The organism is Hymenobacter sp. YIM 151500-1 (assembly GCF_025979885.1).
In the GTDB taxonomy this organism is placed as follows: Bacteria; Bacteroidota; Bacteroidia; order Cytophagales; family Hymenobacteraceae; genus Hymenobacter.
In genome coordinates, this window is record NZ_CP110139.1 from 1,051,981 (window position 1) to 1,107,826 (window position 55,846).

50 protein-coding genes, 1 tRNA gene and 1 pseudogene (2 of these 52 running past the window's edge) are annotated in these 55,846 nt (G+C 61.5%); 22 read left to right on the plus strand and 30 right to left on the minus strand.

The features are described 5' to 3' along the window. From cas3 to OIS53_RS04265, 7 genes are all read right to left on the minus strand, one after another. Positions 1-60, minus strand: the beginning of a protein-coding gene (cas3, locus tag OIS53_RS04235) for a CRISPR-associated helicase Cas3' (protein ID WP_264681150.1). The gene continues 2,313 nt to the left of window position 1, outside the view; only the first 60 of its 2,373 coding nucleotides appear in the window; it begins with the start codon at positions 58-60; its stop codon lies off the left edge, out of view. Continuing rightward, a complete protein-coding gene (gene cas5b, locus OIS53_RS04240) occupies positions 44-823 on the minus strand; it encodes a type I-B CRISPR-associated protein Cas5b (protein WP_264681151.1) in 780 nt (259 codons plus the stop codon). The genes cas3 and cas5b overlap by 17 nt, the downstream gene beginning before the upstream one ends. Then, complete coding sequence (gene cas7i, locus OIS53_RS04245; protein WP_264681152.1) at positions 811-1,905, minus strand: type I-B CRISPR-associated protein Cas7/Cst2/DevR; 1,095 nt, start codon at positions 1,903-1,905, stop codon at positions 811-813. Before cas7i ends, cas5b begins: the two co-directional genes overlap by 13 nt. Positions 1,906-1,917: 12 nt before the next feature. Continuing rightward, positions 1,918-3,363: a type I-B CRISPR-associated protein Cas8b1/Cst1 gene (gene cas8a1 / locus OIS53_RS04250; RefSeq protein ID WP_264681153.1), complete on the minus strand. Its 1,446-nt coding sequence runs from the start codon at positions 3,361-3,363 to the stop codon at positions 1,918-1,920. Between the two features lie 41 nt (positions 3,364-3,404). Further along, positions 3,405-4,070 (minus strand): CRISPR-associated endoribonuclease Cas6, encoded by a 666-nt coding sequence (locus OIS53_RS04255; protein WP_264681154.1) that lies wholly within the window; start codon positions 4,068-4,070, stop codon positions 3,405-3,407. Between the two features lie 255 nt (positions 4,071-4,325). Continuing rightward, a complete protein-coding gene (locus OIS53_RS04260) occupies positions 4,326-5,141 on the minus strand; it encodes a phosphatase PAP2 family protein (protein WP_264681155.1) in 816 nt (271 codons plus the stop codon). Positions 5,142-5,841: 700 nt separating this feature from the next. Continuing rightward, positions 5,842-6,927, minus strand: coding sequence for a PAS domain-containing sensor histidine kinase (locus OIS53_RS04265; protein WP_264681156.1), 1,086 nt, complete (start codon positions 6,925-6,927; stop codon positions 5,842-5,844). 518 nt (positions 6,928-7,445) lie between these two features. On the opposite strand from OIS53_RS04265, the gene OIS53_RS04270 reads away from it, so the two are divergent. The 9 genes and pseudogenes from OIS53_RS04270 (at position 7,446) to OIS53_RS04305 (ending at position 17,699) form a co-directional block, all read left to right on the plus strand. Then, positions 7,446-8,768 carry a family 1 glycosylhydrolase gene (locus OIS53_RS04270; protein WP_264681157.1) on the plus strand — a complete coding sequence of 441 codons (1,323 nt, stop codon included), beginning with the start codon at positions 7,446-7,448 and terminating at the stop codon, positions 8,766-8,768. A 62-nt stretch (positions 8,769-8,830) separates the two neighbouring features. Continuing rightward, positions 8,831-9,568: an SDR family NAD(P)-dependent oxidoreductase gene (locus OIS53_RS04275; RefSeq protein WP_264681158.1), complete on the plus strand. Its 738-nt coding sequence runs from the start codon at positions 8,831-8,833 to the stop codon at positions 9,566-9,568. Between the two features lie 128 nt (positions 9,569-9,696). Then, on the plus strand, positions 9,697-10,332 hold the full coding sequence (locus OIS53_RS04280) for a bifunctional 4-hydroxy-2-oxoglutarate aldolase/2-dehydro-3-deoxy-phosphogluconate aldolase (RefSeq protein ID WP_264681159.1): 636 nt from the start codon (positions 9,697-9,699) through the stop codon (positions 10,330-10,332). An 18-nt stretch (positions 10,333-10,350) separates the two neighbouring features. After that, positions 10,351-11,499 (plus strand): galactonate dehydratase, encoded by a 1,149-nt coding sequence (gene dgoD / locus OIS53_RS04285; protein WP_264681160.1) that lies wholly within the window; start codon positions 10,351-10,353, stop codon positions 11,497-11,499. Positions 11,500-11,591: 92 nt separating this feature from the next. Then, positions 11,592-12,593, plus strand: a complete 1,002-nt coding sequence (locus OIS53_RS04290) for a 2-dehydro-3-deoxygalactonokinase (RefSeq protein ID WP_264681161.1) — start codon at positions 11,592-11,594, stop codon at positions 12,591-12,593. A gap of 257 nt (positions 12,594-12,850) precedes the next feature. Further along, positions 12,851-13,762, plus strand: a complete 912-nt coding sequence (locus tag OIS53_RS04295) for an SMP-30/gluconolactonase/LRE family protein (RefSeq protein WP_264681162.1) — start codon at positions 12,851-12,853, stop codon at positions 13,760-13,762. A gap of 202 nt (positions 13,763-13,964) precedes the next feature. Further along, entirely contained in the window at positions 13,965-14,924 is a 960-nt protein-coding gene (locus OIS53_RS04300; protein WP_264681163.1) for a YitT family protein, read from the plus strand. A 1,335-nt stretch (positions 14,925-16,259) separates the two neighbouring features. Beyond that, positions 16,260-16,526, plus strand: a pseudogene (locus tag OIS53_RS20445) (tetratricopeptide repeat protein); the annotation flags it as partial. Positions 16,527-16,613: 87 nt separating this feature from the next. After that, positions 16,614-17,699 (plus strand): sensor histidine kinase, encoded by a 1,086-nt coding sequence (locus tag OIS53_RS04305; protein WP_413775189.1) that lies wholly within the window; start codon positions 16,614-16,616, stop codon positions 17,697-17,699. A 177-nt stretch (positions 17,700-17,876) separates the two neighbouring features. On the opposite strand, the gene OIS53_RS04310 is transcribed toward OIS53_RS04305, so the two are convergent. The 3 genes from OIS53_RS04310 to OIS53_RS04320 form a co-directional block, all read right to left on the minus strand. Continuing rightward, a tRNA-Thr gene (locus OIS53_RS04310) sits at positions 17,877-17,949 on the minus strand. 152 nt (positions 17,950-18,101) lie between these two features. Continuing rightward, entirely contained in the window at positions 18,102-20,468 is a 2,367-nt protein-coding gene (locus OIS53_RS04315; RefSeq protein WP_264681164.1) for a DUF349 domain-containing protein, read from the minus strand. Between the two features lie 56 nt (positions 20,469-20,524). Then, positions 20,525-21,091, minus strand: coding sequence for a YqgE/AlgH family protein (locus OIS53_RS04320; RefSeq protein ID WP_264681165.1), 567 nt, complete (start codon positions 21,089-21,091; stop codon positions 20,525-20,527). A 249-nt stretch (positions 21,092-21,340) separates the two neighbouring features. On the opposite strand from OIS53_RS04320, the gene pdxH reads away from it, so the two are divergent. From pdxH to OIS53_RS04335, 3 genes are all read left to right on the plus strand, one after another. Continuing rightward, positions 21,341-21,991 carry a pyridoxamine 5'-phosphate oxidase gene (pdxH, locus tag OIS53_RS04325; RefSeq protein WP_264681166.1) on the plus strand — a complete coding sequence of 217 codons (651 nt, stop codon included), beginning with the start codon at positions 21,341-21,343 and terminating at the stop codon, positions 21,989-21,991. Positions 21,992-22,276: 285 nt separating this feature from the next. Next, the gene (locus tag OIS53_RS04330; protein ID WP_264681167.1) at positions 22,277-23,599 is read left to right on the plus strand and encodes a DUF1015 domain-containing protein; all 1,323 of its coding nucleotides are present in this window, start codon (positions 22,277-22,279) and stop codon (positions 23,597-23,599) included. Then, positions 23,580-24,197, plus strand: a complete 618-nt coding sequence (locus tag OIS53_RS04335) for a Maf family nucleotide pyrophosphatase (protein WP_264681168.1) — start codon at positions 23,580-23,582, stop codon at positions 24,195-24,197. Before OIS53_RS04330 ends, OIS53_RS04335 begins: the two co-directional genes overlap by 20 nt. A gap of 61 nt (positions 24,198-24,258) precedes the next feature. On the opposite strand, the gene OIS53_RS04340 is transcribed toward OIS53_RS04335, so the two are convergent. From OIS53_RS04340 to parS, 4 genes are all read right to left on the minus strand, one after another. After that, entirely contained in the window at positions 24,259-24,654 is a 396-nt protein-coding gene (locus tag OIS53_RS04340; protein ID WP_264681169.1) for a DUF4259 domain-containing protein, read from the minus strand. A gap of 44 nt (positions 24,655-24,698) precedes the next feature. Continuing rightward, positions 24,699-25,346: a flavin reductase family protein gene (locus tag OIS53_RS04345; RefSeq protein ID WP_264681170.1), complete on the minus strand. Its 648-nt coding sequence runs from the start codon at positions 25,344-25,346 to the stop codon at positions 24,699-24,701. A 164-nt stretch (positions 25,347-25,510) separates the two neighbouring features. Beyond that, complete coding sequence (locus tag OIS53_RS04350) at positions 25,511-25,960, minus strand: RES family NAD+ phosphorylase (RefSeq protein ID WP_264681171.1); 450 nt, start codon at positions 25,958-25,960, stop codon at positions 25,511-25,513. A 181-nt stretch (positions 25,961-26,141) separates the two neighbouring features. Continuing rightward, positions 26,142-26,594: a type II RES/Xre toxin-antitoxin system antitoxin gene (gene parS / locus OIS53_RS04355; protein WP_264681172.1), complete on the minus strand. Its 453-nt coding sequence runs from the start codon at positions 26,592-26,594 to the stop codon at positions 26,142-26,144. A gap of 129 nt (positions 26,595-26,723) precedes the next feature. On the opposite strand from parS, the gene OIS53_RS04360 reads away from it, so the two are divergent. The 7 genes from OIS53_RS04360 to OIS53_RS04390 all read left to right on the plus strand — a co-directional run bounded on the left by OIS53_RS04360 (position 26,724) and on the right by OIS53_RS04390 (position 35,417). Then, the gene (locus OIS53_RS04360; RefSeq protein WP_264681173.1) at positions 26,724-27,299 is read left to right on the plus strand and encodes an RNA 2'-phosphotransferase; all 576 of its coding nucleotides are present in this window, start codon (positions 26,724-26,726) and stop codon (positions 27,297-27,299) included. A gap of 127 nt (positions 27,300-27,426) precedes the next feature. Beyond that, entirely contained in the window at positions 27,427-28,122 is a 696-nt protein-coding gene (locus tag OIS53_RS04365) for an HD domain-containing protein (RefSeq protein ID WP_264681174.1), read from the plus strand. 53 nt (positions 28,123-28,175) lie between these two features. Further along, positions 28,176-28,412 (plus strand): hypothetical protein, encoded by a 237-nt coding sequence (locus tag OIS53_RS04370; protein ID WP_264681175.1) that lies wholly within the window; start codon positions 28,176-28,178, stop codon positions 28,410-28,412. A gap of 127 nt (positions 28,413-28,539) precedes the next feature. Beyond that, entirely contained in the window at positions 28,540-31,119 is a 2,580-nt protein-coding gene (gene gyrA / locus OIS53_RS04375) for a DNA gyrase subunit A (RefSeq protein ID WP_264681176.1), read from the plus strand. Between the two features lie 85 nt (positions 31,120-31,204). Then, the gene (locus OIS53_RS04380) at positions 31,205-32,350 is read left to right on the plus strand and encodes a tetratricopeptide repeat protein (protein WP_264681177.1); all 1,146 of its coding nucleotides are present in this window, start codon (positions 31,205-31,207) and stop codon (positions 32,348-32,350) included. A gap of 846 nt (positions 32,351-33,196) precedes the next feature. Then, the gene (locus OIS53_RS04385) at positions 33,197-34,252 is read left to right on the plus strand and encodes a hypothetical protein (protein ID WP_264681178.1); all 1,056 of its coding nucleotides are present in this window, start codon (positions 33,197-33,199) and stop codon (positions 34,250-34,252) included. Between the two features lie 175 nt (positions 34,253-34,427). After that, on the plus strand, positions 34,428-35,417 hold the full coding sequence (locus OIS53_RS04390; protein WP_264681179.1) for a GDP-mannose 4,6-dehydratase: 990 nt from the start codon (positions 34,428-34,430) through the stop codon (positions 35,415-35,417). Between the two features lie 57 nt (positions 35,418-35,474). On the opposite strand, the gene OIS53_RS04395 is transcribed toward OIS53_RS04390, so the two are convergent. The 12 genes from OIS53_RS04395 to hisG form a co-directional block, all read right to left on the minus strand. Continuing rightward, a complete protein-coding gene (locus tag OIS53_RS04395) occupies positions 35,475-36,134 on the minus strand; it encodes a lipid-A-disaccharide synthase N-terminal domain-containing protein (RefSeq protein ID WP_264681180.1) in 660 nt (219 codons plus the stop codon). 9 nt (positions 36,135-36,143) lie between these two features. Then, a complete protein-coding gene (locus OIS53_RS04400) occupies positions 36,144-36,902 on the minus strand; it encodes a glycosyltransferase (RefSeq protein WP_264681181.1) in 759 nt (252 codons plus the stop codon). 189 nt (positions 36,903-37,091) lie between these two features. Beyond that, positions 37,092-37,949 (minus strand): oxidoreductase, encoded by an 858-nt coding sequence (locus tag OIS53_RS04405; RefSeq protein WP_264681182.1) that lies wholly within the window; start codon positions 37,947-37,949, stop codon positions 37,092-37,094. A gap of 198 nt (positions 37,950-38,147) precedes the next feature. Further along, a complete protein-coding gene (locus tag OIS53_RS04410) occupies positions 38,148-38,426 on the minus strand; it encodes a hypothetical protein (protein ID WP_264681183.1) in 279 nt (92 codons plus the stop codon). Between the two features lie 246 nt (positions 38,427-38,672). Further along, on the minus strand, positions 38,673-39,311 hold the full coding sequence (gene hisIE / locus OIS53_RS04415) for a bifunctional phosphoribosyl-AMP cyclohydrolase/phosphoribosyl-ATP diphosphatase HisIE (RefSeq protein WP_264681184.1): 639 nt from the start codon (positions 39,309-39,311) through the stop codon (positions 38,673-38,675). A 107-nt stretch (positions 39,312-39,418) separates the two neighbouring features. Then, entirely contained in the window at positions 39,419-40,177 is a 759-nt protein-coding gene (gene hisF, locus OIS53_RS04420) for an imidazole glycerol phosphate synthase subunit HisF (protein ID WP_264681185.1), read from the minus strand. A gap of 133 nt (positions 40,178-40,310) precedes the next feature. Further along, positions 40,311-41,027 carry a 1-(5-phosphoribosyl)-5-[(5-phosphoribosylamino)methylideneamino]imidazole-4-carboxamide isomerase gene (gene hisA / locus OIS53_RS04425; RefSeq protein WP_264681186.1) on the minus strand — a complete coding sequence of 239 codons (717 nt, stop codon included), beginning with the start codon at positions 41,025-41,027 and terminating at the stop codon, positions 40,311-40,313. Between the two features lie 155 nt (positions 41,028-41,182). Continuing rightward, the gene (gene hisH, locus OIS53_RS04430) at positions 41,183-41,773 is read right to left on the minus strand and encodes an imidazole glycerol phosphate synthase subunit HisH (protein ID WP_264681187.1); all 591 of its coding nucleotides are present in this window, start codon (positions 41,771-41,773) and stop codon (positions 41,183-41,185) included. A 198-nt stretch (positions 41,774-41,971) separates the two neighbouring features. Then, entirely contained in the window at positions 41,972-43,084 is a 1,113-nt protein-coding gene (gene hisB, locus OIS53_RS04435) for a bifunctional histidinol-phosphatase/imidazoleglycerol-phosphate dehydratase HisB (protein ID WP_264681188.1), read from the minus strand. A 116-nt stretch (positions 43,085-43,200) separates the two neighbouring features. Continuing rightward, the gene (gene hisC, locus OIS53_RS04440; RefSeq protein WP_264681189.1) at positions 43,201-44,253 is read right to left on the minus strand and encodes a histidinol-phosphate transaminase; all 1,053 of its coding nucleotides are present in this window, start codon (positions 44,251-44,253) and stop codon (positions 43,201-43,203) included. A gap of 152 nt (positions 44,254-44,405) precedes the next feature. Then, positions 44,406-45,737 carry a histidinol dehydrogenase gene (hisD, locus tag OIS53_RS04445; RefSeq protein WP_264681190.1) on the minus strand — a complete coding sequence of 444 codons (1,332 nt, stop codon included), beginning with the start codon at positions 45,735-45,737 and terminating at the stop codon, positions 44,406-44,408. Between the two features lie 115 nt (positions 45,738-45,852). Continuing rightward, the gene (gene hisG / locus OIS53_RS04450) at positions 45,853-46,704 is read right to left on the minus strand and encodes an ATP phosphoribosyltransferase (protein ID WP_264681191.1); all 852 of its coding nucleotides are present in this window, start codon (positions 46,702-46,704) and stop codon (positions 45,853-45,855) included. Between the two features lie 530 nt (positions 46,705-47,234). Here hisG and OIS53_RS04455 point away from each other — a divergent pair. From OIS53_RS04455 to OIS53_RS04465, 3 genes are all read left to right on the plus strand, one after another. Continuing rightward, positions 47,235-48,197 carry a DUF2911 domain-containing protein gene (locus OIS53_RS04455; RefSeq protein WP_264681192.1) on the plus strand — a complete coding sequence of 321 codons (963 nt, stop codon included), beginning with the start codon at positions 47,235-47,237 and terminating at the stop codon, positions 48,195-48,197. 27 nt (positions 48,198-48,224) lie between these two features. Continuing rightward, the gene (locus OIS53_RS04460; RefSeq protein WP_264681193.1) at positions 48,225-48,791 is read left to right on the plus strand and encodes a Crp/Fnr family transcriptional regulator; all 567 of its coding nucleotides are present in this window, start codon (positions 48,225-48,227) and stop codon (positions 48,789-48,791) included. A gap of 70 nt (positions 48,792-48,861) precedes the next feature. After that, positions 48,862-49,647, plus strand: coding sequence for a sterol desaturase family protein (locus OIS53_RS04465; protein ID WP_264681194.1), 786 nt, complete (start codon positions 48,862-48,864; stop codon positions 49,645-49,647). Between the two features lie 711 nt (positions 49,648-50,358). On the opposite strand, the gene OIS53_RS04470 is transcribed toward OIS53_RS04465, so the two are convergent. From OIS53_RS04470 to OIS53_RS04485, 4 genes are all read right to left on the minus strand, one after another. Continuing rightward, complete coding sequence (locus OIS53_RS04470) at positions 50,359-52,911, minus strand: TonB-dependent receptor (protein WP_264681195.1); 2,553 nt, start codon at positions 52,909-52,911, stop codon at positions 50,359-50,361. A 3-nt stretch (positions 52,912-52,914) separates the two neighbouring features. Continuing rightward, positions 52,915-53,604 carry a ribulose-phosphate 3-epimerase gene (gene rpe / locus OIS53_RS04475; RefSeq protein ID WP_264682301.1) on the minus strand — a complete coding sequence of 230 codons (690 nt, stop codon included), beginning with the start codon at positions 53,602-53,604 and terminating at the stop codon, positions 52,915-52,917. A 192-nt stretch (positions 53,605-53,796) separates the two neighbouring features. Then, a complete protein-coding gene (locus tag OIS53_RS04480; RefSeq protein ID WP_264681196.1) occupies positions 53,797-54,120 on the minus strand; it encodes a hypothetical protein in 324 nt (107 codons plus the stop codon). Between the two features lie 147 nt (positions 54,121-54,267). After that, on the minus strand, positions 54,268-55,846 hold the 3' portion of the coding sequence (locus tag OIS53_RS04485) for a S8 family serine peptidase (RefSeq protein ID WP_264681197.1). It continues 116 nt past the right edge of the window; 1,579 of the gene's 1,695 nt are visible here — the last part of the coding sequence; its start codon lies beyond the right edge, outside the window — the gene reads right to left on this strand; the stop codon is at positions 54,268-54,270.

Here is a 55,846-nt window from a genome sequence, read left to right on the forward strand (position 1 = left end):
CGACAGGGCCTCCTCCCCGTCGCGGGCCGATTTGGCCAGCAGCTTACCCGGCTGCGGCATAGGCGGCAAGCTGTAACTGGTGCAAAAAGATGTCGGGCGCTTCGGGGCGGCTGCCCACCTGCTGGCGGCGCTGTGCTGCAGCCTCGTCGCGGGCGTCGGCGTCGTACCAGGCGGGTACTGCGGCTTCCACCGCGGCTTCGCGGGGGCTGAGTACGGAGTACGCCTGGGTGCCCAAGTTCTGGCGCGGCAGCGTGTTGGTGAAATACTGCGGCAGGGCCTGCACCTGGCCGGGCAGGTAGTAGGGATGCAGGGGCACCACCTGCCCGCGCAGCCGAGCCGGGCCCGCCACCGGGTGCAGCGTCACTTGCCGGATGTCGTCCACGGTGGCCAGGTCGCCGGAGCGGCCCAGCAGCAGCTGGTATGCCGGTTGCCGGAACGCCGCGGCCAGCGCCTCGTCAAACAAATACAGCGTAAGGTGGCCTTCAAACAAGAACTCCCGCCGCACGGGGTTGGACTTGACGTTGTTGGAGGCCACCACTACGTCTTCCTTTTGGGCGTTTTTGCGCTTGGCCCCGGCTACCATCCAGATGGTTTCCACGTCCACGGCCAGCCCGGCAAAGTCGAACACGTAACCCAGCTCCAACTGCTGGTGGGGCAGGTAGCGGCCGGCGGCGGCGTTGAGCAGGCCCAGCACCGTGCTCAACGGGGGCACGTGCAGCGTGGGCTGAAAGCCGCTGATGAGGTTGGGGTAGCGGAAGCTGCACGTCCAGCTACTCAGCCGGACGCGGTACGCCGGGCGCGGGGCGGGGGCTAGGGCATCCATTGCTCTAGCTCCTGGCAGTACCCTTCGATGGCCTCTACCACCGAGCCCAGCCGCACTTGCGGAAAGTCTTGGGCCCACGCGGCGAGATCAGCAAACTCTTCTTCCATAAAGCCGCGCCGCCGCCCAACGAACACGGTGCCCTGTAGCTGGTCGGCGTAGTCGCGCAGGGCTTCGCTAAGAGCCTCTTTGTCGAACACGGTTTCGGTGCCGAACAGCCCGCCGCTGCGCACGATGTGGCCGAAAGGGTGGTTGCCGCTTTGCAACGTGGCCAGCACAATGAACTTGGGCGTTACGTCGGTGTAATTGTTAGTTTGCATGGCCCCGCCCGTAATGGTTTTTAGAGCCCGCAGCGCGTCCTGCACCCGTTGCAAGCGCGTGGGGCGAGGCAGGCGCACGAGCTGCTGCGCCTCGCCTTTGGGGTTGCGCATGGTTTCGTCGGGCACCAGCTCGCCGCCGTTTTGCAGGGCTTTCTGCTGCAAGCTGGCCGTGAGGTTCTTGAAGCCAGTGCGGTTGTAGGTGGCAAATGTGCCCACCTGCTGCAAATCAATAGAAAACATACCCTTCAGTACAGTACCGTACTCCTCCTTCACGTAAGGCACGGGGTTGCCATCCATACGCGACATCACCGACCAGGAGTGCGCCGTTTGCACTGAGCCCACCGAAATCAGGGCCGAGTTTTTGAGCGGCGACACCCGCGTAACGGTGGCATCCACCTTAACTGGATTGCCTTTCTTATCCAACTTGGTTTGCCCAGTGGCGGGGTCCACGTCATCATCTTTAGTGGCGCGCATGTAGCCAAACACGTCGTCGTCGGCGTATTGCAGCGGGTTGGCTTCGGTAAAGGCTACGTCTCTGGTGCGTTCCACCGGCGACATATTCCAGTCGCAGTCCTTTTGCAGCGTTTGCCGCCACCAGTAGCGCCACGCCTGGCCCGACACGTACACGTGGGTGTTGCGGCCCTTCATAATCTTCTTGGTGGCCACGGCGTTGTCGTAGTTGCTCTGTGTATCCTTACCGGAGTTGTTGAGCGCGGCCACGTCAGTATCGAGCAGCACGAAGCCCTGCGTTTTGAGGTTTTTCATGGAGAAAGCAGCTTATTCTTGGTCGGTATCCTGTTCGTGTTCGTCGGAGCCGGCGCCCACTTCTTCTAGCCCTTCTTCCAGCTCCACGTGGCGGTTGCTCAGGTGCAGTTGCTCGTAGAGCGAAATCAGCAGTAGGTCCCGGATTTCTCGCCAGCTCGTGCCGTCCGGGAACAGATAGCGCACGTAGTCTTCTAGGCGGAGCAGCGGCTCGGTGGTTTGCTGGTTGGTTTCGTAGTTGCGGCGTTGCAGGCCCACTAGCAGCAGGCGCACTTCGCTGCCGGTGCGGGCTGTGCTCAGGCGCGTAAGAGTGCGCTTGATGGCAGAATCGTCGGTTTCAGTGGCCACGTAGCGAGCCACGTGCGCAATTAAGTCGAGGGTTTTGCGGTCCATAGCCAGCAGGTATTGACAGTAAAAGGCGGTTAATTCAAAAGGAAACGGCTGGTGGCGCGCCCAGGCCCGCATTAGTGGTAGTAGGCTCTGGCCCTGAATCAGCCGCAGGTACACGCTGTTGGGCCACGCCTGGTACACGGCCGGCTCCACCACCGCAGGTGCTTCGTTGGGCTTGCCGGGCACCAGCAATGCGGTGCTGTCTGGCCGGGCGCGGGCACTCCGGAACTTGCTGTGGCGGTAGTGCGCCCGCACAAACCACGTCCAGGGCTCTTTGAACACGCTCATCACCTGTCGGTAGAAGTCGAAAACCCAGGCCGACAGATGGTGCAAGGTCACGTCGGGCTTGGCGCCGAAGTTGGTGAAGTTGTACAGCGTGAGGGCCGGAGCCGGGCCAGCTGGAAGTTGAAGACTAGCCTTTTCTACTTCTAGCAAAATGTCGTCAACGAACCTGAAGAGCGTGTTGGCGGCATTGCTGCGGGTTGATTTTGCTAGCCCCGGCTTCAGCTCCGCGTTGGTGGGCCGCAGGTTCTCTTTGAGGTTTTTGGCCGCCAGCAGCGCCGTCACGTCCGGCTGGCTGCTGTGTACCAGAGCTGGATTGCCGCCTACCTCAATGCAGCCCAGCGGCGCGAAATACAGGTGTAGCAGGGTGCTCCGCCCCACGCGCAAGCCTTGCTCCAGGCCGTGGTTGAAGTTCAGGAAAGTACCGGAGCCGGCCAATATCTGATTCTCGCGCCCGGCTGGCAGCAGCACTTCGTTGCGGCCCGAAACCCGGCACCACCCTGTTCCGGCGGCTGCCGCATCTTCCAGCAGCGGCTCGTAGTATTCCAGCGTCCGCTCGGTTTCTTTGCCTTTGTTGGATGGGTTAGTGATGCCCGAGTTCAGGAAGAAGGCGTGCAGCTTGCCCTGCCAGCTTTGCACGTACACATCGGTAGCGAAGTGCAGCACCTGTTTGAGCGTCCACTCCGGGTTTTGCGCCAGTAGCTTGCGCAACACCGCCGCACCCACGTCGGCAAATGGGTCGCCGGATTGGGTGAGAATTGCGGGAACAGTTGTATTCTGTACTTCCATAAGGATGCAGTACTAACAAGTCAACAAAGCCGTGTAAAACCCTACTCCAGCGCTCCGCACCCCAGCCCGGTACTATTGCCTACGCCTACGCACCAGGCAAACCGAATCTGCTCGGCCGTGCCGGTGATGATAACCGGGCACTGGCTGGCACGGCACTGCACCTGCTTATAGCGGAAGAGCTTAGTCTTGGCACCGGCATGATTCCGGTCGAAGCGGACGGACGCACCGGCGTCGTCGAGGCCGGCCTGGCGGAGTTTGTGGCACAGGGTGGCGGTGAGCAGCTCGTCGGCGCGCGGGTCGAGGTAGGTGAGGTGGTCGGCGGGCTGGCCGGGCTCCGTTTCCCACTTAACAAAAACGGGGCTGAGCACGCGAAACCACTGCTCACCGTCCTGAAATGCTGGAGCATTAACCAGTCGGGCGTCGCGTACGGTTAGGCCCAGACCCAGATTGGGCTCCCGGATAACGCCCCCAACCAAGGCGTGAATCAGCTGGGGGTCGTGGGCGGAGATGCTCCAATGGGCGCCGTCGCGGAACCAGAGGCCGCCGCGGCTGCCCCGGCTGCCGCGCAGCCAAGAGAGGGAGTAGAGGGAGAGGCCGTCATGCAGCTCATCGTTGTGACCCAGCCAACGGTGGAAAGCGCCTTTCAGCGTAGCGAGATGGTCAAATGGAACAGCTTGACTGGCTGTTAGGTACAGCTGCAAACGCATAGGATAATTTGTTGTAATATTCCAGCAAGCAGTTTTTGCTCATCCGGATAAGATGCGGTAATATCTGTATTTTGTTGTTTGCTAAACAATACTTCAAAGCAATATTTTTTTATAAACCTCCATGAGTTTCTAATTTATTCTATAATCTCTAGAAATAGAACATTTTACTGTTGACTATTTGGTCTCTATTCACGGCAGTGAAGCTCTGGTTGAGCGGGCAGGAGTGGATGCTCCACAATCCAGCCGAGGTTCCTATTACTGCGGCCGCCACACCACAGTGAGGCCGGCCGTGCCGCCGGGCCACACCATGGGCGAGGCCTGCAGGCCCAGCAGCCGCGGCTTGCGGCCCCAGCGGTAGCGGTGGGAGAGGTAGCCCAGGTGCGCCGACAAGATGCCGATGCCGGCGCCGGCAAACACGTCGGACTGCCAGTGGCGGTTGTTGAGCATGCGCAGGGCGGCCACGCTGGTGGCGATGGTGTAGGCGCCCACGCCGTACCACTGGCTTTTGTGCCGAAACTCGGTGTGCACGATGCTGGCCGCCAGAAACGCCTGCGCCGTGTGGCCCGACGGAAACGCGTTGCGGGTGGTGCCGTCGGGGCGGAGCACCCCCGTGGTTTTCTTAAGCACGGTGGTCAGCACCCCGAAAATCAGCTCCGACTTGCCAATCACCAGCAGGGTGTTGATTCGGTCGTCGCGCGACTCCACGCCGGCCAGGGCCGCGGCGCCCAGCTCCAGGTAAGGGGCGATGATGAGAAAGTCGTCGACGCGGGTGCGGAAGTTGGGAAACTGCTTTTGGATGTCGCGGCGGGCGTCGTAGCTGCTATAAAAGCCCCGGTCGTAGATGGTGGACACGCCGTAGCCGATGAGGGCAGCCGGCACGATGGTGGCCTTGACCAGCTTGCCCCGGTACCAGGGCCGCGGTGGGGCGGGCTGGTCGGCGGGCTGTTCGTACTTGTGCAGAGTATCGGCGGCGGGGGCGGCGGGCACCTGCTGGGCCGCCACGGGCAGGCAGCAAACGGCGCTGAGGGCCAGCGGCCCTACCACCAGGCGGGCAGAAGAGAATTCCAGCATAAAGACAATATGTGGGTATGGCCAGCTTCACGCCTGTGAAAGCCAGGCGTAGTTGCGGGCGGCTACGCAAATAAGCACACCCCACGGAAAATGACGGCCGTTCAGGCCTGACTCCCGGCCAACAGCTCGCCGGTTTCCCCGCTACCTCTACCCCGGTAGCCCGCCCCGACAGGGCAAGTCAAGAAGCAAACGCCCACCACCAAACCAGCCAGAAGCGCATACGCGGAAGCCGAAAAGCAAGCTTTTCGACTTCCGCGCATGGTTGTGAAAAAGGGGACGGGGAGCGGAAGCTCACCGGGAAAGGAACCCCAGCGAGCAGGAGGGATATGCAAATGTCTTAGATGCCCGGTGCCTGGCCAAGTCCAATTCCCCGCAAATTGTGACAGGCTATAGCGTAGCATTTGCACCGAATTCCGGCAGCTAAAGCCTGCAAAACAAAGGTGCGTGCCCCGCATAGGCCCTGCAACTGGTGGGTTTGTGACATAGCGCAGAAGGCAGAGAGGCTTCGGCGGCGCCCCGCAGGGCGGGCCGGCGACTTCCTGAGCTGCTTTCCGCCCCCAGCCAGCCCGGCCCGTTCCTTCCCGCCAGGTACCCCTGGGCAACTGCACGGGTTTCGGCGCCGGCCCCGCTTCTGCGTGAAGGCGAAGCAGCCCGCCTCCCAGGAAACGACTTGTACCAGGCGCTTTTGCGCGGCCCGTTGCTAGGCGGGTAGGGCTGGCACCTCAATGAAAAAGGTGGTGCCGGCACCTTCGGCACTTTCAAGCCAGATGCGGCCCTGGTGCAGCTCCACGATGGTCTGAATAATCGACATACCCAGCCCGGTGGTCTTCTCCCCGCGCAGCCCGGTCCGCCGCGCTTTCGTGAACTTATCGAACAACAGCGGTTGGAGTTCTGCCGGAACCCCGATGCCCGTATCGGTAATCGTCACCAGCACGAGGGCGTCCTGGCGGGCCACGCGCACGGTAAGCGTGCCTCCGTCGGGCGTAAACTTGATGGCGTTGGAAAGGAGGTTGTTGATGACCTGCTGAAACTTGTTGATGTCCAGGCTGACAAAGATGGACTCTTCCGCAGCCTCGAAGTGAAACTGCAGATGCGTATGCCACTCCGAGCGTTGGTACTCCTCCATAATCGTGCGCAGCCACGCCACCAGGTTGGCCCGCTCCCGCTTCAGCTCCACGTTGGAAGACTCCAGAAACTCGTTGTCTACAAAGTCGCGGATCAGGTGTACCCCGTCCGTGCAGGTGCGCTCCATCAGGCGCAGCAGCTCCTGTACGCCCGCGCCGTCCTGGGTTTCCAGCCGCAGGTGCTCGGTTAGCTGCTGCAACAAGACCAGCGGGGCCGCCAAATCGTGCGACAGTATTTCAAGCGTCGCGTCTTTCTTGGTGTTGAATTTCTGGGCGTTGATGGCCGTTTCCTGCACTTTGGTAATGTCCAGCACCGTGCCGCTGAGGTAGCGCTGCCCGTCGGCAAGAACTTCCAGGCTGCCCGCAAAGCGCAGCCACTGCACCCCGCCACCAGCAGGGGTAGCTACCCGCACGTCCACATTCTCAACCAGCTCGCCGGCCAGCGCCTGGGTTAGCTGCTGGTGCAGCAGGGGCCGGTCATCGGGGTGGACGCGGGACAACCAGCGCGGCAGCTCGTCGTCGGCGCGGGCGGCGGGGCCCTCAAACACCCGCTCGTACGCCTGGCTGACGTACACCACCCGCGCCGCGGCGAGGTCATAGGAAAAATAAACGGCTTGGCCGCCGTCAATCAGGGAGCGAAACAGGGGGGAGAAGTCTGGCATAGGGCAAGGGGTAGCACCCGAATGTACTGTTGATCCGGCGTTTCGTTGCCTGCCAACCCCAGCCGGAAAAGCGCCGGCCCGCAGCTTCACCCAGTTGCAGCTGCGTAAGCAGTTTCAAGAAGTGTCGCTTCTGCTGCCAGTAGAGAACAGGCCGGCTATGCAACCGCCCGCTGCGGGCCGAATACAGCCAGCTAAGCCGGTGTGGGCGCCCCGAAAGCGTGGGTAGCTTCTTGGCTGGTAACTCTTTTGCAGAAAAAACGGTACAGCGTAGAATTCTTTTTGTTTCGCCAGGACGAAAGGGGAAGTACCAGCACCCCCACCGCTTGCAGGCCTCCAGCCCCGGCGGACTGTCCGCGCGGGCCAGGAGGGCCCCCAGGGACTGTTGCCGGGGCAGCGTAGAGGGCGGCGGGCCGGTGTTGGCCGGACCCGCTGTTGCTGCTGGGTTTGTCCGGGCGCCCGGCCGGGTTTGTGCCGGCTTGTTTGCAGTTGCTTGCTCTTATCGTTTGCCTTCTCCCCGTATGATTCCTCGATTTCTGTTTGCCACCGGCATCGAAAACAGCTACCCCACCATCGAGAACGGCCGCCTGCGGGTGGATGAGATGGAGAAGTGCGGACACTACCAGCACTGGCGCAAAGACTTCGACCTGGTGCAGGAGCTGGGGATTCAGTTTCTGCGCTACGGCCCGCCCATTCACACCACCTGGCTGGGGCCCGGCCGCTACAACTGGGACTTCGCCGACGAAACCTTTAACGACCTGTGCCGGCGCAACATCGCGCCCATCGTGGATTTATGCCACTTCGGCCTGCCCGACTGGCTGGGCAACTTCCAGAACGGCGACTTCCCGGCCTTGTTTGCCGACTACGCCCGCGCCTTTGCCCGGCGCTTTCCGTGGGTGCAGCTCTACACGCCGGTCAACGAAATGTTTATCTGCGCCACGTTTTCGGCCTTGTACGGGTGGTGGAACGAGCAGCTGACCACCGACCGGGCCTTCGTGACGGCCCTCAAGCACATTGTGAAGGCCAACGTGCTGGCCATGCACGCCATTTCGGAGGTCCGGCCCGATGCCTTGTTTATTCAGAGCGAGTCGTCGGAGTACTTCCACGCCGAAAACCCGGCCGCCATCCGGCCCGCCGAGCTGATGAATGCCCGGCGCTTCCTGTCCCTGGACTTGAACTACGGCCGGCGCGTGGATTCGGAGATGTACGAGTACCTGCTCGACAACGGCATGACGCGGGAGGAGTACCACTTCTTTCTGCGCCACAAGCTCAAGCACCAGTGCATCATGGGCAACGATTACTACAAAACCAACGAGCACCGCGTGAAAGCCGACGGTAGCACCCGCGCCTCCGGGGAGGTGTTTGGCTACCACGTCATCACCCGCCAGTACCACGACCGGTACCACCTGCCCGTGATGCACACCGAAACCAACCTCAACCAGGGGCCCTGCGGCGACGAGGCCGTGAACTGGCTCTGGAAGGAGTGGGCCAACGTGCTGCGCGTGCGCAACGACGGCGTGCCCATCATCGGCTTCACCTGGTACTCGCTCACCGACCAGGTGGACTGGGACACGGCCCTGCGCGAAAACAACGGCCGCGTGAACCCGCTGGGCCTCTACGACCTGGACCGCAACATCCGGCCCGTGGGCGAGTCGTACAAGCAGCTCATCAAAGACTGGTGCCAGGTGCTGCCCGCCCAGAGCATCTGCCTGCAAGTGCCCATCGTCATGCCCCACGAAAGCAACCAGGCCTGGGTTCGGCAGCAGCAGGAAGCCGCTCAGCAAGTGCTCCGGACCAAAACAGCGGCGCCCACCGCCACCGCTCCCGTAGAAGCCGGAGGGTAACCTGGCCGGCACACCCAGACAGTAGCTTCACCACCTCCTGACTCACCATTTCACCTTTTTCCATGAGATTTCAAGATAAAGTAGCTATTGTGACCGGTGGGGCCAGCGGCATTGGCCTGGCTACGGCCAAGCGCCTCGGCTCGGAAGGTGCCCGCCTGGTGCTGGTGGGCCGCGCCCAGGACAAGCTCGACCAGGCCGCCGAGCAGTGCCGGGCCGCCGGCGCCCCCGCCGTGTGGGGCAGCGTGTGCGACGTGGCCGACGAGGCGCAGGTAGCCGCCGCCGTGCGGGGCACGCTGGAGCGCTTCGGCCGCCTCGACGTGGTGGTGAACAACGCCGGGGTGATGCAGTTCAAGCCCCTGGAGGAGCAAACCGGCGCCGACTGGCAGCATGTGCTGGGCGTGGACCTGCTGGGCACATTCTTCTTTATCAAAGAAGCCTTTTTGCACATGAAGCCCGGCGGCACCATCGTCAACGTGTCCAGCATCCACGCCGTAGAAACCAGCCCGCTGGTGGCGTCTTACGCCGCGGCCAAGGCTGCCGTCAACTCCCTGACCCGCTCGGCGTCGCTGGAAGGCAAGCCCAAGGGCATTCGGGTGAATGCCGTGCTGCCCGGCGCCATCGACACGCCCATGCTCTGGGACAATCCCAACGTGAAGTCCGGCGTCGAAAAGATTGACCCCGCCGACGTGGGCCGCCCCGAAGACGTGGCCGCCACCATTGCCTACCTGGCCTCCGACGACGCCGCCTTCGTGCAGGGCGCCGCCGTGCGCGTGGACGGGGGCCGCCTCAGCCAGCTGTAAATAAAAGGCAGCTGTAAGCCAGCGGCAGCCGGAGCAGGCACCCCGGCCGCTGCCGCCAACGTCGCTCCGGCGTGCTGCGTAGGCTACTGAGCTGATTTCTGTTATTCACCCTGTATTACCTTCCCCTCATGGCTGCCGTTTTACCTCAATTGCTCGAGCACAAGCTGGTGGCCATCATCCGCGGTGCCCAGCCCGCGGATCTGGTCCGCATCGTCCGGGCCCTGCACGCAGGCGGCGTGCGGGCCGTGGAAGTCACCATCAACTCCGACCGTCCCCTGGCCGGCATCGAGCAGCTGACCGATGAGCTGGGTGACCAGATGCTGATTGGGGCCGGCACGGTGCTCGACCCCGAAACGGCGCGGGCGGTGCTACTGGCCGGGGCCCGGTTCATCATCTCGCCGACGCTTAATAAAAAGACGATTAAGATGACCAAGCGCTACGGGGCCGTCAGCATTCCCGGCGCGTTTACGCCCACCGAAATCCTGACCGCCTACGAGCACGGCGCCGACCTGATTAAGGTGTTTCCGGCCTCGCTGGGGCCGGCGTATTTCAAGGATGTGAAAGGCCCGCTGCCCCACATTCCGCTCATGCCTACCGGCGGCGTGAAGCTGGACAACATCCGGGACTTCCAGCGGGCCGGCGCCGCCGCCTTTGGCCTGGGCAGCGCCCTGGTGGATACCAGCCAGCCCGTCACCGATGAGTACCTGCGCCAGCTCACCGAGCGCGCCCAGCAGTTTGTGCAGGCCATTTCTTTAACGCATTAATTTCTTGCTCTTGGCTTTATGAAAATCACCGGCTACAAGCTTTACCAGGTGCCGCCGCGCTGGCTGTTTCTCAAACTCGAAACCGATGAGGGCCTGGTGGGCTGGGGAGAGCCCGTGATTGAGGGCCGCGCGGCCACCGTGGCCGCTGCCGTGCGGGAGCTGATGGAATACCTCATCGGCAAAGACCCGCTGCCCATCGAAGACCACTGGACCGTGCTCTACCGCGGCGGCTTCTACCGCGGCGGCCCCATTCTGATGAGCGCCCTGGCCGGCATCGACCAAGCCTTGTGGGACATCAAAGGCAAGTTTTTCAACGCCCCCATCTACCAGCTGCTCGGCGGCAAGGCCCGCGACACCATGCGCGTGTACTCCTGGATTGGCGGCGACCGGCCCGCCGAAGTGGGGCTGGCGGCCAAGAACATGGTGGACAAGGGCTTTACGGCGGTGAAGATGAACGCCACCGCCGAAATGAGCTACGTGGATTCCTACGTCAAGATTGACGAGGCCGTGGCCCGCATTGCCGCCGTGCGCGAGGCCGGCGGCCCGGCCCTGGGCATCGGCGTCGACTTTCACGGCCGGGTGCACAAGCCCATGGCCAAGATGCTGGCCAAAGAGCTGGAGCCGTTCCGGCCCATGTTTATTGAGGAGCCCGTCCTGGCCGAAAACAACGAGGCCCTGCGCGACATTGCCCGCAGCACCAGCATTCCCATTGCTACCGGGGAGCGGATGTTTTCGCGCTGGGACTTCAAAAAGCTGCTCATCGACGGCTACGCCGACATCATCCAGCCCGACCTCTCGCACGCGGGCGGCATCACCGAGTGCAAGAAAATTATTTCCATGGCCGAGGCCTTCGACGTGGCGGCGGCCCCGCACTGCCCGCTGGGGCCCATTGCCCTGGCCGCCTGCCTGCAAGTAGATGCCACCTGCCACAACGCCTTCATCCAGGAGCAAAGCTTGGGCATTCACTACAACCAGAGCAACGACCTGCTCGACTACCTCACCGACGCCACCGTGTTTGAATACCACCAGGGCTTCGCCAACATCCCGGACGGCCCCGGCCTGGGCATCGAAATAAACGAAGCCTACGTGCAGCAACGTGCCGAAGAAGGCCACAACTGGAAAAACCCCATCTGGCGCAACCCCGACGGCAGCCTGGCGGAATGGTGAAAAAGCTGCAAGCCGTAAGCCACAAGCTGCAAGCTCATTGAACAGGCTTGCAGCTTGCAGCAGTTCTAACTTCTCATATCTAAGTGCTAAAAATGCGTTTTTTGAGCTGTGACTGGGGCACCACGTCGTTTCGGCTGAAGCTGGTGGAGGGGCCGGAGCTGCGGGTGGTAGCTGCGGCTACGTCCAAGGAGGGCAACGCGGCCACGTTTGAGCGGTGGCAGCAGGCTAGGCAGCCGCCGGAGCAGCGGCTGGGCTTTTACCTGGAGGTGGTTCGGCCGCACGTGCGGCGGCTGGAGGAGCAGGCAGGAGAGTCGCTGGCCGGGGTGCCGCTGGTGGTGTCGGGCATGGCCTCGTCTACCATCGGCATGCTGGAGCTGCCCTACCGGCCGCTGCCCTTCGCCGCCAACGGCTCCGACCTGCTGACCCGGCTGCTGCCCGCTACGGCCGGGTTTGCGCAGCCCGTGCTGCTGATTTCCGGGGTTAAAACCGACGACGACGTGATGCGCGGCGAGGAAGTCCAGCTGGTGGGCTGCGGCTTTGCGGCCACGGAGCAGGAGCAGCTGTTTCTGCACCCCGGCACCCACGCCAAGCACGTGCTGGTGCGGCAGGGGAGGGCCGTGGAGCTGAAAACCTATATGACCGGGGAGTTCTTTGCCCTGCTCACCACCGAAAGCATCCTGGCTTCGGCCGTCGAATCAGGCGCGGGAGGCCTCGACCAGCCGGCCCACGCCCAGGCTTTTGCCCAGGGCGTGCAGGCCAGCCAACGCGGCAATCTGCTGCACGAGGCGTTTCTGGTGCGCACCAACCGGCTGTTCGAGAAGCTCTCGAAACCGGAAAACTTCTTTTACCTCAGCGGGCTGCTGATTGGCACCGAGCTGCGCGACTTTCCCACCGATTTCACCGGGCCCGTGGTGCTGGCCGGGGAAGACGTGCTGGTGCACTCCTACGAAGCCGCGCTCCGCCAGCTCGGCATTACCGGCCGGGTTGCGTCCGTGACGATACAAGGGGCCGAGGCAGTGACGCTACGCGGCCAGGCGGCCGTTCTGGAGCGGGCGCAGGCCGCCGGCCAGTTGCTCGCGCCGCCAAGCCAGTAAGCGCTGCGCAAGCAGCCGGCCCGTGAAAAGCCACCGCCCGGTTATTCGTTGAGCCAGGAAGGCCGTGGCCGTTGGGAATTTTCGGTTACGATAAACCGGGGTCTGCGGGCTTTTCTTTTCACAGTCCGCAGACCCCGGACAAGTAGATTCTCTCACCAAAGATGCTTGGCTATGCTGCTCTGCGAGTGTACGTTTGCGCCGCTGCGCTCAGCTTGGCGGTTAGGTCCTTTTTACCACGCACTACCCGTTTCTATCGTATGACGCAGCAACTACAAGCCCCGGCGGTCCGCGTGGCACTGCCGGCGCAGGCGCAGCTGGGCGAAGGCGCGCTCTGGAACCCGCTGGACCAGCGGCTGTACTGGGTCGATATTGAAGGCCAGCTTTTGCACATCTTCGACCCGGCCACGGGCCAGGGCCGTTCGTTGCCCACCGGCGCCCGTATCGGGACGGTGGTGCCCACCGGCCAAGCGGAGGAGGTGCTCGTGGCCCTGCAAACCGGCCTGCATCGCCTCAACACCACGACCGGCCAGCTGACGCTGCTGGTGAACCCGCTACCGGACTCCAGCCTGCGCTTCAACGACGGTAAGTGCGACCCGGCCGGCCGCTTGTGGGTAGGCACCCTGGATATGCAGGGCCACCCCCGCCGCGCCGCCCTCTACCGCTACAGCCCCGACGGCCACCTCCAGACCATGCTGACCCAGGTGAGCATCTCCAACGGCCTGGCCTGGGCGCTGGACCAGCGCACCATGTACTACGTGGACACGCCTACCCGCACCGTGCAGGCCTTCGACTACGACCCCGCTACCGGCGCCATTACGGGCGGGCGGGTGGTTATCCGCATCCCGGAAGGCCACGGCTACCCCGACGGCATAACCCTGGATGCCGAGGGGCAGCTGTGGATAGCCTTGTGGGGCGGCGGCCGGGTGGTGCGCTACAACCCCACCACCGGCCAGCTGCTCGCCACTATTGCGGTGCCGGCGCCGCACACCTCGTCCTGCGCCTTTGGCGGCCCCGGCCTGCAAACGCTGTTTATTACCTCCGCCCGGCAGGATCTTAGTCCGGAGCAGTTGCAGGAATACCCCTTGAGCGGCAATGTTTTCGCCGTGGAGCCTGGCGTAGCTGGCCTGCCAGCTGCTCTATTCGGGCAGGCCAGCGCCGCGCGCCGCTAGCTGCCGAGCCCCAGAATGGCAAACCCCACGGCCTAGCAGGCGTTGGGCAACCGGTCCGGCCGCTGCTACGGAGGGCCCTGATGAGCCGGTTAAAACACAAGTTGAGTCTGCAAAGGCAACCCGGACCGGCGGGGTGCGGTATTGCTAGGTACGTATTCATGGGCCGGTTTCTACGGCTGGGGCCCGCGTAGCCATCTTGTGTATGCTCCTGCCTCAACTCATCATCTTCAATCATCTTCGCCAGCGCCGTATGACGAGTACTGACCAGCCCCAGGCCGCGCCCGTCGGCCCCGACGAAGCCTCCAGTCTACTCAACCGCCTGAAAAACCTAGGCCTGATTTTGCTGGGAATTCTGAGTGCGGGCATGGGGCTGAAAGGGTTTCTGCTGTCGAGCCATTTTATTGACGGCGGGGCCACGGGCATTTCCATGCTGCTGGCCAACGTGCTGCGCCTGCCGCTTTCCTGGGGGCTGCTGATTATCAACCTGCCGTTTCTGCTGCTGGGCTACCGCCAGATGGGGGCCCGCTTTGCCCTGAAGAGCGCCCTGGCTATTGGCGGGCTGGCCCTGTGCCTGGCCGTGGTGCCCTACCCCGATGTCACGCCCGACCTGCTCATCACGGCCGTGTTTGGGGGCGTGTTTATTGGGGCCGGTATCGGGCTGGCTATGCGCGGCGGGGCCGTGCTCGACGGCACCGAAATCCTGGCCCTGCTCATCAGCAAGCGCAGCGCCCTGCTCAAAGTTAGCGACGTCATTCTGCTGCTTAACATCGTTATCTTCGGCGCGGCTGCCTTTGTGCTAGGCGTGACGGAGGCGCTGTATTCCATTCTCACCTACGTGGCCGCCTCCAAAACCCTGGACTTCATCCTCAATGGCATTGAGCAGTACACCGGCGTAACCATCATTTCGGAGCGCAACGAGGAGATTCGCCGCGTCATCACCCAGCAGCTAGGCCGGGGCGTGACCATCTACAAGGGCGAGCGGGGCTACGGCAAGCGCGGCGAGCAGGAGCGAGACATGGACATCATCTTCACCGTACTCACGCGCCTGGAGCTGCCCGCGCTGCGCCAAGAAGTTAAGCGCGTCGACCCCAAAGCTTTTATTGTTCAGCATTCCATCGACGACACCGTAGGCGGTATGCTCAAAAAGCGCCCCTTCCATTAAGCGCGAGTACCGGCGCGTCTTTACCGGATTTGCCGAAGCCGGCCGGGAAGAGAATCACTGGAGGCGACTCAGGAGCATCATCGGGCGGTGCAGGCAGTACGAAGCAAATGTGTCGGCTAGCACGTCTGCCTGCTCGCGGCCCACCACGTGATGCGCAGCCACTAATGGCAAGACTACTGGTTGCCGCGTTACCCCGTGGCGTTTGCGCAGCCGCTGAGCAGGCAAAGAAACTTCTGTCATGGTACAGAGGCTTAGGTAAAGCTATCAGTATTGATAGTTTTACTATTACATACACGAGCCGAAGTTTCCAGGTTGCACGGCGGCGTCCCTATTTTTACAGTGCCCACTCAGAAGCTACTGGCTAAACCCTGTTTCTGCAATCAGAAAGCTAGCCGTAGCATGCTGGCTACAACTGACTAGGTGGCACCTGATTGATATGCCGGGCCCTTCCCGCGTGATATAACAAGTGACCAACTTCAGGCTTCAGAGTGGCTTATAGGCAGTTCACAGATGCCTTTAGGTAGGCAGCGGCGAGGATGGAAACAAGGAGGCTAATAAGCAGCAGAGCACCGCAAACAGGCGGGCGCTTCATGCTACTAAAAAAGGGCTGTGAATAGAAATGCGCAAAGTCCTTAGCTGCCAATGGTATTTTTCTACAAATATCAGTGCAGCAACTACGCGCTACTACACTTTTTATCTACTATTTATTTCATAAGCTGTGCCCTCGGTGATACTGTTGATGTACAGGAGTGTTTTGTGATTTATATGACGCCGTGATTGGCTGACTATTTTCGTGGTTTAGTACAAGTATCCCATGAAATGTGGAGCGGTTACACTTATAAAAATCAAAGAAGTCCTCTTACCTTATCGGCCTCTATGCCCCTGCTTACTTTCCTGCGCCGCCCAACTTGTCGCTTGATGCGCTACACCCTGCTCCTGGTACTCAGCGTGTTCCTGAACTACACTACGTGGGGGCAGCAAGCCAGGATTGACAGCCTCAAACAGGCACTGACCACCGCCACCGACACGCAGCGGGTGAAGGTGCTACAAGCATTGTCAAAAAGGACATATTTCAGCAGCTATGAACAATCATTGTCCTATGCCCAACAAAGTCTAGCAGAAGCTAGACAGCTTGATTGGCTACCAGGACAAGCTTTAGCTTTAGAGGTTATTGGAAGACTGCAATGGCGCCAGGGGCATTTTGAACAAGCCCAGCAGTGTTTCCTTAAGTCATTAACATTGTGGCGCCAGCTACATCGAAGGGAAAACGTTGTACTCCTTAATCACACTATTGGCACCTTACTGAGTGCTACACATCAATATGAGAAATCAATGATGTGGCAGAAGAAGGCTTTAATCGGTGCACTAGCTATTAACGATACTGCTGTACTAGCGCGTGCTTATTCATCAATAGGATTGCTTTATGTTCGACAACATCGTCCAACCATTGGGTTATCCTATTATTCTCGGGCCTTAGAGTTAAGTCAAAGCTTTGCAAAAGATGTTAACTTAACTACTGCAGTCCTAAACAATTTGGCTGATGCTTACATAGAACTTAATCAGCCCCGACAGGCTCTACCTTACTTATTTAAAGCAATCAAAATTGCGCGTCAAACCGATAACAAAGCGGGATTGGCTCTTTATGAACATACTATAGCACAAGCTTATGATAAATTAGGAAAACCAGAAATGGCTATATATCACGCGCTTAAGGCTCGGCAATTACATAAAAGAAATCAAAATAAACCTACGTTAGTCATAACAAACGACCTGCTAGACACTCTGTATGCCCAGCAGGGCAACTACCGCCTGGCTCGCCGCCACACGGCCGAAAACCGCCGGCTGGAAGCCCAGCTGCGCCAGCAGGAGCAAGAAGCCAAGGTCGCCGAGTTGCAAGGCCGCTACGACACGAAAGAAAAAGAGCGCAGCATCCAGCTACTGCAGCAGCAAAACCGCATTACGCAGCTGGCGGCCCTGCAGCAGCGCACGCTGCGCAACGCGGCCCTGCTCACGGCCGGGCTGCTGCTGCTGGCCGTGGGCGTGCTGGTGAACCGCTACCGCCTGCGCCAGCGCACGGTGCAGCAACTGGCGGCGCAAAAGCAGGTGCTCGAAACCCGCGACCAGGAAAAAGAGCTGCTGCTGCGCGAGAAGACGCTGCTCTTGCAGGAGGTGCACCACCGCGTCAAAAACAACCTGCAAATCGTGCTCAGCCTCTTAAACACCCAGGTCAACACCCTGCACGAGCCGGCCGCCATCGAGGCCATCCGCGACAGCCAGAGCCGGGTGCAGACCATGGCCCTGATTCACCAGAACCTCTACCAGTCCGAGAGCTTGGCCCGCATCGACATGCTCAGCTACTTCGGCGAGCTGACCGAAGCCATCAGCGAGGCCTTCCGGCAGGAGGCCGCCCGCGTGCAGCTGCACGTGAGCGTCGAGCCCCTGCAACTGAACACGCACACGGCCGTGCCCCTGGGCCTGATTGTCAATGAGCTGGTGACCAATGCGCTGAAGTATGCCTTTCCGCCCGGCTATCCCGACCAGCGTGTGTGGGTGACGCTGGGGCAGGTGGAGGCCGGCCGTTACCAGTTGGTGGTGGCCGACTCGGGCGTGGGCCTGCCCGCCAGTGTGGTGCCCACCAAGGTGGCCTCGCTGGGCTTGCGCCTGGTGGCCGGGCTGGCCCAGCAGATGAAGGCCCGCCTGGAGGTGGCGGCCGCACCGAGCGCCTGCTTTACGCTCACTTTCCGCGAGCTGCCCCAAACGCCGGTGGCTGCCTAGCCCTAGTGCCGGCTGGGTGCCTAGACCATAAAGGGTAGTCTAGAAGGTAGCGTCGCGGCTGCTCCGAAGTGAAAGATTCGCGCCCAGGAAACCGAGTGCTCCACACGCAAAAAACCCGGAAACCCACTTTCGCAGCGCGAGAAGCAAGTTTCCGGGCGTACCGGGGTAGGTAGAATGAGCCCCCTGCCGGGATCGAACCAGCGACCTACTGATTACAAGTCAGTTGCTCTACCAGCTGAGCTAAGGAGGCGTAAGTGCGGCAAAACTAGTATGCGAGGTTGGTTTTGCCAAGCATCAGTACGGTTTTCTTGCCGCCAGATACCTAACCGGTTCGTTAGCAGCGTAAAAAACTGCAGCAGGCCGAGGCCCGCTGCAGTTTTAAGTAAGCCAAGCATCCGGCCTTTAGCTGCGGATGGTTTTGAGCTGCTTTTTCAAAGCGTCGATGCGCAACTGGGCCTCGTCGATGCGGCCCTGGTACTCCTGGCGGAGCTGGCTGGCGTTTTTGGAGCGGGCGAAAAACTCCAGGTTGGTACGCAGAGTGGAAATGTCGTTTTCCAGCTCATTGATTTCCCGGCGCAGGGCTTGTTCTTTCTTATAGAGCTGCTGTCCCGCGTCGGGGGAGGCTTTTAGCCGCTCCACCTGCAAGCCAAACAACAGTTCCGAACGGTCGGAGTAGGAGAGGCCGGGCACGGTATCCAGGTACTTGCCCATCAGTGCCTGGAACCGTTCCTCGGCTCGCTCGTTGGAGCGGGCGCCACTAAAGGCCCTCCACTCACTCACGTACTGGCGGAAGCCGTCTAGGGAGCCGGGCTGCTCAGCCGAAGCGGCGGCCACCTCGGCGGCAATCCGGTCGAGGGTGGCGGCCTGTTCCTGGCCGAGCTGCTGCACCTGCTGCTCGCGCTGCCGGGTTTCCTCCTTGCGGCGGTCAAAGAACGAGTCGCAGGCGGTACGGAACCGGTTCCACACCTTGTCCGACTGCTTTTCCGGGACGCGGCCAATCAGCTTCCAGTCCTTCTGCAAGCGGATAACGGTTTCGCGGGCTTCCTCCCAATTCGGATTTTGCAGGGCGGCTTCGGCCTGCTCACACAGCTCCAGCTTACGCTTGAGGTTGGTGTTCTTCTCCTCATCCAGCGCCTTAAAAAACTGGTTTTTGCGCTGGAAGAAGCCTTTGTAAGCTCCCCAAAATTGCTTGTTCAAGGCTTCGGCTTTGTCGCGGGGGACCAGGCCGGCGGCGTCCCATTCCTCCTTGAGTTTCTGCAGCTCGTCGGTTTTGGAACGCCACTCGTTTACGCGCTCCGTCTGGAACTCTCCGAAGGGCCGCAGGCGCTCCAGCAAAGCTGTTTTTCGCTCCAGATTAGCGTTTTCCTGAGTAGAGCGGGTGGTCAGAAACTCCTTTTTGCGGTCGTGCACTTGCTCGGAGGCCTGTAGGAAACGCTGCCAGAGCGGCTCACGCTGCTCGTTGGGCACGGGCCCGATGTGCTTCCACTCCTCGTGCAGCTGCCGCAGCTCCTGCAAGGCTTTGTTGATGCTGGGCTGCTGGGGCAGGGCCTCGGCGCGGGCAATCAGCGCTTCTTTGGCTTCCTGATTGCGGCGCCGGTCCAGCTCCTTCATCTCAAAGAACAGGCCGCGGTTGTTGTAGTAGATGTCCAGCAGAGCGTGGTAGGAATTCCACAGCTCCTGGGCGTCTTTCTGCGGCACGGGGCCGGTGGCCTTCCAGTCGTTTTGCAGGGCCTTGATGCGGGAAGAGCTGTCCTTGGTTTCGGCCGACTCCACCAGCTGCCGCAGCTGCGACAACAGGTACTGCTTGTGGGCCAGGTTTTTGGCCCGTTGCTCGTCCTCGTTTTTGGCGTCGCGGGCCCGGCTTTCCCGGAACTCCTGCAAGGCCTTGATTAGCTCAACGTGGCCGGCCGGGGCGGCGTCCGCCGGCTCGTTGCCCTCGATGGCCGGTTGGGTGCGGGCAGCCTGCACGTTGGCTTCGTACTGGCGGTTGAGGTCCAGGATTTGCTTGCGGTTCTGGCGGGCGTCGGGGCGGCGCAGCAGCTCCAGCAGGTGCGTCGCCTGGGCCGGCAGGTCAAGGGAGGTAAAATCCAGCGCCGCAGCATCGGCCACGTACTCCTCTTCCTCTTCCGCAGCGTGCTCAGCGGTATGTTCAGCGGCGGCCGCCGCGGCTTCCTTAGCTCCCTCATTATCGGAAGTGGGCAAGGAGGCCAGCGCCATGGGGGCGTTTTCGATGTCGGCGGCCGTGTGCAGCGGGAAAGCCTCCAGTGTAGTAGTCAGCGGCGCTTCGGGGGCTTCGGCGGGGGCCTGTGCCACTTCCGCCGCTGGGACCGGGGCGCCGGTCAGTTCCTCCGGAGTAGAGGTAGCCACGCCGGCCGGCGCCGGCTCGTAAGCAGCAAAGTCGGGGATAGGCAGGGCTTCCGGCGCGGGAGTGGCCGCGGGAACATCTGCTGCGGGAGTGGTGGTGCCGTAATGCGCCAGGGCACGCTCGGCCGGGGCCGAGGGCTGGGCGGCTTCCGGAGCGTCCGGCGCTGAACTGACCGACTCGGTGGCGGCGCTGGCTTCGGGGGAGCCGGGAGCCGGGGGCACCAGGGGCGCGGCCGGCGGGTTGTTGGCCGGAGCCGCGGCCGTTTCAGCCGGCGGGGCGGCCGGTTCGTGGGCGGGGTCCTGCTGGGCGCGGATTTCGGCCAGGCGGCGTTCCAGAATGCTCATCGGCGACTCCGAGGCATTGTCGGAGTGAGTGGGGGCGGAGGTATCGTTGTCGGGTAGCATACAGTTCTTCGGAAAGGGGGCCGGCCAACCGGGCCGGGCCAGCGGGCAGGCGGGAATTAGTTGAGCCGGGGGTCGGAGGGGTAGTTGGACAGCACGCGGAAGCGGCCGCCTTTTTCGCGCAGGATGGACTGCCAGAAGGCATCGTTATCCAAAGTAAATACTTTCCCGGCAGCATTGGGGTGCACAATCCAAACATTTTCCCGCAGTTCTTCGGCCAGCTGACCGGGCGTCCAGCCGGAATAGCCGGCGTACAGGCGCACCTCGTCGGGGCTCACCGAGCCGCTGAGCAGCAAGCCCAGCAGCACCTCAAAGTCGCCGCCCCAGTACACGTGCTGGCCCAGGTCCACGGCGTGGGGCACATCGGGGCGGAGGTGCAGGTAGTGGAGCGTGTCGGGCTGCACGGGGCCACCTACGCCCAGCGGCGTGTGGGCAGCCGGCAGGGCGTGCCCGCCGGGCAGCTCCAGCACGTCGCCGAGCTCCAGGGAAGAGGGGCGGTTCAGCACCAGCCCAAAAGAACCTTCCTCGTCGGAGTGGCTGCACAGCAGCACCACGGTCCGCTCAAAGTTAGGGTCGCCCAGAAAGGGCTGGGAAATCAGGAGGCTACCAGGACGAAGGCGAGGCATGAAGGTATAGCTAAGTAGGTAAGACAACACAATGCGGCGGGCACGGGGCCCGTCTTCGGCCCTACGCAAGCAGGCAAGCCTAGGGTTGTGCCCGGCCCCCGCAGTGGCCAAAACAACACTGCCCGGCCAATTTCAGTGCAACTGCGCCGGCGGGTGTGGTGCAGAAGTGGGCCGCATGGGCGCGGACTCTATCTTTACGGCCTCATTGGCTGGCCGGCGGCGGCTGCCACCTCGCTTTTTCTTGTGTTTATGCTCGATTCTCACCTGGCCGACTTGCGCAAAACCTACGCCCAGCGCACCCTCACCGAGGCCGACGTGCACCCCAACGCCGTAGAGCAGTTCCGGCAGTGGCTGGACGAGGCCCTGCAAGCCCAGCTCGACGAACCCACGGCCCTGACCCTGGCCACCGTGAACGAGGCCGGCCAGCCGGCCGCCCGCGTGGTGCTGCTCAAGGGCCTGCCCGACAACGAAGGCTTCCTGTTTTTCACCAACTACGACTCACGTAAAGGCCAGGAGCTAGCCCGCAGCCCCCTGGCGGCCATGACCTTCTTCTGGCCCGGCCTGGAGCGGCAGGTGCGCATCGAAGGCCGGGTGGAAAAGGCCCCGGCCCAGGTCTCGACCGAGTATTTCCAGAGCCGGCCCCGGGGCAGCCAGGTGGGCGCCTGGGCCTCGCCCCAGAGCCAGCCCATCGGGAGCCGGCAAGAATTGGAAGAGCGGGAGCGGGCCGTGGAGGCCCGGTTTGCCGGCCAGGAGCCCCTGCCGCGCCCCGACAACTGGGGCGGCTACGTGCTGCGGCCCCAGCGGGTGGAATTCTGGCAGGGCCGCCCCTCCCGCCTCCACGACCGTATCGTGTACGAACTCCACACAACAGGATGGCAGCTAAGCCGCCTGGCGCCGTGAGGTGTAAAATGAGTGAATGAGTAGATGAGTGAATGAGTAGATGAGTGGTAGAGGTCGTCCTGCGGAGCGTAGTCGAAGCATCTCTCCCGCTCCGTTGTGGTGCTATTGTTCTGCTGAGCTTGTCGAAGCATCTCTACCGAGGGTAACTGTTGATGACTGCAACGAAGCGGGAGAGATGCTTCGGCAAGCTCAGCAGGACGGTCTTTTCTCGCTTAGACATTCGTTTCTCTCCTATCAATTAAGCCCCTAAGTCCTCAAGCCCCTAACCCCTAAGTCCCTATCCATTTGGCTGAAATTCAACCCGTGCGCGGCTGGCGCTATTCAGAAATCCTGGGCCGGCAGATAGACGCCTACGTGTCGCCGCTGTTTGATGTGGTGTCGGCCAAGCAGCGCGAGGCGCTGTATCGTAATCCGCTCAACAGCATCCACCTCTCGGTGCCGCGCGGCCCAGACCCGGCGGGCGAGGCCCTGCGCCGGCTGCGGGAGTGGCAGGAGCAGGGCGTGCTGCGCCAGGATGAGCTGCCGGGCATCTACGTCTACTACCAGTACTTCCGGCTGCCGGGCAGCCCGCGCGAATACTGCCGCAAAGGCTTCATGTGCCACATCCGGGCCACCGACTGGCCGGAAAACGTGGTGCTGCGCCACGAAAACACCCTGCCCGTAGCCGTCAACGACCGGGCCGAGCTGCTAAGCCGCACCGAGTTTCAGACCAGCGCCACCCACGGCCTGTACCGCGACGACAGCTTCGAGCTGGAACGCTACCTCGACGAGGCCATCCAGGCCCCGCTGTATCAGACCGAAGAAGACTATCAGGGTGCCCGCGACGTACTGGCCGTGATTCAGGACGTGGCCGTGATTCGGCGGTTTCAGCAGGTGCTGGCTTCGCGCCAGGTAATTCTGGCCGACGGCCACCACCGCTACGAGGCCTCGGTGGCCTACCGCCACGCCCGGCAGGCGGCGGCCGGAGCGGCGGCCACCGGCCAGGAAGGCTGGAACTACCACCTGATGTATCTGACCAACTCGGCCGCCGACGACCTGCGCATCCTGCCCACGCACCGCCTGCTGCTGGAGCTGCCCGGTGAGCTGACCGCCGACGAGCTGCTGGCCCGGCTCACGCCCTACTTCACGGTGCTGACCCTGGACGACCCCTACGACTTGCCCGAGCGGATTGCCGGTAAACTCTGGGCCTTCGGGCTATACCTGGGTGAAGGGCAGGTGTACAAGCTTCGGCTGCGGCCGGAGGTGCACGCCCAGCTGGCCTGGGACACCACGCCCGAAGTCAAGGCCCTGGACCTGACCGTGCTGCATTACTTTGTGCTGGAAAAAGCCCTGGGCATCGTAGGGCCCGAGGCTCAGCGCCAGTGGCCGGGCGTGGCCTACGTGCGCAACTTCCCCGAGTGCCTCACCCGCGTAGACCGGGGCGAGGCCCGCGCCGCCCTTATCACCAACGAGGTGACCATGGACGAGGTGGAGCGCGTCTGCCATTCCGGGGCCGTGATGCCACCCAAGTCCACGTTCTTCTATCCCAAAACCATCGGTGGCTTCCTGTTCAGCAGCATCCGCCCCAACGAAACCCTGCACCCGTTCTATGACGCTTTCCGCGCCTGATTCTGGGGCCGCGCCGGCCCGCCCGCGCCTGGTGCTGGCTTCTGGCTCCCCGCGCCGCCGCCAGCTGCTCACCGACTTGGGCCTGACCTACGAAGTGCGCCTGCGCGAGGTGGAGGAGAGCTTTCCGCCGGAGCTGCGCCGCGCCGCCGTAGCCGAGTACCTGGCCGCCCGCAAAGCCCAGGCCTACGCCCCCGACCTGGCCCCCGATGAGCTGGTTATTACCGCCGACACCATCGTCTGCCTCGACGACGATGTGCTGAACAAGCCCCAGGACGAAGCCGAAGCCGTGCACATGCTCCAGCGCCTGCAAGGCCGCGCCCACGACGTGTACACCGGCGTGTGCCTGCTCCCCGCCGACGGCCGCCCGGTGGTCTTCTCCGACCAGACCCGCGTGCACTTTCGCCCATTGAGCCTTCCGGAAATCGAGCATTACGTGCAGCACTACCGCCCCCTGGACAAAGCCGGAGCCTACGGCGCCCAGGACTGGATTGGTATGGTGGCCGTGACGCGCCTGGAAGGTTCCTACTTCAACGTAATGGGCCTGCCGGTGCATCGGCTCTGGGAGGAGCTGGCCAAGCTGGGCGCCGTGGGGGTGTAGCCGGCGTTGCTCCGGGCCGTCTTCTGGCTTACGTTGCCAGCCTATAGCAACTGGGCTTGCTCTATTCCAACCGCTTCAATACATCTTCCTGCACGGTTTGCCACTGCGGGAGCCGCCCCGAGGCCTGCCACTGCTCCCGCAGCTCGGAGTCGTGCAGCACGGCCTGCACGGCCCGGCGGGCCAGGTCGGTTAGTTCTTCTTCGTCGCTGATGTCAAGGTCATCAACTACCGCTTCCAGTTCGGGCGGCAGGGCCGGGCTGGGCTCCCCCAGCCACGCCGCTACCACTTCGGCAGCGGCCAGAGCTGCGGCGGCCTCATCGGTTTCCAAGGAGCCGTCGGCTTCGGCAGCCGTGACCAAGGCCTCCAGCAGCAGCACTTCGCTGGGGTCGTCGCGGAACTCGTCGAGAAAATCCGTGGCGGCAGGGTGGTCGAAGTTGGTGAGGCTGAACGTAGGCATGGGCGGGTAGAAGATGTACGCCGCAAGATACGCGGCCGGGCCGCTCAGGAGGCGGCCGGCAGGGGTCGGGCGCCGCTGTCGTCGGGGCGGGCGTAGTCGTAGCGGGCCAGCAGCCGGGCCGCGTGGTAGCCGTCGAGGCCCGAGACGCACACGGTTTCGGCCGCGTCCAGGTTCAGGGAGCCGTCGGGGCGCAGCACTTCGTCGGGGAGGTGTACCTGCTGCACGCTGCCAATCAGCAGAATGGTGCCGTTGGCTTCAATGGGCAGCTCCTGAAGTAGCTCCAAGCCTATCTTGATACGGCTCTCCCGCACGTACGGGGCCCCGAAGCCGGCCAGGGTTTCCGGCGTCAGCCCGCAGGCCGCAAACTCCGATACTTCCCGCGGAAAGTTGGCCGACGTGAAATGGGCCGGCCCCATAATACCTGCGTGCACGTGGTTGAGCGTGTACAGCCTGGTGGCGCGGATGTTCTCGTAGGTGTGGCGGGCCACGCTGGTGGGGCGCATCACAAACCCAATCAGGGCTGGGTTGGACCCCAGGTGCACCACGGAGCTGACAATAGCCAGGTTGAGGGTTCCATCCGGACCGGCCGTGCCCACCAGGTTGGCGGGCTTGTAGCCGGTGATAGAGTTGATGAGGTTGAGGCGAAAAATCGTATCGAGCTGGGGCAGCTCGGCGGCAGTGAAATGAGGCATGGAAGAAGGAAAAGGAAAGCCGCTCTCAGCAAGCTATCCGAGCTGCTGTATGATTGATAGCTGCCGCAAAACTACCAGCTGGTTTGGCAAAACAGCGCCGTAGCCGCGTTCCATCCGTGGAGGGCGGCCGAAAACTGCCCTTCTGCAGATTCTAGGCAGCCGGCCTACTTTAGGCGGGCGTCGAACGGGTGGGGTTCCAGGGCCACGATGCGCAGGCGGGCGTGGTCGGGGTGGAGTGGATTGAGCAGGTAGTTCCACTCGTTGGGGGCGTGAGCCGAGGGCACGCGCAGCAGCCAGGTGCGGCCTGCTTCTATCCAGGCTCGGGTGAGCTGGGCCAGCTCCAGCGGATAAGGCAGCTGCTGCCAGCTGGCCGGCAGTTCCTCGGGAAGTACCTGCTGATAAGGCGTGCCGTCGGGCACTTCCAGCGTCAGGGCGTGGTAGTTGACGGGCAGCGAGGCCGAGTTGGCCAGTACCTCCAGCTTGGCCAGCGACAGGTGCTCGGAGGTGTACAGAATCTGGGTTCCGACCTCGTGCCAGCGGCCGGCGTAGTACAGCCCCCCGGCCCCCGACAAGTCACGAATGTAAGGCAGCTTGCCCAGGCGGTACAGCAGCACGAGACCAGGTAGAAAGTTGAGAAGTTGAGAAGGGAGAAAGTGGAAAGTTGAGCAGGGGAGGTCTGGAACGCAAAAAGCATGGCGAATAGAGAAGCGAATAGAAAGCAAGCAGAGGCCGCTGCAACCGTCATCAGCCGCCATTCCACAACTTTTTAACTTCTCAACCTCCCAACTTCTAAACTCAAGAGTAGTGCCCGTACAGAATGCGGCCGAGAATGTCGCGCACCTGCTCCCGCCCAATCACCGACGACAGCAGCTCCTTGGGCCGAATCCCGCCCAGGGCCACGTTGGGCGTGTTAAGCCAGTGGTGAAAGTCGGCCTCATTCTCGAACACCTCCAGGCCCTTGGCCAGCACCGCCGACAACTGAATGGCCTTTTCGCCTTCGTCCAGCGTCAGGTGGCGGTGGGTTTGCTCACGCCGAGTCAGGGTGCTTTCCGACACGCCCAGCACCGTGCTCATTTCCTTGTTGGTGAAGCCCAGCCGCTGCTGCAACGCCCGCACCGCCTGCACCGAGAGGCCTTTGATGGCCACAGCCAGTAGGTCCAGCTCGTTCTGTACCAGCTGCGGAATTACGGCCGGACCGCCCATCAACTCCACCATGCTGGCTACCGAGGTTTTACGAATGGCTGTCATTTGCGTACTTTTAATCCGTCATTTGACGGCAATATACGTACAAACCAGCTTCTCGTTCGGAAAGATTCCCGCAACAAGCCAAATGGCCGTTCGTGAAAACACTATTCATCTCACCTCTCACTTCCATCCATGTCCAACTCGCACATCGTCCGGCTCAGCAAGTTTCTTAGCAAGCACCTGCGGCACGCGCCCCAGGCGCTGGGGCTGACGCTGGAGCTTGGCGGCTGGGTTGGCGTTGAGGAGCTACTGGCTGCTGCCAACCGCGCCGGGGTAACCTTGGACCGGGCCATGCTCGACGAGGTAGTGGCCTCCAATGACAAGCAGCGGTTTGCCTTTGATGCCGATGGCACCCAAATTCGGGCCCAGCAGGGCCACAGCGTAGCCGTAGAACTAGACCTGGCGCCGGCCGTACCGCCCGCGGTGTTGTACCACGGCACGGTGGCCACCGTATTGTCCGCCATTCAGCGCGAGGGGCTGCAGCCGATGCGCCGCCACCACGTGCACCTGTCGGCCGACGAAGCTACGGCCCGCCGCGTAGGAAGCCGCCGGGGCCAGCCGGTGGTGCTGACGGTGGATGCCGCGGGCCTGCACGCGGCCGGCGGCGTATTCTATCAGTCCGGCAACGGCGTGTGGCTGACCGAGCACGTGCCGCCGGCGTTTCTGCAGCTGCCCCTGCCTGGCAGGTCCAGCGGGCCGGTCGGGTAGGAGGGAAGCCCCAGGGCGCGGTACCTTTGGCCGGTATCTGCGCCACACATGCGCTGTACAAAGACCACCTCGTCTAAGGTCTACGCTCTAACTTCTCACTTCTTTCTATTTTCTCACTGCTGCTTCAATGCCTGCCGCTGATTCCGAACTTATTGAGCGCACCGCCGACTTCATCCGCCAACAATTCCTGCACGAAGGTTCCGGCCACGACTGGGAGCATATTCGCCGGGTGTGGCAGGTGGCCCGCGCCCTGGCCCGCCACACGCCCCAGGCCAATTCGCTCATCACCGAGCTGGGCGCTTTGCTGCACGACGTGGCCGACTGGAAGTTTCACGGCGGCGACGAGGAAGCTGGCCCCCACGCCGCGCGGCAGTGGCTGCACAGTCAGCAGGCCCCCGAAGCGGTAATTCAGGCCGTCGAAATCATCATCCGCGAAATCAGCTTCAAAGGGCTGGGGGTGCCCACGCCCATGAGCACGCTGGAGGGCGAGCTGGTGCAGGATGCCGACCGGCTCGACGCCATTGGGGCCATTGGCGTGGCGCGGGCTTTTGCCTACGGCGGCCACAAAAACCGCCCCCTGCACGACCCCACCATTCCGCCCGCGGCGCACGATTCCTTTGAGAGCTACAAGAAGAACACCAGCCCCACCGTCAACCACTTCTACGAGAAGCTGCTGCACCTGCAGGACCGCCTGAACACGCCTGCCGCCCGCCGCGTGGCCCGGCAGCGCCACGCGTTTATGGAGCAATTTCTCACTCAGTTTATGCGGGAGTGGGACGGGCAGGACGTCGAGGCCAGTGCAGAAGCTGAAGATAAGCCGTAGCTTGAGGCCTGAACCATATGTTTCCCTGTTCCGTGGCTTCTTTTTCCCTTCGTTTGTTCACTTTTCGCTGGGCGTTGGCGTTACCCATACTAGCCCTGGGCCTGACCACCAGCTGCCGCACCTGTCCCATGGTATCCTGCCACACGCGCAAGGTGCATTTGCACAACGGCGTGCAGTACCGCGGGCAGCCATTTTACAAAAAGCAAAACCCCGCCATCGGCGAAAAAATCAAGGTGCACAGGCAGGAAGAGCGCCGGCACAAAAACGACCGGAAAAAGACCCTGAAGTAGTCCTCGAATCGGGGTTCTGGCTAGGTTAATCGGCCTTTTTTGTGTATCTTGCAGGCTTACTGTACTACTCATTCACGAGGCCGGAAGCCCTGGTTCACCAGGGATATTCGGCCACTTAGTTGACCCTATGGCGGAAGGCGAAAAGATCATTCCGATAAACATTGAAGATGAGATGCGTGGAGCCTACATCGACTATTCGATGTCGGTTATCATCTCCCGGGCCCTGCCTGACGTGCGCGACGGCCTCAAACCCGTACACCGCCGCGTGCTCTACGGCATGAGCGAGCTGGGCGTATCCTACAACAAGTCCTATAAGAAGAGCGCCCGTATCGTGGGGGAGGTGCTTGGTAAATACCACCCCCACGGCGACTCCTCCGTGTACGACACGATGGTGCGCATGGCCCAGGACTGGAGCCTGCGCTACCCGCTCGTGGATGGGCAGGGCAACTTCGGCTCCATCGACGGCGACTCACCGGCGGCCATGCGCTACACCGAAGCCCGCCTCAAGCGCCTAGCCGACGAGCTGCTCGGCGACCTGGACAAGGACACGGTGGACTTCCAGCCCAACTTCGACGACTCGCTGGAAGAGCCCAGCGTGATGCCGGCCAGGTTTCCGAACCTGCTCGTCAACGGCACGTCGGGTATTGCCGTGGGGATGGCTACCAACATGGCCCCGCACAACCTCACGGAAGTAGTGGATGGCATCGTGGCCTACCTGGCTAATCCCGACATCACCATCTCGGAGCTGATGGAGCACGTCACGGCTCCCGACTTTCCTACCGGCGGCATCATCTACGGCTACGAGGGCGTAAAGCAGGCCTTCGAGACTGGTCGCGGCCGGGTGGTGATGCGGGCCAAAGCGCACTTTGAAACCACGCCCAGCGGGAAGGAGCAGATTGTGGTGACCGAAATTCCCTACATGGTGAACAAGGCCTCGATGATTGAGCGGACGGCGGCCCTCATCAACGAGAAGCGCATCGAAGGCATTTCCGACCTGCGCGACGAGTCGGACCGCGACGGTATGCGCATCGTGTACGATTTGAAGCGCGACGCCATGCCCAACGTGGTGCTCAACCAGCTCTACCGCTACACCCAGCTGCAAAGCTCCTTCGGCGTCAACAACGTGGCCCTGGTAAAAGGCCGCCCCATGACGCTGAACCTCAAAGACCTGATTCATCATTTCGTCGACCACCGCGCCGACGTGGTGGTGCGCCGGACCCGCTACGAGCTGGCCGAAGCCCAGAAGCGGGCCCACATCCTCGAAGGCCTGCTCATTGCCCTCGACCACCTCGACGAGGTAATTGCCCTGATCCGTGGCTCCCGCGACGGCGAAGTGGCCCGCGCCCAGCTTATCGAGCGGTTTTCGCTTAGCGACGTGCAGGCCCGCGCCATCCTCGACATGCGTTTGCAGCGCCTCACGGGCCTGGAGCGCGAGAAGCTGGTGCAGGAATACGACGAGCTGATGAAGCTCATCGACCACCTGAAGGCTGTGCTGGCTTCTGAGCAGATGCAGCGCGACATCATCCGCGACGAGCTGGTGGAAATCAAGGAGCGCTACGGCGACGCTCGCCGCACGGCCATTGAGTACGCCGGCGGCGACTTCTCGATGGAGGACATGATTGCCGACGAGGCCATGGTTATCACCATCAGCAGCGAAGGCTACATCAAGCGCACCCCGCTCGATGAGTACCGGGCCCAGGGCCGGGGTGGGGTAGGAGCCCGCGGGGCGGCTACCAAGCAGGACGACTTCACCGAGCACCTGTTTGTGGCTACCACCCACGAGTACCTGCTCTTCTTCACCGAAGCCGGCCGCGTGTTCTGGCTTAAAGTGTACGAAGTGCCCGAAGGCAGCAAAGCCTCCAAAGGCCGTCCGATTCAGAACCTGATCGAGATTCCGCGCGAAGACTCGGTGCGCTCCGTGCTCAACGTGCGCGGCCTGCGCGACCCCGACTACCTCGATAACACCTACCTGATGTTCTGCACCGAGCAGGGTACGGTGAAGAAGACGCCGTTGGAAGCCTACTCGCGTCCCCGCGCCGCCGGTATCAACGCCATTACCATCAACGAGGGCGACCGGCTGCTCGACGTGCAGCTCACCAATGGCAGCTCCGAAGTGGTCGTAGCTCTTCGTTCCGGCCGGGCCGTGCGCTTCCCCGAGGAGAAAGTCCGCTCTATGGGCCGCACTGCCGCCGGGGTGCGCGGCATCACCCTGGCCGACGACAGCGACCGGGTGGTGGGCATGGTGTGCATCGACAAAGACAGCCAGGAGGAACTGCTCGTAGTGTCCGAGAACGGCTATGGCAAGCGCAGCCCCCTGGAGGAGTACCGCATCACCAACCGCGGCGGCAAAGGCGTCCGGGCCATGAAGATTACCGACAAAACCGGCGCCCTGGTCACCATCAAAGCCGTGAGTGATGCCGACGACCTGATGATTATCAATAAATCGGGGATTACGATCCGTCTGCGCATGGCCGACTTGCGCAGCATTGGGCGGGCAACCCAGGGCGTGCGCCTGCTGAAAATCAGCCCCGGCGACGAAATTTCGTCGGTGGCGAAGGTGGCTACTGATGAGGAAAAAGACCCTGAAGCAGAGGCCGCCGAAAACGGATTATTCCCCGATGGTGGTTTGGACGGGGAGGGGCTGGCCACCGCCGCGGATGCGGACCTGGCCAGCCTAACGGACCCAGATTCCATCAGCGCTAATTAACTTGCAGCGGCAGAACTCAACTTTGGGTTCTGCCGTTTGCGTTACAATTCCTTTCATTCACCCGACCATTCTTCAACCTACTCCCATGAAGAAGATACTATTGACCCTGATGACCGCGGCCGCGCTACACACCGCTTCGGCTCAGAACTCAGCGGTTACCAACGCCATTCTGTTCCAGCGTCAGGGCACTCTGGACAAGGCTCGCACCGAGATTGACAAGGCTATTACGCACGAAAAAACTCAGGGCAAGGCTAAGACCTGGTACACCCGGGGCGAGATTTACGAAGGCATGGCGTCGAGCCCCATTTATGGCAAGTCGCTGGCACCCGGTGAAGGTACCAAGACGGCGTTTGAGTCGTACCAGAAAGCTATTTCCCTAGAGGGCAAAGATGCAGAATATGGCAAGCTGGCCTCGCAGAAGCTAGACGGGCTGTACGGCCTGGCGCTGAATGCCGGGGTAGAAAGCTACAATGGCAAGGAGTACGACAAGGCTATTGAGTCGTACCGCATGGCCCAGCAGATTCGCCCGCAGGACACCACGGCCTATCTGTACGCAGCCTTTGCGGCCGAGGCTAAACAAGACTTCGGCTCGGCCAAAGATATGTACAGCAAGCTGCAAGGCATTGGCTACAAGTCGCCGCAGATGTACGGCCGTTTGTTGCAGATTGCCCGCCAGGAAAAGGATGACGCTGCCGCTCGCAAAGTAGTTCAAGAGGCGCTGGTGGCGTACCCGAACAACAAAGGCTTCATGTTAGAAGACCTGAACATGGAGTTGAGTGCTGGTCGGGGTAGGGAAGCCATCAGTAAAATTGAAAAAGCCATTGCGGCTGACCCTACAAACTCCAACCTGTATGCTGTGCTAGGCTCGGTGTACGACCAGGATAAGCAGCCGGCCAAAGCGCTGGAGGCATATAAGAAAGCCGTTGAAGTTGATCCGAATAACTTTGACGCCAACTTTAACCTGGGTGTGTACAACTACAACAAAGCAGCCGAGCTCTATACGAAGGCCAGCAAGATGAGCTTGGCTGAGTATCAGAAGTCAGGCAAGAAGAACGAGGCCGACGGCAAGAAATACTTCCAGGAATCATTACCTTATTTTGAGAAGGCGCTACAGATCCAGCCCGATGACCGGGCTACCATTTCCTCCTTACAGAAAGCATATCTGCGCGTGGGCCGCACGTCTGATTCAGAGCGGATGTCAGCCAAGCTAGAAAGCCTGAATAAGAAATAGCTTCCCGCAGGTAGGAGACTCTATAAAGCTAAGCCCAGCATCGTGCTGGGCTTAGCTTTATAGATATAACTTAACATAATATAAATTATAAGACATATATGCAGAATTATTATGCAGAATTATATTGTTAGTCAGGTCCTACTGTTGTCGTACAATAGTACCAAACTGGTACATTTTGTAGCTGCAGTTGCGGGGCTTAGGCTGGATGTGGTGTTGATTTTCGTTCCGTGTAGGATGAATAGAGCAACGGACCCACGAAGAATACTTGGTGCTGTGTCGAGATGTCGAGGTTGAGATTAAGTGTTAAGGGATATGGTAGTTTCGTTGACAATGACTATTCCCTAAGTTATCAGATGTACTATGTGGGCATTTTGAGTTCTATAGTTCTATAATTAGTGAAGCATCAGGCACTATAACTGAAATAGTGAACAGAATCAATGGTCGGTCGTCAAATCTAATGCTGAAGCTGGTAAGCTCTGTGTCTTCTCGTTGCATATGAAGCGGGTCCCTTATTTGTGAATGTTTAACGTGCCTTAAGACACTCTAACAAAAATAGGCTTCACAGCTGGAGTTATTCAAGTATTCGATTGTGGATGCGTAAGGCCTGTTTAAGAAAATTTAGGTTTCCCCTACCCAGTTGCTAGTTGCTATGTGCTGGAAAGTATATGGTACTTATTTGGTAAAGAGTGCATGGTGGAATAACACTTATTAGTAAAAAAAAGTATATAAAGTATAATAAAGTTAAACTTTTATATACTTTATACTGCTATTTAGTACTAAAATTCTCAACTTTATGCCCCATCTTTCGTATATTTACTACACAATCGCCAACTATATATTCATCACATGCCTAAAACCATTGACTACCCACGTACATCTTATCAAGGGGCTTGGGAAGTAGCTGAAGTTGTAGATGATACTGGTGGCAAGTGTGCCATTGAGACGGCAGCCCGAAAGCTAAACCGTAAGGTTAGTGGCTCTTTTAAAGCCATTATAGGATCAGCCGTTAAGTTTGGGTTACTAACAAGCAAAAGGGAGTTTCTAACAACCACTAACCTTTTCCGACGCATTAAGCATGCGTATGATAAGCAGGAGGAGAAAATCTATCACCGTGAAGCGTTCTTACACCCACCTCTCTTTACACAAATTTGCCGCAAGTTTCGCAACCGGGAGTTGCCGGTACATATGTTCGACGTCATGCTCATCCGCGAGTTTGGTGTTGAGGAAATAAATGCGCAAAGCGTAGCTAAAGCCTTTATTGATGGCGCCCGGATGGCTGGAATCATAGATGAGCGCAACGTCATAGCCGATATTGATCAGCTAGCGGCACAACAAGCGCCCCGCCGGGAACTTTCCAGCACCGAGATGCCTGCTAACCTGTTCAAAGCCGGGACAGTACCCCCTCAGGTTAGTACCTCTCCAGCGGGCGCAACATCACATCCCGTACAGGCGAAAGCTCACTCTCACAACTCGTCCAACGAAAGTCTATCCCCTGGAGCAGGTTTTGTACCTGCTGCTGCTAGGGGTTCGGATGCTGTGTCGTCGCTGTTTGGGCTAGATACAGATGATTTAGAGGAAGATTTTTCTGCTTCGTCTGAATCGGAGAATGAAGCTGTTGGCTCAAGCGCCGCCGAAACGAATACGCATCCTGTTTCACTTGCTGCTCACGCCGCCAATGAGCTGGCCCCAACGGTACGACAGGTACAACAGAGCCAACCTACTCCTCCAGCTGGTCATCTGGTTGCTGCGGATCCATCGGCTCCGCTACCAAACCCGAGCATAGCTTATACCATACGCATCAGCGGGCCGGGGATGGACACCCAGCTGTCTGTCCAGGAGCTTGATGATCTGGATATCGTTGAGGCACTCTTGGGTAGGATTAGGCGACGATTAGGTAGCTGATATACGGACGGACCTCTTCCCTCCTAGAATAGCCTTCCTTATCTCATAAACTTAAATTCCTAAGTATGTTTATTAGTTATGTTAATGTGAATTGAGGCGTTCAATAATATTTGATGAATCCTGAGTATCTGCTCCTTCCACCGCACCGTCTTGCGTGACAACCTCGCCTACCTAAATGACTTCCATTCTAGTAACCGGATGTGCCGGATTCATTGGCTCGCATGTAGCAGAACATTTGCTTCAGCAGGGATATCGAGTTGTCGGTCTCGACAATTTTGACCCATTCTATAGCCGCAGTGTAAAGCAGCATAATCTTTCCTTCTGCCTGCAACATCCCCATTTCAGCTTTCACGAGGCTGACCTACGCCATGGCGTTGATGCGCTGGTGGATGCCTTACCAGCTGATCCACTAGTTGCAGTTATTCACCTGGCGGCCAAAGCCGGTGTGGGTCCCTCAGTACAGGCCCCCGTGGCTTACTTGGAGAATAATGTGCTGGGTACAACACACCTGTTGGAATGGATGCGGCACCGTGATATTAAGAAGCTCTTCTTCGCCTCCTCCTCCTCGGTGTATGGTAACAGCCCCACCCGCCCCTTCCGGGAAGACATGGACGTGCTGACAGCCTGCATATCCCCGTACGCCGCTTCCAAACTGGCCGGCGAGCAGCTTACCCACACCTACCACCACCTCTACGGCCTGGATGTATTGAATGCCCGCTTTTTTACCGTGTATGGTCCGCGCCAGCGCCCTGACCTTGCTATTCACCGGTTTGTGCGCCAACTACGGGCCGGACAACCCATTTCGGTCTTTGGCGACGGTACCACCGCTCGCGACTATACCTACGTGCTGGACACCGTGGATGGCATCGTGCGGGGGGTAGACTATTTACTGCGACATACCCACGTTCACGAAACCATTAACCTGGGCAACCATCGCCCCGTACCGCTGCTGGAACTGGTTCAGACAATTGGGCAAGTGCTAGGCATTGAACCCCAGGTGGAGTACCACCCCATGCAGGCCGGAGACGTGGAGGTCACGTACGCCGACATTCACAAAGCCCAGCAACTGCTCGGCTACGCCCCCCAGACCTCGTTGCGGGAAGGATTAGGCGCATTTATCCAGTGGCTGGACAGGGCTGGCTTACCGGAAAGGCTGTCCGTCTAACTTCCGCTTACACCACCTCTTCCCTACCCTATTACGTGCTGGCCGGCCGCCGCCTGACTATGGCTCTTGTACGGGCTGGGCTGCCGGCCGCCGGGCTTGCTGCCGCCGTAGCAGCACGATGTTGCGGGCGTAGACCACCGTTCCAAACATGTTGCCGAGGATCAGCACCTCGTCGCGGCGTAGGAGGGCGTACACCAGAATCAGCACCGAGCCGACGAAGCTGATAACCCAGAAGCTCAGGGGCAAAGACGATTCGCCTTTGCGCTCTGAATACAGCCACTGGTAGACGAAGCGGAGCAGAAAGATGGCTTGGCCAAGGAAGCCCAGCACCAGCACTCCTCCCGGAATGCGGCGGCCCAGCATGGTCTGCAAGCTAAAATGCCGGTTGCCGGCCACAAACCACCCCAGCATGGCCACCGGAAACGCGTAGGCTCCCGCCCGAAACCAGGGGCTGAGCTTCTTCCACTCGCCTAGCAGCTGGAGGTTGCGGATGTAGATACCGTAGCTGATGAGCTGGGCCCCCAGAATCACGGGGTCGTGCCGCAGGATACCATAGACAATCATCAGAAACGAGGACACCAGGCTAATCTGCCAGAACAACGTGGGCACCAGTACGCGCTTGGCCCGCTCGCTCTGCACCCATTGCAGCACAATGCGGCTCGAAAACAGCAGCTGCGACACCAGTCCAATGGCCAGGGCAACAGAGTGCGGGCTCATGGCAGCAGGCTAGCGGACCACGGCAACGGAGGCCCGCTGCTGCTCACTGATGTCGTAGTTTTTCCAGCGGCTGCGAATCCAGCGGAACCCGAACGTATCGACCAGCGGCTTCCAGGCGCGGTTCCAGAGCGTGTACTTGGCCGTGCCGGCAAACCGCGGGAAGTGGCGCACCGGCAGCTGCTGCACGCGCCCACCCTGCAACTGCACCAGCGCCCCCAGAAACCGGTGCATGCCGTGAAACAGCGGAATCCGGCGGGCATATTCCGCCTTGATGATTTTCAGCGGGCACCCCGTGTCCTGGATTCCGTCGTTGATGAGGGTGCGGCGCACGGCGTTGGCTACCTTCGAGGACAGCTTCTTCACCACCGTATCCTGGCGCTGGGCCCGAATGCCGTTCACCATATCGTACTCAGGGAAAAACGGCAGAAACTCCAGGAAGTCGAGCGGGGTGGTCTGGATGTCGGAGTCGATGTAGCCAATCAGGGTGGTGCGGGCGTGGTCGATGCCGGCTTTCAGGGCCGTGCTCAGCCCCCGGTTCTGGCGCAGCGACAGGTACTCGTACTGGGGGTTAGTCTGGCAGATGGTGCGGAGCAGGGCCAGGGAACCATCCGTGGAGCCGTCGTTGATGAACAGCACAGTGGTGGGCACCGGGCTCAGGGCCAGAAACTTGTCCATTTCCACCACAAACTGCCCCAGGCTCTCTTCTTCGTTGAAGACGGGCACGAGCACCGTCAGGCTTTGCTGGGCGAGGTAGGCGGCAGTAGACATGAGGGCAGGCAGGTAACGGGCGGCAAGGTACTCAAGAAGTAAGACGTTGCCCCTCTCCTACGTAAAAGCGCCCAGCCGGATAAGCCGGGCGCTACCCACTCACTTTCCATCAAGCAGACCCCAGGCTGGGCGCTTCAAGGTAGGTTGGAATTTCACTTAATGAAAAAGGACAGGAAAACGCAGGCGTGCTCAGCCACCCACCGGCGCGACGGTGACGCCCTCAAAGGCCGTGTTTTCACCGACCGAACGCCATTGGGCGAGTTCCTGGTCCAGGGCGGCGCGCTTTTTCTCCCACAGGCCATAGGCATCGGCGCCCAGCATCAGCCGCAGGGGCGGCCCGGCCGACTCAACGGCAGCCATCATGGCCAGGGCGGCTTTGTGCGGGTCGCCGGGCTGCTGGCCGGCCCCGCCGTACAGATACTGCCGGATGGGCTCAATGACCGGCTGGTACTCTTCGATGGTCTGGGCCGGGCGCATGTTTTTGTCGCCGGCAAACTCGGTGCGAAACGCCCCCGGCTCCACGATGGTGACGTGAATGCCCAGCGGCTTTACTTCGTCGTGCAGGGCTTCGGAAAAGTCTTCCAGGGCGAACTTCGAGGCGCAGTACGCCGAGAATCCGCCCACCCCGGCCAGGCCACCTATGCTAGTCAGGTTGAGAATGTGCCCGGACTTCTGCCGGCGAAACGTCGGCAGAAAAGCGCGCGTGAGTTCGGCGGCGCCCCAGAAGTTGACTTCCATTTGCTGCCGCAACTGCTCGGAGGAAAACTCTTCCGCTGCGCCCAGGCTGCCTTGCCCGGCGATATTAGCCAGCACGTCTACCCGCCCGAACCGCTCCACCGCCGCGCGCACGGCAGCCTCGCGCGCGCTGGCGTCGGTTACGTCTAAAGCCACGAACAAGGCGGTATCAGGGTAACGCTGGGTCAGGTCGGCCACGGAATCGGCCTTGCGGGCGGCTAGCACGGCCTGGTGCCCGTCGGCCAGTACGGCTTCGGCTAAGGCGCGACCAAAGCCGCTGGAGGTCCCGGTAATGAAGTAGGTTTTGCTCATGAGCTTTTGCGAGTGCAGATGAAGAGGCTGGAACTAAGCATTAAATGGAGCCTGCCGTTTTAACCAGACTGGAAATTCAATGTTCAGGTAGTTCGCTTTTTCTATCTTACTCGTAAAGGCTCACGCTCAAACAGGCCCAGCAAGCGGGCACCATTCGGGAGCTGCTTGCTGGACCTCTTATTTGAGGACCCGCGCTTCCTAATTGATACCCGTCTGCCGCAGGGGCACCTGCTGCCAGCGGGCAAATGCCAGCCACTGCCGCCGCCAGTACGTATACTCGCCCAGCACGCAAATCACCTTATCGCCCCGGAAGTAGATACGGGTTTTCACTTGCTGATTTTTCCAGGCAATCGGGCCGGCTTCATCGGGCTCCATATCTTCCACGTTCTGCCACAGAAAGGAACGGGGAGTTTCGTGTTCTTGGCCCAGCATATCCTGCCAAAGCCGCATAGCGTGCGCAACGGGAGAAGGGAACATACAAGCAAAAAGGTATTCGAAAACAATGCGCAGGTGCTACTGAATTCTGAGCAATGCCAATATAATATAAACGCTAACGGTAGCTTATCTTCTACCAAAAAATATTATCTCCAACTGGTCACACTACGCATAAACAAGTAGCAAAGCTTTTAAAGTCGGTTCAGTAGTTTTAAGAGTTGAACTATACACACATTACTTCTGGCACATCTAGTTTACCATCACTAAGAATAATACAGTATTTCATCTTTACTCCCGCCGCAAGCCGCTGGCAATAGTAGTGTGCCGCTGGCGCAGCACCTGCACTACATCCTCGAGCGACAGGCCGGAGGCGGTGAGCAGCACCAGCAAGTGGTACAGCAAATCGGCGGCTTCGCCTTGCAAGCCTTCCCGGTTGCCGGCTACGGCATCAATCACCGTTTCCACGGCCTCCTCCCCTACTTTCTGGGCAATCTTAGGCAGGCCTTTGCGAAAGAGCGAGGCGGTGTAAGAGTTCGGGTCTTCGTCGGGGAACTGCTGCCGGCGCTGCACCAGGCGCTCCAGCTCGGCCACGAAGCTCACGGCCGGGGCCGGGTAGGCCATTTGGTCGGGCTGCTCGAAGCAGCTGGTGGTGCCGCGGTGGCAGGTGGGTCCGTCGGGAATAGCCCGGATGAGCAGGGCGTCTTGGTCACAGTCGGGGTGCTCACTGACCACCGTGAGGTAGTGGCCCGACGTTTCACCCTTGGTCCAGAGGCGCTGCTTGGAGCGGGAATAGAACGTGACGCGGCCCGTTTGCTGGGTGACGCGCCGGGCCTCCTCGTTCTGGTAGCCCAGCATGAGCACCTGGCCCGTGTGGGCATCCTGTACAATAACTGGGATAAGCCCATCGGGCATTTTGGCAAAGTCCATTGTCTTGGTTTGTGGTGGGTGGTTTTTGGTAGTCGTTCTTACTTTTTTCGGTCGTCACTTTATGCCCAAGAGCCAAAAGCCAAAAACCGCTAACTAAAAACCAGATGTTACAGCCTAACCGGTATACCGTCCTGGCGCAGGTGTTCCTTCAGCTCCCGGATGCCGATTTCGCCGAAGTGGAAGATACTGGCAGCCAACCCAGCGTCGGCCTGGGCCTGCTGAAAAACGTGGGTGAAATCCTGCTTGGAACCAGCCCCACCCGAGGCCACCACCGGCACCGACACAGCCCGGCTCACGGCCCCGGTCAGGTCCAGCGCAAAGCCATCCTTGGTGCCGTCGTTGCTCATGCTGGTGAGCAGGATTTCACCGGCGCCACGGTCGGCGGCCTCCCGGCACCACTGCACGGCGTCGAGGCCGGTGTTGTGAGTGCCGGCGCGGGTGTAAATCTGCCAGCCTTCCGGCGCGTGGTAGCGGGCATCGGCGGCCACCACAATGCACTGGCTGCCAAAGCGGGCGGCCAGCTCATCAATCAGCTCGGGCCGGGCCAGGGCGGCAGAGTTGATGCTTACTTTGTCGGCCCCGTTCAGCAGCAGGGCCTCCACGTCGGCTACCGTGCCGATGCCCCCGCCCACGGTGAAGGGAATGTCCAGCTCCCGGGCCACGTCGCGCACCAGGGCCACCAGCGTGGCCCGCTTCTGGTTGGTGGCCGTGATGTCGAGAAACACCAGCTCGTCGGCGCCCTCGCGGGCGTAGCGGGAAGCCAGCGCCACCGGGTCGCCGGCGTCCCGCAGGCCCTCGAAGCGCACCCCTTTCACCGTGCGCCCGTCCTTCACATCGAGGCAGGGAATGATTCGTTTAGTTAGCATTTGCTTGGTTTTTGGTGGGCGGTTTTTGGTTTTTGGCTGATGTTGTGGTGCTTTCTATTTTGTTTTTGATTCTTATAGGGAATGCTATCCAATAAGAGCCAACAACCAAGAACCACCCACCAAAAACCAACTACTACAGCCAGGGCTGCAACTGCTCCAGGGTAATGGTGCCTTCATAAATAGCTTTGCCGATGATGGCGCCATGCATCCCCATGGCGGCCAGGGCTTCCACGTCGGCCAGGGTCGTGACGCCGCCGCTGGCAATGAGGCGGGCGGCGGGCAGCTGCTCGCGCAGCTGCTGGTAGGTAGCCACCGACGGCCCCTGGAGCTTGCCATCCTTGCTTACGTCGGTGCAGATAAAGGTGGTGGCGCCACTGGTCAGGTAATCGGCCACAAACTCCCGCAGGGTCCGCTCACTCTGCTCGGCCCAGGCGTTGATGGCAATGTGGTTGTCGCGGTAATCGGCCCCAATAATAACGCGCGCGGCCCCGAACGTCTGCAGCCAGCCGGCTACGGTGGCCGGCTCGCGCACGGCAATGCTGCCCGCGGTAATCTGCCCGGCGCCAGCGTCGAAGGCCTGCCGCACAGCCTCTTCGCTCTGCAGTCCCCCACCAAAGTCGATGTGCAGGCTCGTGTGGCGGGCAATGCGCTCCAGCACCGGCAGGTTGACGGGGCGCTTAGCGCGGGCCCCATCCAGGTCGACCAGGTGCAGGCGCCGCACCCCGTGCTGCTCGAAGCGCTGGGCCACGGCCAGCGGGTCGGCGTCGTAGGTGGTTTGCTGGGCAAAGTCGCCCTCGGTCAGGCGCACACACTGCCCGTTGATAAGGTCAATGGCAGGAATTATTTCCATGTGGTGGTTATTCAGGGCTGGAACTACTATACTGTCCTGCTCTATCTGGCGTCCGACCTGGCGTCCGCGCAGCCGAACCGAAGGTCGCCGTAGGTAAGCATCTCTACTTCTGGCTAAGATGCTTCGCGGGACTCAGCATGACGGTCAATATGCACTTACAGCTTGAGAAAATTTTCCAGGATGCGGGTGCCGACCGGGCCACTCTTTTCGGTGTGGAACTGCACGGCGTAGAAGTTCTGATGCTGCACGGCGGCGCTGAAGGGCGCGGGGTACGTGGCCTGGGCAATGGTGTAGCTGCCCACCGGGGCGAAGTAGCTATGCACGAAGTACACGTAGTCTTCTTCGCGCAGGTCCTGGAAGAGCGGACCGTGCAGGGCGTGCAGGGTATTCCAGCCCATGTGCGGCACCTTATACTCCGGCGCCGCCGGAAACCGCACTACGTCGAAAGGCAGGATGCCGAGCAGTTCGGTGCCGCCTCCTTCCTGGGTGTGGCGCCCCAGCAGCTGCATACCCAGGCAGATACCCAGGAAGGGTTGCGTAAGCGTGGGCAGCAGAGCGTCGAGGCCTTGGGCGCTCAGCTCCCGCATGGCCGAGGCTGCCTCCCCCTCTCCCGGAAACAGCACCTTGTCGGCCCGCCGGATTACCTCGTGGTCGGCCGTAAGCGTGGCTTGCACCCCCAGGCGCTCCAGGGCAAACAGCACCGACTGCACGTTGCCGCCTTTGTAGTCTACAATTGCTATTTCCATTTGAAAAATACAGAACTAGTTGAGGCCTTATCCATTTGTTTTAACATTTGAAAAATCTGATTCGTACTGTCAAAATCAGGCGAGCTTGACTTTGCACGTTAGGCGAAGAACAACAGAAACAACCGTCATGCCAGGCGTCAACTATCAGCTGGGAGAATTTAGAGACGGCTTACCCATATGTTTAAACATATGGGTAAACTACAGAACCCCCTTCGTGCTAGGTATTTCCATGCGGCCGGCGTCGCGCACCAACGCCATTTTGATGGACTTGGCTACGGCCTTGAAGATGGCTTCAATTTTATGGTGCTCGTTCTGCCCCTCGGCTTTGATGTTGAGGTTGCAGCGGGCGGCATCGGAAAAGCTCTTGAAGAAATGGTAAAACATTTCGGTAGGCATGTCCCCTATTTTCTCGCGCTTAAACTCAGCCTCCCACACCAGCCAGGGGCGGCCTGAGAAGTCGATGGCGGCTTGGGCCAGCACGTCGTCCATGGGCAGTAGGAAGCCGTAGCGGGCCAGGCCGCGCTTGTCGCCCAGGGCCTGAGTGAAGGCCTCGCCCAGGGCAATGGCCGTGTCTTCGATGGTGTGGTGCTCGTCGATGTGCAGGTCGCCCTGCACGGTGATGCGCATGTCCACGCCGGAGTGCTTGCTGAGCTGGTCGAGCATGTGGTCGAAGAAGCCCAGGCCGGTGTGCATGTCGGGGCGCCCCTGCCCGTCCAGGTTCAGCTCGATGCGAATCTTGGTTTCGTTGGTGTCGCGCTGCACTAGGGCGGTGCGGGCCGGCAGGCGCAGAAACTGGTAGATCTTCTCCCAGCTCATGGTCGTCAGGACCGCGCGCGGGTCCCCCTCCCCTTCCGGCCGGAGCAAGATGGCCTGGCAGCCCAGGTTCTGGGCCAGCTCCACATCGGTCAGCCGGTCGCCGATGACGAAGGAGTTTGGCAGGTCGTAGCCGCTGGCCTCGCCCAGGTACTGCTGCAACATGCCGGTGCCGGGCTTGCGGGTGGGCAGGTTCTCGTGCGGAAAGCTCCGGTCGATATGCTCCCGCGCAAACGCCACGCCTTCCGCGCGCAGCACGTCGAGCATGAGCTGGTGGGCCGGCCAGAAGGTGTCTTCCGGGAAGCTCCCGGTGCCGAGGCCATCCTGGTTGCTGACCAGCACCAGCTCATAGTCCAGCTCCCGGGCAATGCGGGCCAGCCCGGTAACAGCGCCCGGCACAAATTGAAACTTGTCCGGCGTCAGCGCGTCAATCTGCTGGCTGGGCTGGGGCTCGATGAGGATGGTACCGTCACGGTCAATGAAGAGAACTTTTTTCATGTGTGGGTGTAGCGCAAACTGTTTAGTTCGCACTTGGTAAGTCAAAGAATGCGTGCCATATGAGCCACTCGCTACTACGGAACTACAACCGACGATCCGCGTAGCTAAAGTTCGCGCTACCCTGGAAACTCCCGTAGCGCCTGCAGCAGTTCCTCGTTTTCCTGAGGCGTGCCCACGGTGAGGCGGAGCGTGCCAGCGCAGCCAGGCTGGGTGGTGCGGTTGCGTACGATGATGCCGCGGCTCACCAGGTAGTCGTACACGGCCGTAGCGTCGGGGCGGAAGCGCACCAGCAGGAAGTTGGCATCCGAAGGAAACACCTCTTCCACAATATCCACCGCGGGCAGGCGCTGGGCCAGCCAGTCGCGGCCGGTGAGCAGCTGCTGACGCAGCGCCTCGAAGCGGGGCGCGTCGTGCAGGGCGGCCAGGGCGTGCTGCTGGGTGGCCGCGGATACGTTGTACGGCGGCTTGATTTTGTTGAGGTAGCCGATGATGGCGGGCGAGGCGAAAGCCATGCCCAGGCGCAGACCGGCCAGGCCCCAGGCTTTGGAAAAGGTTTGCAGCACTACCAGGTTCGGGAATTCGCTCAGGCGGGTGGTCCAGCTGGGCGCGGCGGCGAAGTCGGCGTAGGCCTCATCTACCACCACCAGCCCGCGGAAGCCGCGCAGGATTTCCTCCAGGTACTCGGCGTGGAGCAGGTTGCCGGTGGGGTTGTTGGGCGAGCAGAGCCACACGAGCTTGGCCTCCGAAGCCAGCACCCCGGCCACGATGTCGGGCGAGAGCTGGAAATCCGGGGTCAGCGGCAGGCGCTCCACCCGCACGTCGTTGAGGTTGGCGGCCACCTCGTACATGCCGTAGGTGGGCGGCAGGATGAGTAGGCTGTCCTGGCCCGGCGTACAGGTCAGGCGCACCAGCAAGTCAATGGCCTCGTCGGAGCCGTTGCCGAGGAAGATTTGCTCGGGACGGACGCCCTTCAGCCGGGCCAGCTCCTGCTTCACGGCCCGCTGCAAAGGGTCGGGGTAACGGTTGAACCGGTCGGGGCCGGCGCTGCCGAGGCTGTTCTCGTTGGCGTCGAGCATGACCTGGGCCTCGCCCTGGAATTCGTCGCGGGCCGACGAGTACGGTTTCATAGCCCGAATATTGGGCCGCACAAGGCTAGCAAGGTTGAACATAAATCACGGATTTAGGACCCCACCCCAACCCTCCCCAAAAGATGCCGCGCATCAAGCGGGAGGGGCTTATTTTACTTTGGCAACGAATCAGCATTGCCATGAAAAAGCGGTAGGGTTTAATGAGAGAAACGAACTGTCGTTGTGATGCTATTCTAAGCCCCTCCCTGTTGGGCAGGGGTTGGGGTGGGGTTCCCGCCAGCCAACGCCTCCAGGCGGAGCGTGACGGCGCGGGCGTGGGCGCGGAGGCCTTCGGCTTCGGCCATGGTTTCGACTACGGGACCCAGGTGGCGCAGGCCTTCGGGGGTGAGGCGCTGGAAGGTGATTTTCTTCAGGAAAGAATCCAGCGACACGCCGCTATAGTTGCGGGCGTAGCCGTTGGTGGGCAACGTATGGTTGGTGCCCGAGGCGTAGTCGCCGACGGCTTCGGGCGTAAGGTGGCCCAGAAACACCGAGCCGGCGCTGGTGATGCTCTCGGCCAGCTGCTCGGGGTTGCGCACGGCCAGAATCAGGTGTTCGGGGGCGTACTGGTTCGAGAAGTAGAGCATTTCCTCCGGAGTACGCAGCAGAATGGCCCGGCTTTCCGTCAGGGCCTGAGCAGCTACTTCGGCCCGGGGCAGCTCGCGCAGCTGCCGTTCTACCTCTTGCATTGTCCTCTCCAGCACCTCCGGCGAATCCGACAGCAAGATAACCTGGGAGTCGGGGCCGTGCTCGGCCTGGCTGAGCAGGTCGGCGGCCACGAAGGCGGGGCTAGCTGAGCTGTCGGCAATGATGAGCACTTCGGACGGGCCGGCCGGCATGTCGATGGCCACGCCGTAGCGGGTGGCCAGCTGCTTGGCGGCCGTGACGTAGCGGTTGCCGGGCCCGAAAATTTTGTCTACGGCCGGTACCGATTCGGTGCCCCCGCTAAGGGCGGCCACGGCCTGGGCCCCGCCGGCTTTCACAATGGTGGTAATGCCGAGCAGCTGGGCCGTGAACAGGATAACCGGGTGTACCGAGCCATCCGGCTGCGGGGGCGTGCAGAGCACAATATCGGGGCAGCCGGCCAGGCGGGCCGGCACGCCCAGCATAAGCAAGGTGCTAAACAGAGGCGCCGTGCCGCCCGGAATGTAGAGGCCCACCCGCTGCACCGGCACCGCCCGGCGCCAGCACGTCACGCCCGGCATGGTCTCGACGCGTTCCTCCTGGGGCACCTGGGCTTTGTGAAACCGCAGAATGTTGGCCTGGGCCTGGCGAATGGCAGTTTGCAGCGCGGCCGGCACCTGGGCCGCGGCCGCCGCTAGCTCCTCCGGCCCCACGCGCAGGCCCTGGGCTAGCTCCACCCCGTCGAAGCGGCGCGTGTAGTCGAGCAGGGCCGCGTCGCCGCGCTGGCGCACATCGTCGAAAATCTGCTGCACGCGCTGCTCCACGTCCTGGGCCTGCTGCTGCATGGCCCGCTGCTGCAAAGCCGCCCACTCGGCCTGGGCTGGGTAGTGAATAAGTTGCATCTAGGTTAGAAGTGAGATGTTAGAAGCGAGAAGTGAGACTTGGTTCGGCGTCAGTAGGGCGAAGCATGCAGTGTAGTAAAACGATTCTCACTTCTCATGTCTCGCCTCTCACTTCTCAACTAATCATTTTCTCAATGGGCAGCACCAGGATGCCTTCGGCGCCGACGGCTTTGAGCTGGCCGGTGATGTGCCAGAAGTCGTCCTCGTTCACCACCGACTGCACCGACACCCAGCCTTCCTCGGCCAGGGGCGTAACGGTGGGCGACTTGATGCCGGGCAGCAGGGCCTTTACCGCGTCGAGGGCGGCTGCGGGGGCGTTCAGCAGGATGTATTTGTTGCGGCGGGCCCGGCGCACGGCCTGCATCCGAAACTGCAACTGCTCCAGCAGCTCCCGCTTCTCGGCCGTCAGCTGTTGGTGGGCAATGAGCACAGCTTCGGAGCGAAACACGGTTTCTACCTCGCGCAGGCCGTTGCCGAGCAGCGTGGAGCCGCTGCTCACAATGTCGCAGATAGCCTCGGCCAGCCCGATGCTGGGGGCAATTTCCACCGAGCCGCTGATGGTGTGCAGGTGGGCCTCCACGCCCCGCTCCCGCAGGTAAGCGCCCAGAATCTGCGGGTACGAGGTGGCCACGTTCTTGCCGTGCAGGTCCGCCACCGAGTCGTAGGCGGCGGCGCGGGGCACGGCCAGGCTCAGGCGGCACTTGCTGAAACCCAGGCCTTCCAGCTCCAAGTGGGGCAAACCAGCCTCCACCAGCACGTTCTGGCCCACGATGCCCAGGTCGGCCACGCCATCCTGCACGTAGCCGGGAATGTCGTCGTCGCGCAGGTAGAGGATTTCCAGGGGGAAGTTGGTGGCTTCGGTTTTGAGCTTGTAGGACGAGCTAAGGAAGCTAATGCCGCATTCCCGAATCAGGTTCAGGGAATCTTCGCTGAGGCGGCCCGATTTCTGGATGGCCAGACGGAGCATGTCTAATTAATTAAAAATTAAGAATTAGGAATTAAAAATTGGCCGGTGGTTGGGCCGCTTAATTCTAATTCGGAATCGGGTGGTGAGGGCAGGGAGCAGACCCAGCGTTGGGGGTGGCCATGTGCTGGCCGGGCCACCGGTTTGCGGGGGCCGGCCAGCCACGGTGCGGCTTGCCCAACGGGGTCAATATGATGCGTGCATTCCTCTAGAAAGAGGAATGATGCCCGTGGTGATGGTGATGCTTCGGCTGCTGCGACGCGCACAGCCCGGCCTGGCGGCGGCCCGCTGCGGGGGCGGCCGGGTGGCACTGGGGGCTCAGAAAAAGCGCGGAGCAAAGCATACGGGGCTGGCGGATAGCGGGGCAAATGTACACCCCGATCCGGAAGATGAAAATTTTTCGGGAAGAATTTTACTTTGCCTCCCCACCTTTACGTTTCCGATGCCCCGCCACTGCAAAGTTGGCATTATTGTTTCAGAAACCGCCGAAGCCTGACGCGGTCCGCTGCTTTCCTTTCTCACGCCTCTTGCCTATGCGTTTTGCCCGGTTTTCAGCCCGTTGGGGGCTGGGAGTAACTATCCTGCTGGCCTGCTCGGCCCCAGCCTGGGCCCAGAGTCCGGCCCCGACCAGCCCTGCTCCCCAGGAGCCCACGGCCACCCCGGCGGCCCCTGCTGCCCCGGCCAGCGGGCAACCGGTGCAGTTGCCTTTGCCCCAGGCCAGCCCGCGCGCCGTGGTTACCCAGACCTTCGGCCTGACGGAGGTAACAGTGGACTACCACGCGCCTTCCGTGCGGGGCCGGACGATCTGGGGCAACCTGGTGCCCTACGAGCAGGTATGGCGGGCCGGAGCCAACGAAAACACGCTCATCCGCTTTTCTACCCCGGTGCTGCTGCGGGGCCAGACCATTCCGGCCGGGCAGTACTCGTTTTTTGTGGTGCCCCACCAGGAGCGGGAATGGGAGCTGGTGCTCAACCGCGTCACCACCCACTGGGGCACCGAGGGCTACCAGGCCGCCCAGGACATCGTTCGGGTGCCGGTGATGCCCGAAACGGCGCCGTTTCACGAGAACCTGCTGTACTGGTTTTCCGACATCAAGCCCACCGGCGCCCACCTCAACCTGACCTGGGAAAAGCGCACCCTCACCCTGCTTATCGAAACCGACGTGCACAACCAGGTGCTGGCCGGCATCGAGCAGGTGCTCCAGCAAAACCCCGGCAACTGGCAGCTGCTGGCCCAGGCCGCCGACTACCTGGTGCAAAACAACCTCCAGCCCGAGCGCGCCCTCACTTACATTAACGAGTCCATCAAGCTTCAGGACGCGGCCACCAACAACTGGATTAAGGCCCGCCTGCTGGCCCAGCAGCAAGACTTCGGCACGGCCATCGTGTACGCCCGCCGGGCCATCAAGCTCGGCGACAAGGAAGACACTGCCTTCAAGTCTCAGCTGCCCAACATGCGCATCGCCCTCACCGAGTGGCAGGCCAAGGCGTACTGAAGCGGCGAGGCTGCTACCTTTAGCTGCATGGATGAGTTTCTGCGGGTTTGCTCCGCCATTCAGCCCTTGTCGGCGCCGCTGGAGGCAGCCCTGCGCCAGCTGGTTCGGCGGGAACCAATAGCGCCGGGAGAACAGCTCCTGGCGCCCGGCCAGACGGCGCAGCGGCTTTACTTTCTGGAGCAGGGCCTGGTGCGCGGCTTTTACTTGAAGGATGGCAAGGAAGTGACGTCGTGGTTTATGCGGGACGGCGACTTCGTGATTTCGATTCTGAGCTTTCTCTCCCGCCAGCCATCCCAGGAATATCTACAGGCCCTAACGGCGGGCGTGGTGTGGTCGTTGGGGTATGAGCAGCTGCAGCAGCTGTATCGGCAGTTTCCCGAGTTCAACTTTGTGGGCCGGGTGCTGACGGAAAAGTACTACGTGCTTAGTGAGCGGCGGGCCCTGCACCTGCGGATGCTGTCGGCCACGGAACGCTATCATCTGCTTTTGCAGGAGTTTCCGGACATTTTTCAGCGGGTGCCGCTCAAGATGCTGGCTTCCCACCTGGGCATTACGCCCGAAACCCTGAGCCGCTTGCGCGCCCGCCGTTCTTGACAAATGTCAAGCGCAATGGCCGGTAGAGAGCTGACTTTTGGAACATGGTTTCACCCTCATGTTCAATGTCATGCCTATCTCCCCGTTTCCATTATCCGTGTCAACCGTGAGTGAGCTGAATTGGAGCCCGCCACCCCTGCTCACGGTTATTTTTGGCGCCTTTGCATTCTGCTTCTTGCTGGAGCGCCTGGTGCCGGGCTGGAAGCTGCCCCACGTACCCACGTGGCCCCTGCGGGTACTCACCATCAACCTAGCCCAGCTGCTAGTGGTTGTGGTGGCGGGCCTCACCTGGGAAAAGTGGTTTTCGGCGTACTCGCTCCTGCACGTGTCGCGCTACCTCGAGCCGGTAGCGGGCGGACTGCTGGCCTATGTGGTGGCCACGTTTGTGTTCTATTGGTGGCACCGCTGGCGCCACACCCAGGATTTTCTGTGGCTGCATTTCCACCAAATTCACCACAGCCCGCAGCGCCTCGAGGTCATTACCTCCTTCTACAAGCATCCGCTGGAAATGACCGTCAACTCGCTGATTGGCGGCTTGCTGGTGTACACGCTGCTCGGACTGGATCCGGCGGGTGGCGCCGTCTACACGCTGTGCACGGCCTTGGGCGAGTTCTTCTACCACACCAACGTGCGCACGCCGCGCTGGGTCGGCTACATTTTCCAGCGGCCTGAGATGCACCGCGTCCATCATCAGTACCAGCAGCACAGCCACAATTACGGCGACCTGGTCGTCTGGGACTGGCTGTTCGGTACCTACCGCAACCCCGCCACTTTCCAGGCTACCTGCGGCTTCGACCCGGAGAAAGAAGAACAGCTTGGCTCCATGCTACGCTTTCGGGACGTGCATAAAAGCTAACTGCCAGGCAGTTTTCGCGTCGTAGCCGCATAAGCCCACTTAGTTGACCACAGCTGCCAGCTGAGATTTTCAGGACGCAAACACATCATAACTCGCCTTTAACTCCTGCTGCTCGTGTTACTTTCGTTACTTTCTCCATTCCTAGCATTCCTGACCATTGGGCTATGGTTCACGCTCATAAAGAAGAGGTTAGGCGTCAATTTGCCTCTGCCAACGGCCACACTCTTATCCCTAGCTCTTGCACTTATCAATAACGTAATCGGGCATTTCTTTCCTCCTAATGGCATACTGCTAACCCCGGCGGTTGTGAGTGCCGCAGCGTGTCTGATTGGCACTGCGGGGCCTGGGGGAAAGTCCATTACAAAAGTGTTCCTTATTGCCTTTGTAGTTTCTGTGCACGACGTAGGCACAAAACTGTACGCTGGAGGAACTCACGATGCGGAGGGATTTGGCTTTATGTTCCTTTTCCTGCTCTATGGACTGATTCCCTCCTACCTCATGCTCATCATCTTACTGATCCGAGACCGACAAGAAACTCTCTTTAGTAGAATAACAGCCATCCTTTTGTTTCCTGTGCTGCTATTTGTCCATCTGCATTTTTCTAACGGGCTGGGAGCTGGCCGCCATTACGATTCCCTTTTTAGCTACTGATGTTACCAGGAGCCGACCTTGCGTAAATCCTCACTTACTCGTTACCCCTAAGACTCCACCTCAAAACCTGGCAATAACCCGCAGGTTGACGAGGCGGCGGGAAAGGAAGTTAGGCACGGCGTAGGTGCGGGCGTTCAGGTCCTGGATGTAGCTGTAGCCAGCCAGGTTATTGGCGCCCAGCACGTTCAGGATTTCCAGGCCCAGCCAGAGGCTTTCCAGCTGGCCGGGGCGGCGGGTTTGCTCATTACCCGTGTGCAGGCTCACCACCTTGGAGAAGCCTAGGTCGACGCGGCGGTAGGCGCGCGTGAGGCGGCTGGTGCCGCGCAGCTCCGGCAGCGTGGGCGGGCTGAAGGGCAGCCCCGTCCCGAACACGAAGTTCACGTAGCCCTTCACCGAGGGGTTGCCCGGCAGCTGGTCCTGGAAAAACGCCCCGAACGTGACGCGCTGGTCGGAAGGCCGGCGAATGAAACCCTTGGACTCCCGCCCAATCAGCTGGCCATCGGCGTCAAATACACTCAGCGAGTCGGCGGTCAGGTTTTCGCGGGTAGTCAGCACGCCCAGGCTGAACCACGATTCCACGCCGGGCACAAACTCCCCGCTCACCCGCGTGTCGAGGCCGGCGGCGTAGGCCTTGGCGTTGTTGCGGGCAAAGTAGCGCAGGCGCACGTTGTCCACGTCGTAAGGGACCACGTCGGTCAGGTACTTGTAGTAGGCCTCGGCCGTTAGCTGGAACGGCCGATTGCGCAGGCGGAAGCGCCGCTCCTGCCCCACAATAAGGTGGTAGGAGCGTTGGGCCCGCAGCTCCGGGTTCAGCACGCCCTGCTGGTTTTGCGGGGCGCCGGCCTGGGCGCGCAGCTCCCGGTAAAACGGCGGCTGCACGTACACGCCGGCGGCAGCTTTCCAGGCTACCTGCGGGCGGCGGGCCGGCCGGAATGCATACTGCAGGCGGGGGCTGAAGGTGGTCTGCCCATTCACGGTCCAGTGGTGCACGCGGGCCCCGTAGGTGAGCGTGCGGAGCGTGTCGAGCTGCCAGGTGTGCTGCACGTAGCCCTGGAGGCGGGTGCTTTCCAGGTCCAGGCTGGAGCGCAGGCGGGTGCGGCGGGCATCGGGCACGAAGTCGGCCGAATCCACGAAGCTGTACTCGTTCAGTACATCCTTGATCTGCTCCCGCCCGGCCTTAAGGCCCCAGCGCACGGCGTGGCGGAGGCCGGGCGTCCAGGTGCCGCGGGTTTCCAGCGTGGCCAGCAGGGCCGTGAGGTTGTTGCGCGAGTGGTCGAAGCGCGCCCCCACGTCGCGCTGGCGGATGGGCAGGTTGAAGTCGGGCGAGTTGGGGTCCCGGTTGATGTCGGCCAGGCGGTAGGCGGCTTCGACGTCGCGGTACTCAAACTCACGCGAATAGAGCAAGCCGGCCAGCAGCTCGGCGCGCAGGGTGGGCCGCAGCTCGTGGCGTAGGCTCAGGCCGCCCTGGTAGGTGTCGTACTGCATTCGCTCCCGCCCCTGATAGCCAATATTGAGACGGCTGAGCTGGTTGACCGCCGTGCTGAAGGTGGCCTCGCCGCTTTCGGGGTTGAAGCGGAAGTCGTTATGGGCCACCGTGTTCAGCAAACTTAATGTAGTGCGCTCCAGGTTGCTTTTCGGGCCCAGGGCCACCGTAATCAGGCTTTGCGCGTCGTAGAAGGTGGGGTTGAAGCCGCCTTGCTGCTGGCGCAGGGTGCGCAGCACGTAGGTGGCGTTTTTGTAGCGCACCCCGGCCAGGTAGCGCACCCGCTGGTTGGGGGAGGCCGCCTCCACGTGGGCCGTACCGCCCACCAGGCTGCCCGTGGCCGAGGCCGCAAACCGCGTGGGCTGCTTGTACTCAACATCGAGCACCGACGACAGCCGGTCGCCGTACTTGGGCTGCCAGCCCCCGCTCGAAAACTCCACCCGGTTCACCAGGTCGGGATTCACGAAGCTCAGCCCCTCCTGGGCCGCCGCCGTCACCAGAAACGGCCGGTACACCTCGAAGCCGTTGACGTAGACCAGGTTTTCCTCGTAGTTGCCGCCCCGCACCGAGTAGGTGCTGGTCAGCTCGTTGGTGCTGGCCACGCCGGGCAGGGTTTTCAGAATGGCCGTGAAGTCGCCGAAGGGCGAGGGCAGCTCCTTGGCCGCGCGCGGGTCCAGGGGAATGATGCTGACTTGCTCGCGGGTGTCGGCGGCGTCGGAGCGGCCGCGGATGGTTACGTTGTCGAGGGCCCGGGAGTCTTCAAGCAGCGTGATGCTGAGTTCCCGCTGCTGGTCCAGGTCGAGGGGCAGGCGCTGGGTGGCGAAGCCCAGGCGCCGCACCACCAGCACGGGCGGGCGCCCGCCCAGCGGGCGTACCACGCTCACGGCAAACCGGCCCCGGTCGTCGGTGCTGGTGCCGCCGGGCAGGCCCTCCACTCCTACCGCCACCTGGCCCAAGGGCTGGCCGGCGGCGTCCAGCACCGTGCCCGTTACCAGCACGCGGGCGGCCTGCTGGGCCACGGCCACGGGCCGGAAGGGCGCAGCCAGCAGCGCCGGCCCGGCCAGCACACTGGCGCGCAGAGCCAGCCGGAGCAGCGGCGCTTGGCTTAACAAGGGCAGAAAGGGCCGCATGGGCTAGCGGTAGTCGGGGGGCGGGGGCGCTACCAGGGCCGACAGCTGCTCCCGCATCTGGGCCAGCGTCGCTACCGGGTCGGGCGAGTTGAACACGAAGGAGCCGGCCACCAGCACGTCGGCACCGGCTTCCACCAGGGCGGCGGCGTTGTCGAGGCTCACGCCCCCATCAATTTCAATCAGGGCCTCCGAGCCGCTGTCCACCAGCAGCTCCTTGAGGGCCGCCACTTTGCGCAGGGTGTTCGGGATGAAAGCCTGGCCGCCGAAGCCAGGGTTTACCGACATCACGCACACCAAATCGAGGTCGGCGGCCACTTCTTCGAGCACCCACACCGGCGTGTGGGGGTTCAGGGCCACCCCGGCGCGGCAGCCCAGCTGCTTGATTTGCTGCACAACGCGGTGCAGGTGGGGGCAGGCTTCGTAGTGCACCGTGAGGGTGGTGGCGCCGGCGTCGCGGAAGGCGGCCAGGTAGTGCTGGGGCTCCTCAATCATGAGGTGCACGTCCAGGGGCTGGCGGGCGTGGCGGTGGATGGCTTGCAGCACCGGCAGGCCAAAGGAAATGTTGGGCACAAACCGCCCGTCCATCACGTCGCAGTGCAGCCAGTCGGCGGCGCTGCCGGCCAGGCGCTCGGTTTCGGATTGCAGGTTGCCGAAGTCGGCGGCCAGAAGCGAAGGCGCCAGCAGCGGCGCCATACGACGGGTTGGGTTCATGCTGCGAAGGTAGGAAATAGCCTCGGGATGAGGTAGCTGCCTTGTGGCGGGCCGCTACCCTCGGCTGCCGGTTTTTGCCCACTGAAAACGGCACCACATGCAAAAGCCCCTGACGCCAACGCCGGCGTCAGGGGCTTATTTTATAGTCGGGCGGCAAAGTTTGCCGCCCGCTGCTTACTTGGCTTCCTTTTCCCAGACGCGCCAATCGAGCTTGCCGTCTTCGGTTTTACGCAGAAACACGGTCTGGTCGTCGTCCTGGCGCTTGCCGAAGGTCACGTCGCCGCGGCAATCCAGGCATTTCAGGGAGGTGTACTTGAACTTGTCCTGGGCCACGCGGGCGGTGAGGTCGAGGTTGTCGGAGCCGCAGAGGCCGCACTTGGCCACGTCCGGGAAACTCAGCCGGTCATACTCGGCCACAACTTCGTGAAAATTGGCACCCTGCACGGTAAAGTGAAACTGCCGGCGCCCCAGGCGCTTGGTGACCATCATTTGCAACATACGGGAAGAGAGAAAATGGGCTGTTAAGCTGAATCAGGTGGCTAAAATAACACATTCAGCAACAAAAGGAGTCCGCCAAAGCTAAATAATTACGCAATTCGCTAATTACTTTAGCCAATATCTTCTAATCCTCTTGCCAACAACGAACTAGAGCTTCAAAAACCGTATCGTGCGCTGCTCCCGCCCCGCCGTAACGATGCAGGTGTAGGCGCCCTTAGACAAAATGCCCGGCTGCAACTGCACTTCTGAAGCAGTAGTGGGAGCCAACTTCTGCTCAGCTACCAGGCTGCCCCGGCCATCGTAAATGCGCACCAGCAGCGGCTGGGCCCGGAACGGGGCGCTCAACTGCAAGTACAGCTCGTTGTCCTTGGTGGGGTTGGGGTAGATGTACAGGTCGGCGCGGGGCGCCGGGCCGGCTACGGGCAGCGGCGTGCCGGGATTGGCCAGGTTGTAAGCTCGCCCGAAGTTGGGCACGCCGTAGCCCACTTCGTCATCGGGCGCGGTGGCGCGCGTGCCCGAGCGTTGGAGCAAGCTGATGACCTGCTGGGCCGTGAGCCGGGGGTTAGCCTGCCAGAAGCCCGCCGCCACGCCCGCCAGCACCGGGCACGCATACGACGTTCCGTTGCCGCGCACCACCGCGCCGTCGGGCGTCAGCACGGCCGTTTGCGCGCCCATGGCGGCCAGGTTGGGCTTGATGCGCCCGTCGGCAGTGGGCCCGCGGGAGCTGAAGCCGGCGTAGGTGGAAAGCGAATCCACGGCCCCCACAGTCAGAATAGAATCGGCGTCGGCGGGGGCAAGGATGTAGCGCCACTGATGGGCGCCCTCGTTGCCGGCGCTGTTCACCACCAGCATGCCCACACGGGCCGCCACGGTGGCCGCCCGCGTCGAAATGGCCGTGCGGCCGTTCAGGTCGTTGTAGGTGTAGTCAATCGACGGATAGTCGAAGGTGCTGTAGCCCAGCGAGGAGCTGATAATGTCCACCCCGGCCGAATCGGCCCGCTCGGCGGCCAGCAGCCAGTTCATTTCCTCCACCGGATGCTCGGAGCCGGTGTCTTCGGTGATGAACAGGTGGTAGCTAGCCTTGGGCGCCGTGCCCACGAACAAGCCCGGCTGGTCGGCCGCCAGCACCGACAAGCACCGGGTGCCGTGCTGGTCGCGCTGAAAGACGTTGGCTTGCTTATCCACGAAGTTGAAGGTGCTGGCCAGGCGCTGCTCCTGCCGCAGGTGGGCGAAGGGCGCGGCCTGGTCGACGCCGGGAAACCCACTGTCGAACACCGCAATGTGCAGGCCTTCGCCCCGGAAGCCGGCCTCGTGCATCTGCAAGGCCCCTACCTGCTGGTTTTGAGCGTAGGCCGCACCGTACTGGGGGCGGGTGCCGCGGCGCAGGTCGGGCCGCTGCTCGGCAATGCCGTGCTTGCGGGTGCCGGGCAGGCCGCGGTTGAGCGTGCGCACGGTTTTCACGCAGGGCAGGGCTTGCAGCCGGGTGAGCGTGGCCGAGTCGCAGGCTACCACGGCCGCGTTAAACCAGCGCGAGGTGTACCACAGCTCGGCGCCCGGCACGGCCTTTACCTGGGCCACGTAGCCGGGGTTCACGGGCAGGTCGCGGGGCTGCACGGCAATGCCTTGGCGCTGCCGCCGCTGCACGGCCCGCGCCGACAAATAGGCCTGGGGCTGGGCTAGGCTGTAGGGCGAATTCGCCTTGTCCTGAAAGTAGAGCAGGTGCCGG

What these genes read in the sequence shown, in the direction of transcription:
- cas5b (WP_264681151.1), bottom strand. Translation starts at nt 823, where the DNA reads ATGGATGCCCTAGCCCCCGCCCCGCGCCCGGCGTACCGCGTCCGGCTG.
- cas7i (WP_264681152.1), bottom strand. Translation starts at nt 1,905, where the DNA reads ATGAAAAACCTCAAAACGCAGGGCTTCGTGCTGCTCGATACTGACGTG.
- cas8a1 (WP_264681153.1), bottom strand. Translation starts at nt 3,363, where the DNA reads ATGGAAGTACAGAATACAACTGTTCCCGCAATTCTCACCCAATCCGGC.
- OIS53_RS04255 (WP_264681154.1), bottom strand. Translation starts at nt 4,070, where the DNA reads ATGCGTTTGCAGCTGTACCTAACAGCCAGTCAAGCTGTTCCATTTGAC.
- OIS53_RS04260 (WP_264681155.1), bottom strand. Translation starts at nt 5,141, where the DNA reads ATGCTGGAATTCTCTTCTGCCCGCCTGGTGGTAGGGCCGCTGGCCCTC.
- OIS53_RS04265 (WP_264681156.1), bottom strand. Translation starts at nt 6,927, where the DNA reads ATGCCAGACTTCTCCCCCCTGTTTCGCTCCCTGATTGACGGCGGCCAA.
- OIS53_RS04270 (WP_264681157.1), top strand. Translation starts at nt 7,446, where the DNA reads ATGATTCCTCGATTTCTGTTTGCCACCGGCATCGAAAACAGCTACCCC.
- OIS53_RS04275 (WP_264681158.1), top strand. Translation starts at nt 8,831, where the DNA reads ATGAGATTTCAAGATAAAGTAGCTATTGTGACCGGTGGGGCCAGCGGC.
- OIS53_RS04280 (WP_264681159.1), top strand. Translation starts at nt 9,697, where the DNA reads ATGGCTGCCGTTTTACCTCAATTGCTCGAGCACAAGCTGGTGGCCATC.
- dgoD (WP_264681160.1), top strand. Translation starts at nt 10,351, where the DNA reads ATGAAAATCACCGGCTACAAGCTTTACCAGGTGCCGCCGCGCTGGCTG.
- OIS53_RS04290 (WP_264681161.1), top strand. Translation starts at nt 11,592, where the DNA reads ATGCGTTTTTTGAGCTGTGACTGGGGCACCACGTCGTTTCGGCTGAAG.
- OIS53_RS04295 (WP_264681162.1), top strand. Translation starts at nt 12,851, where the DNA reads ATGACGCAGCAACTACAAGCCCCGGCGGTCCGCGTGGCACTGCCGGCG.
- OIS53_RS04300 (WP_264681163.1), top strand. Translation starts at nt 13,965, where the DNA reads ATGCTCCTGCCTCAACTCATCATCTTCAATCATCTTCGCCAGCGCCGT.
- OIS53_RS04305 (WP_413775189.1), top strand. Translation starts at nt 16,614, where the DNA reads ATGGCTATATATCACGCGCTTAAGGCTCGGCAATTACATAAAAGAAAT.
- OIS53_RS04315 (WP_264681164.1), bottom strand. Translation starts at nt 20,468, where the DNA reads ATGCTACCCGACAACGATACCTCCGCCCCCACTCACTCCGACAATGCC.
- OIS53_RS04320 (WP_264681165.1), bottom strand. Translation starts at nt 21,091, where the DNA reads ATGCCTCGCCTTCGTCCTGGTAGCCTCCTGATTTCCCAGCCCTTTCTG.
- pdxH (WP_264681166.1), top strand. Translation starts at nt 21,341, where the DNA reads ATGCTCGATTCTCACCTGGCCGACTTGCGCAAAACCTACGCCCAGCGC.
- OIS53_RS04335 (WP_264681168.1), top strand. Translation starts at nt 23,580, where the DNA reads ATGACGCTTTCCGCGCCTGATTCTGGGGCCGCGCCGGCCCGCCCGCGC.
- OIS53_RS04340 (WP_264681169.1), bottom strand. Translation starts at nt 24,654, where the DNA reads ATGCCTACGTTCAGCCTCACCAACTTCGACCACCCTGCCGCCACGGAT.
- OIS53_RS04345 (WP_264681170.1), bottom strand. Translation starts at nt 25,346, where the DNA reads ATGCCTCATTTCACTGCCGCCGAGCTGCCCCAGCTCGATACGATTTTT.
- parS (WP_264681172.1), bottom strand. Translation starts at nt 26,594, where the DNA reads ATGACAGCCATTCGTAAAACCTCGGTAGCCAGCATGGTGGAGTTGATG.
- OIS53_RS04360 (WP_264681173.1), top strand. Translation starts at nt 26,724, where the DNA reads ATGTCCAACTCGCACATCGTCCGGCTCAGCAAGTTTCTTAGCAAGCAC.
- OIS53_RS04365 (WP_264681174.1), top strand. Translation starts at nt 27,427, where the DNA reads ATGCCTGCCGCTGATTCCGAACTTATTGAGCGCACCGCCGACTTCATC.
- gyrA (WP_264681176.1), top strand. Translation starts at nt 28,540, where the DNA reads ATGGCGGAAGGCGAAAAGATCATTCCGATAAACATTGAAGATGAGATG.
- OIS53_RS04380 (WP_264681177.1), top strand. Translation starts at nt 31,205, where the DNA reads ATGAAGAAGATACTATTGACCCTGATGACCGCGGCCGCGCTACACACC.
- OIS53_RS04385 (WP_264681178.1), top strand. Translation starts at nt 33,197, where the DNA reads ATGCCTAAAACCATTGACTACCCACGTACATCTTATCAAGGGGCTTGG.
- OIS53_RS04390 (WP_264681179.1), top strand. Translation starts at nt 34,428, where the DNA reads ATGACTTCCATTCTAGTAACCGGATGTGCCGGATTCATTGGCTCGCAT.
- OIS53_RS04395 (WP_264681180.1), bottom strand. Translation starts at nt 36,134, where the DNA reads ATGAGCCCGCACTCTGTTGCCCTGGCCATTGGACTGGTGTCGCAGCTG.
- OIS53_RS04400 (WP_264681181.1), bottom strand. Translation starts at nt 36,902, where the DNA reads ATGTCTACTGCCGCCTACCTCGCCCAGCAAAGCCTGACGGTGCTCGTG.
- OIS53_RS04405 (WP_264681182.1), bottom strand. Translation starts at nt 37,949, where the DNA reads ATGAGCAAAACCTACTTCATTACCGGGACCTCCAGCGGCTTTGGTCGC.
- OIS53_RS04410 (WP_264681183.1), bottom strand. Translation starts at nt 38,426, where the DNA reads ATGTTCCCTTCTCCCGTTGCGCACGCTATGCGGCTTTGGCAGGATATG.
- hisIE (WP_264681184.1), bottom strand. Translation starts at nt 39,311, where the DNA reads ATGGACTTTGCCAAAATGCCCGATGGGCTTATCCCAGTTATTGTACAG.
- hisF (WP_264681185.1), bottom strand. Translation starts at nt 40,177, where the DNA reads ATGCTAACTAAACGAATCATTCCCTGCCTCGATGTGAAGGACGGGCGC.
- hisA (WP_264681186.1), bottom strand. Translation starts at nt 41,027, where the DNA reads ATGGAAATAATTCCTGCCATTGACCTTATCAACGGGCAGTGTGTGCGC.
- hisH (WP_264681187.1), bottom strand. Translation starts at nt 41,773, where the DNA reads ATGGAAATAGCAATTGTAGACTACAAAGGCGGCAACGTGCAGTCGGTG.
- hisB (WP_264681188.1), bottom strand. Translation starts at nt 43,084, where the DNA reads ATGAAAAAAGTTCTCTTCATTGACCGTGACGGTACCATCCTCATCGAG.
- hisC (WP_264681189.1), bottom strand. Translation starts at nt 44,253, where the DNA reads ATGTTCAACCTTGCTAGCCTTGTGCGGCCCAATATTCGGGCTATGAAA.
- hisD (WP_264681190.1), bottom strand. Translation starts at nt 45,737, where the DNA reads ATGCAACTTATTCACTACCCAGCCCAGGCCGAGTGGGCGGCTTTGCAG.
- hisG (WP_264681191.1), bottom strand. Translation starts at nt 46,704, where the DNA reads ATGCTCCGTCTGGCCATCCAGAAATCGGGCCGCCTCAGCGAAGATTCC.
- OIS53_RS04455 (WP_264681192.1), top strand. Translation starts at nt 47,235, where the DNA reads ATGCGTTTTGCCCGGTTTTCAGCCCGTTGGGGGCTGGGAGTAACTATC.
- OIS53_RS04460 (WP_264681193.1), top strand. Translation starts at nt 48,225, where the DNA reads ATGGATGAGTTTCTGCGGGTTTGCTCCGCCATTCAGCCCTTGTCGGCG.
- OIS53_RS04465 (WP_264681194.1), top strand. Translation starts at nt 48,862, where the DNA reads ATGCCTATCTCCCCGTTTCCATTATCCGTGTCAACCGTGAGTGAGCTG.
- OIS53_RS04470 (WP_264681195.1), bottom strand. Translation starts at nt 52,911, where the DNA reads ATGCGGCCCTTTCTGCCCTTGTTAAGCCAAGCGCCGCTGCTCCGGCTG.
- rpe (WP_264682301.1), bottom strand. Translation starts at nt 53,604, where the DNA reads ATGGCGCCGCTGCTGGCGCCTTCGCTTCTGGCCGCCGACTTCGGCAAC.
- OIS53_RS04480 (WP_264681196.1), bottom strand. Translation starts at nt 54,120, where the DNA reads ATGTTGCAAATGATGGTCACCAAGCGCCTGGGGCGCCGGCAGTTTCAC.